Here is a 57,671-nt window from a genome sequence, read left to right on the forward strand (position 1 = left end):
CGTTGACTGAGGTCTCTATGGGGTCCGCAATGGCCTGCTCGACAACTTCCGCACTCGCACCGGTGTAGTATGCCGAAACGCTGACTGATGGCGGACTTATCTGTGGGTACTCCGCCACTGGCAAAATCGCCAGTGAGATCGCGCCAGCTAGCGTTAATATGATCGAAATAACCAGCGCGAATTTAGGTCTCTGAATAAAGAAACGACTTAACATAGTGCCCCCTACTGCTTGTCTTCAGCAGGTGCTTGAAGGCGCACTTCTACACCATTACGCACACGTTGTAGGCCTTGTGTAATAACTGTATCTTCCTGATCGAGCCCTTCTCGAATGATAATACCTTGTTCAACCTGAGGGCCAAGCTCTACGTTACGACGCTCTGCGACATTTCCCTCAGTCATCACCATCACAAAGTCACCTTCTAAGTCAGTTTGAACGGCACGTCGTGGAATAACAATAACGTCCTTCGTATTCTTATCTCTCAAGTTCACTTTTATGTGTTGACCCGGAAGTAACTTCTGCTCTGGATTTGGCACTAGCGCGCGCATAGCAATCGTACCCGTTTTGGTGTCAATACGATTACCTAAGAAATCAAGCTTACCGAGATGCTCAAAAAACTGTCCATTTTCCAGTTCAAGCTGAACTTCAACGCGGTTTGATTCTGCTGAGCCGTCGCCTTTGACTTGATCCATACCCATGGCTAAACGCTCACGCTCACTCACACTAAATGAGGTATGAACTGGATCTAAACTCACCAGAGTTGTCAGCACGCCAGATGACGGAGAAACCAGATCACCCGTACTAACTTTGGTATCACTAATACGTCCGCTAAAAGGTGCTCGGATTTGAGTATAGGAAAGGTTAACTTCAGCAAGTTTAAGTTGAGCATTTGCCGCTTCTAGCTCTGCTCTCGCACCAAGAAGTGCCGCAGTTAAAGCATCAAACTCAGATTGAGAGATACTACCGCGAGGCAACAAGTTTTTACCTCGAGTATGATCTAATTCGGCTTTTTTTAGCGCCGCTTTAGCTTGTGCAAGTGCGGCTTTAGCACTCGCGACTTGGGCTTCAAAAGAAGATGGCTCGATAGAGTAAAGGAGCTGCCCTTTTTCTACCATTTGCCCTTCTTCAAAGTGACGAGCTTTTAAGTAGCCAGAAATCTGCGCGGTAATATTGGTATCTTCTACTGCTTCAATGCGACCGATATAAGACTTGCTCGGTTGGTAGTCGATAACCGTGACATCCTGAGTCACTACGAGAGGCGCTTGACCTTTCGTTTGGGCATTATTAGCTTCCCCGCATCCAGCGAGGATTGCTGTAGCCGCCATTAGTGCGACAAGTGGTTTCTTTTGCATGTATTTACCGTCTTTATAGAACAGGATATTGTTGAATTCCTATCAACCTTACTCCTTGCTGCCACTGAAAACTTCACTGAAAAGCGCCCAAGGTGTTTCTAAATGTAAACATGAGAAACAAAAGGAAAATAAAGTAATTTAGTTAACAGTGGTATTCAATGAGCAATATACATACAACTCAATCATAACTATTTAATATACGCCTTAGGAGATCGCGAATTTTAGCGTGTGCTTGGAAACACTAACGGGAGTATTGTATTCGGGCGTAAAGTGAGATTCAGTGCTCAAGATAAGAACGTTTTGTGGCTAAAAAGGTAAAAAGTGACGCCTTCATACTCAAGACCCCGATTTTGACTATTTTTTTAATATAAATGGGTTATCATTCAATTAATTCAACGCCTTCGACAGAGAGGATGACTATGATTTCTAAATGGGCGAAACGCTTTTACCAGATGGCAGAACTAGTGGCGTCTTGGAGTAAGGACCCATCAACACAAGTCGGTGCCGTTATTACTAAACAGAATCGCATTGTATCTGTTGGATTTAATGGCTATCCGCATGGTGTTTCTGACAGTGTCGACACCGATGAGCGCGAGTTGAAATACCTTAAAACACTGCACGCGGAAGAGAACGCAATTTTGTTCTCAAAACGTGACTTAGACGGATGTGATATTTGGGTAACGCATTTTCCTTGCCCTAACTGCGCGGCAAAGATCATTCAAACAGGGATCTCACACGTACACTGCCCTGAGCAGTCTGAAGACTTTTTATCTCGCTGGGGAGATAAAATCCAAGTCAGTCAAGATATGTTCGATCAAGCGGGTGTGAAAGTCGACTGGTTACCGCTAGAAGACATTGAAATTGAAGACAAAGACGTGCGCTAGTATCCCATCTTAATAGTTAAATAGCCCAGAGAGATCTGGGCTATTTTGTTATTAAATCTGCAAGAGGTCTCGACGTAGTCTTTTAACTGTGTTTTTTCGCTGTGAGCTCAGCAATTTTGACAATAACGAGTACTGATTTTTCCATCATTTCAACAGAAATAAACTCATGAATTCCGTGGAAGTTAAAACCACCGGTGAAGATATTCGGGCACGGCAAACCCATAAAAGATAAACGAGCACCATCTGTACCACCACGAATAGGTTTTATAATCGGTTCCACATCACACGCTTCCATCGCTTGCTTTGCCAGCTCAATGATATGAGGGTAAGGCTCAACCATTTCTCTCATATTGTAATAGCTGTCTTTTATTTTTAGCTCTACAGAACCATGGCGTAAACCCGTGTTCATTTCATCGACGAGTTTCTGCATAAAGGCTTTTCGATCCTCAAGTCTTTGACGGTCAAAGTCTCTAATAATGTAACCTAGCTCGCTTCGTGCAACGCCCATTTCTGCCGATTTTAGATGGAAGAACCCTTCGTAACCTTCGGTTGTTTCCGGAGTTTGATCTTGGGGCATTTGAACTTGAAATTTCGCAGCCAAGTTCATCGCATTGACCATTTTGCCTTTTGCAGTACCTGGATGAACGCTAACACCATGAAAAATTACATCAGCGTTTGCTGCATTAAAGTTTTCGTATTCCAACTCACCTTGCGGGCCACCATCTATAGTGTATGCCCATTTCGCGCCAAATTTTTTAACATCAAACAAATCTGCACCACGACCGATTTCTTCATCCGGAGTAAAGCCGATACAAATGTCGCCGTGTGGAATGTCTGGGTTTTCCAGTAGCAGAGCTACCGCGGAAAGAATCTCTGCGATACCAGCTTTGTTATCCGCGCCAAGTAATGTAGTGCCATCGGTAGTAATAAGATTGTGGCCATGTAGGTGATGTAAATCTGGGTATTGCACGGGAGATAACACTTCATCCCCCAACCCTAATGCAATATCGCCACCCTGGTAATCTTCGATGAATTGCGGCTTTACGTTTTTGCCAGATGCATCCGGCGCGGTATCCATATGGGCAATGAAGCCGATAGGAGGAACCTCATAATCAACATTGGCTGGCAGTTTAGCCATCAAGTAGCCATTTTTATCCAAAGTCACATCACTTAAGCCAAGTTCGATCATCTCTTTTTTAAGTAACTCAGCAAACACAAGCTGACCAGGTGAACTTGAGCAAAGCGTCACATGTGGATTGGATTGGGTATCAAACGTGACGTATCGAAGAAATCTTTCAACTAAATGTTTCATATTTATTCTCATTGTTTTGTACGATGAGGCTTTATCATGCATTGATAAGCTGACGTTGCCTCATCAAACCTCACGCTATGTTACGCTCTTAGTTCAATAAGAATTTGCTTTGAATCATTTTTTGATAAGAAAGGCTTTTGCGCTTTGCTTCCGCTCATTGAAGCATGAATTTAATCTAAAAGTTCCTCAGCCAGTACTCGCCACTCTTTAACCTTTTCACGAAAATGACGCCATTGCTTATCGGTCATCGAACGAGAAACATCTAATGTCAGTTGATCAACCAATGCAAAGTTAGAGTCTATATTCTGAGAAAGCTGCTCACTATAATAACTCTCTGGCTCGAACAAGAGTCGCATAAATATATCTTGATAAGTCACAACATTAGATTTGTTGTCGAACAAGTATTCGAGCTCTTGATATACCGTGGCTCGATAATCTCTCCATAAAGGGCTGTTTAAAATAACTTGCTGAGAAAATGTTTGAGCTAATTGACGCTGATTTCCTGATAGATTCCCCAGCCATTCTTCCATCCACTCTTCAGTGTTATCCAGAATAATTTCACGCACTTCGTCTTCTGTCTTATCGGCATATTTTGCGTTTCGCTCTTGATAATGTTCTTGTACATTACTCAAAAACTCGCGTTCTTGCTCTTTCGTTAATTGCAAACTTAACGCAAAAAGATCTGGTGCTGCTTTGCTGACCACTCTATCATAATGCGCTCGCATTCTATCTCGATTTTGTTGTAAGTAATTTAAGGTGATATCGCTCGCTTTTAATCTCTCAAGGTCTTTTAAATGTTCGATATATAATGGTAACTCCTCTTTCTTGTGCCAGTCTGCCAACAGTAATAAGCGCTCTTCCACTAGGACTTCTTGTTCCCCTTGCAACGAGACATAGTCCTCTAAGTAATCGAGCACGAACCAATCGATATTGCTGTATAAAAACTTTTTCGCACAACCGGCAAGCAGAAATACGAAACAAAATAGAAGGCCATAACGAAGCGCCTTATTAGATACATCCTTTAATTTAGTCACTTATTCGTATTCCCTTTTCTGTTGATTAAGTTCTATACTCAACCTGTATCACTTAGTATTGCGGCAAACTTACACCAGTGTGACAAATATTGATTGCCACCTTAATAATATATAGAGTTTGAAATTAACTTTTTGATCACAGCTATCCGCAAAAAAGTGAGTTAGAGCGCAATTATCGGCTAAAAAACGTACCGAACGACGCTCCCTATAACGGCATATAATTTGCATGGATGTTTTTTGGATGGTTTATGGAGGCGAAGTATGGCAGCCGCTGAGCAACTTGATACCAGTGTAGAATATGAGATTCGATATTTTGAACAGGGGAAAATGCACTGCATGAGAGTCATTGCTGAAAGCAAAAAAGTGGCTTATCAGTACTATTTGGAGTGTGGTAAGCACAACAGTGACTTGTACTCTATTCGCCCAGACAAGTAAAAAAACCGCCTGTTAGGCGGTTTTTTTACTTGTCAGAATCAATATAACTATTTGATTTTATTTATCATTACAGATTCAAATCCAACAATGTTATTTGATGTCGCCAAAGCGCTCAAGATAAAGGACGGTTGCTGCAGTACGAGAAGGAACTTGAAGCTTTTTAAGTAAACTCTTCATATGTACTTTAACCGTAGACTCAGAGATAAAAAGACGATCGGCAATTTGCTTGTTGCGGAAACCTCTTGCCACCTCTCTTAAGATCTGAGATTCACGATCGGTCAGTGTATCAAACACGTCCTCTTGCTCTGAGCGTTCACTCAAATACTTAGAAACTTCTTGGCTGTATGCCTTGTCCCCTTGATGCGCTTGTTTTAGCAACTCAACCAACTCATCAGGCTCAGTGTCTTTCAATAAATAGCCATCGGCACCACTTCGAACTATTGCTTCTATATCTGCTGGGCTATCTGAAACGGTTAGAATGACAATTCTGGCTTCACAGCCATCTGCACGCAGTGCTTGCAAAGTATCAAGGCCAGACATGCCTTTCATATTAAGATCAAGAAGTACAAGATCCAGTTCCAGCTCATGCGCTTTCGCTACTGCATCCGCGCCATTACTTGCTTCTGCAATAACCTCAAACTCAGGCTCAAAGCTTAAAAGCTGGTGGATACCTCTTCGCATGAGTGGATGATCATCCACCAGCATTACTTTACACACAGTCACTGTTTACTTCCTTACTATGTTGGAATTCTAATTTTACGGTACAACCTTTGTTTATCGATGCTTCGATGTGAAGATCGGCATGCAGTCTAGCGGCCCGCTCTTGCATGATACTCATACCGTAATGATTTAATTTTTCGTCTTGATGTTCAAAGCCTATTCCATCGTCGCTAACGGTTACTGTGACTTTTCCATCATTATCGAGACATTGAATGTGAATATTATCTGCTTGCGCATGTTTGATAGCATTAATTGCCGCTTCTCTTATCAACTGTAGTAAATGAACCTGCTGATGTGCGTCCAGTTCAGTTGATGAAAGTCTATTTTTTAGCGTAATGTCCGCAGCAGTTTGTTCACTGAGCGTTTCAACCATGTCTTGCAATGCTTGGCCAAAACTGCCCTCTTTAATCGTAAGACGAAACGTCGTCAGTAATTCGCGTAACTGCGTATAAGCCGCAGATAAGCCCGTATCTAGCTCGGCAATAACTTGATTAGCCTGCGCGATCGCCTTTTCGTCAGGCAAGTTCTTTACGCTTCTCTTCAACAAAGCGACCTGAATTTTTAAGTAAGAGAGTGCTTGAGCCAATGAATCATGCAACTCCCGAGCAATAGTGGCTCGCTCTTCCATCAGCAGAATTTGTTCTGCTTGGCGCTGCGCCCGATTGTAATACACAGCGCGTGATAAAATCTGCACGAAGTTGTCAATAAGAGCCTCGTTCGGACAAGGTAACCCTGCTTTCCAATATAAATAGCCCAAGTGCTCACCATCTAGCATCAAGGCTTTACCGTGGCAATCTTCATCACAATCTTGGCAGCATTCTTCTCCTTCCATCAATATCCAGCTCGGTTCTCCCAGCTGCTCGATTTCAAGTTTGACCGCTTTAATGCCCTCAAGACTGACGATATGCTGCAAAATCGCCTGGAAATTGTCTTGATTAATACGCGACGCCGTGAGTTCTTTTGACGAGTCATACAGCACTTCTAAAGACTGGTTGGCATGCTGCAATTTACGTGTTTTCTCATCAACCGCTTGCTCTAATCCTCGGTACAACTTACCAAGGTCTGTCGCCATCCGGTTAAAGGTTCGAGTCAGTATTCCCATTTCATTATCGCTAGATACATTGAGCGATATATTGAATGAGCGATTTTTAATTTGCTCGCTAGCAAAAACTAAGGCACGCAGAGGCCGAACAACTTCGAGGCGCACAAAATGAACGACAAACATACTGACACAAAGGATGCCACCCAACCCTAACCCGCCGATCCAGGCTAAGTTAATCAGTTTTTGCTCCGAAAAGCTTTGCAGCTTAAATACAAACTCATCGATTTGTTCAACAAAACCGGCCACTAGGAGTTGATATTCTGCCGGGTTGTCTCCTCTAAGCACCGCCTTGAGTTCATGCCATCTGATAATAAGACGGTAGTAATCGTGAGTGATGTCTTCAGGCACAGACCAATGCTGAAGCGCTTTCATTGAAGGTGAATATATCGAATTTTCAAATGCGTCAATATGTGAAGAATAGTCAACAGATTTAACCTGAATATCATTCGCTAGACGGTAGCTTTGCATTCGCATCGAGCCAGCAACATTGACGGCTTCAGCATCGTTCAAACTGGACGCTAACGTAAAAATCGCAAAACCAGTCGTAGCGACTGAGAGCAGCAAAATAAGAAGCATCGCGGACGCAATCGTGCGCGTCACCGACTTTTTCACATTTTTAAACAATCTGAGTTCCTCGCCCATTAACAATCCTATTTGTACGTGCAATGAACCCATTACCTTTCAACTTTATCAATATGTGATCACCTGCGACGGAATTTATTGATCCAAAACAATATTGCATACCATTTACCCCCTAAGAGGTATTTATACAAATATGTCAAAAACTACAATTTCGTTAGTTTAAATGACAGTTTATTAATGAAAATTGTGGACTATGCTTAGTTTGGGTTCCAAGTTTCGAGGTGACTAAGTGGTAGACCTTTCCAGAAGAAGACTCTTTGCAAGAAAAGCGCACCCCGACAACGCCGTACGTTTGCCTTGGTTAACTAAACCGCAACAGTTTACGGACGATTGCACTCGCTGCGGTAAATGCATTGAGGCCTGTGAAACAAAGATTATAACCAAAAGTGATGGCGGATTCCCCTCGGTCGATTTTTCCATCGATGAATGCACATTTTGCTATCAATGTGCAAACGCCTGTCCTGAGCCCCTTTTCTTGCCAGAAACAGAACAACCTTGGCAAGCAAAAGCAAGTATCAACGATAACTGCTTAGCAAAACAAAATGTCGAATGCCGAAGCTGTGGGGATATGTGCGACCCGATGGCAATTCAGTTCAAATTAGAACTGGGGAAAGTAGCACAACCCAATTTAGACCTTGATGAGTGTAACGGCTGCGGCGCCTGTGTTTCAGTGTGCCCGACTTCATCCATCAATGTGAGCAATACAACAGCCTAAGCCGAATGTCGTCGGCCAAAGGCAATAAAAATAAATGAGAGAGCTATATGTCACTAAATGAAGTGCATATTTCAAGTTTGGTAGTACATGTGCTGCCGGAACATTTGGACGAAATCAAACAAAAGATAGAAGCACACGAAAATGCGGAAATCTATGGTGACAGTCCTGAAGGCAAGATTATCGTCGTACTTGAAACTGAGAACCAAGGTTTCATCACAGACACTATCGATGCCATTAATAATTTACCGAACGTCTTAAGCACGGTATTGGTTTATCACCAAATCGAAACTGGGCTTGAAGAAACGGATGAAGAAGACACTGGAACACAACATTCCCAAATCGAGGGTGAAGTATGAAAATGACAAGACGTGCGTTTGTGAAAGCAAACGCGGCTGCATCAGCTGCTGCTGTCGCAGGTGTGACACTACCAGCATCTGCAGCCAACCTGATTGCAAGCTCTGATCAAACCAAAATCACATGGGACAAAGCACCTTGTCGTTTCTGTGGTACAGGCTGTTCTGTTCTTGTTGGCACTCAAAACGGCAAAGTGGTAGCAACACAGGGTGACCCAGAAGCACCAGTAAACAAAGGTCTGAACTGCATCAAAGGTTACTTCCTTTCTAAGATCATGTACGGTCAAGACCGTCTAACTCAACCGATGCTACGAATGAAAGATGGCAAATTCCACAAAGATGGTGAATTTACACCTATCTCTTGGGATGACGCTTTCGACATCATGGCTGAGAAATGGAAAGCTTCCCTCGAGAATAAAGGCCCAACAAGCGTAGGTATGTTTGGCTCAGGCCAATGGACAGTAATGGAAGGCTACGCTGCGTCAAAGTTAATGAAAGCAGGCTTCCGATCAAACAACATTGATCCAAACGCTCGTCACTGTATGGCTTCTGCCGTTGTAGGTTTCATGCGCGCATTCGGTATCGATGAGCCAATGGGTTGTTACGATGACTTTGAGAACGCAGACGCTTTCGTTCTTTGGGGCTCAAACATGGCAGAGATGCACCCGGTTCTATGGACTCGCATTACTGACCGCCGCCTAAGCCACCCTCACGTTAAAGTGAACGTGCTTTCTACTTACTACCATCGTTCATTTGAGTTGGCAGACCACGGCTACATTTTCAATCCTCAGTCTGACCTTGCAATTGCTAACTTCATCGCAAACTACATCATCGAAAACGATGCAGTAAACTGGGACTTCGTGAACAAACACACGAACTTCACTCAAGCAGACACTGACATCGGCTACGGTCTACGTGACGATGATCCGCTACAAAAAGCAGCGAAGAACCCGAACTCTGGCAAACTCACTTCTATCTCATTCGAAGAGTACAAGAAATCAGTAGCGCCATACACAGTAGAGAAAGCATCTGAAATCTCTGGTGTTGAGAAAGAGAAGCTTATCGAGCTTGCGAAGCAATACGCGGATCCAAACACGAAAGTGATGTCTCTATGGACGATGGGTATGAACCAGCATACTCGTGGTGTATGGATGAATAACTTGGTTTACAACATCCACCTACTAACCGGTAAGATCTCGACTCCGGGGAACAGCCCATTCTCACTAACGGGCCAACCATCAGCATGTGGTACCGCTCGTGAGGTTGGTACGTTTGCTCACCGCCTACCAGCGGATATGGTGGTTGCTAACCCTAAACACCGTAAGATTGCAGAAGACATCTGGAAACTGCCAGAAGGTACGATTCCACCAAAACCTGGCTTCCACGCCGTATTGCAAGACCGTATGCTGAATGACGGCGTTCTGAACTGTTACTGGGTTCAATGTAACAACAACATGCAAGCCGGTCCAAACATCAACACAGAACGTCTTCCAGGTTACCGCAACCCAGAAAACTTCATCGTTGTGTCTGACCCATACCCGACAGCAACAGCACAAGCAGCAGACCTTATTCTTCCTACCGCAATGTGGATTGAAAAAGAAGGTGCTTACGGTAACGCAGAGCGTCGTACCCAAGCTTGGTACCAACAAGTGGGCACAGTCGGTCAAGCAAAATCGGACCTTTGGCAACTAATGGAGTTCTCGAAACGCTTCAAAATGGAAGAAGTGTGGCCTGAAGAGCTTCTAGCGAAAGCGCCTCAATACCGTGGTAAAACAATGTACGACGTACTTTACCGCAATGGTAACGTCGACAAATTCCCTATCGAAGAAGCTCGTGAACTGAATGACGATGCTCACCACTTCGGTTTCTATGTTCAAAAAGGTCTGTTTGAGGAATACGCAACATTTGGCCGTGGTCACGGGCATGATTTGGCTCCATACGACCGCTACCACCAAGTACGTGGTCTACGTTGGCCTGTTGTTGATGGTAAGGAAACACAGTGGCGCTTTAAAGAAGGTTCAGACCCATACGCGAAAGAAGGTTCTGGTTGGGACTTCTACGGCAATGCTGACGGCAAAGCGAAGATCATTTCCGCGCCATACGAAGCGCCACCAGAAGTACCGAACGATGAATTTGATATGTGGTTATGTACTGGTCGTGTTCTTGAACATTGGCACACAGGCACCATGACTCGTCGTGTACCTGAATTATACAAAGCAGTACCAGACGCAGTGTGTTACATGCACCCAGAAGACGCAAAAGCACGCAATGTTCGTCGTGGTGAAGAAGTACTCATGGCAAACAAACGCGGTGAAGTACGCGTTCGTGTTGAAACTCGCGGTCGTAACCGTCCGCCAAAAGGTTTGGTATTCGTACCGTTCTTTGATGCACGTATTTTGATTAACAAGCTTATCCTAGATGCGACTGATCCACTGTCTAAACAGACAGACTTTAAGAAGTGCCCAGTCAAAATCACTAAGATTGCTTAACCTTCAGATACTGAATGCTACGGCCGTCATTATGGCGGCCTAATAAAGAATTTAAGCCATAAAGGCGGAGATGAAATGATGAAAAAATTACTTGTCGCAGTTTTATCTGTAGGTGCGTTAGTGACAGGCATTGCGCAAGCTGAGTTGGATAATCCAGGTGGTATTGGAGGTCTAGAATCTTTACGTGGAATGTCTCAATTGGAAGATACGCGTCCAGCAGACGAGTTCAAAGACTTCCCTAAAGATCAAATTGTTGAAGACAGCTATGTTTATCAACCACCGTTGATCCCACACAGCATTCGTCACTACGAAATTTCGTTAAATGCTAACAAGTGTCTTGCATGCCATAGCTGGAAAAATGCAAAAGAGTCAGGTGCGACTAAAATTAGCGTAACGCACTATGTAAACAGAGAAGATGCGGTACTGGCAGATATGTCTCCTCGTCGTTACTTCTGTTTGCAATGTCACGTTCCACAAACGGATGCAAAACCACTAGTGGAAAACGAGTTTAAGGCAGTCGATTCGCTTCAGTAATTGAAACGCGAGTACTAAGAGGTTACTTATGAAAATACTTAAAGCGTTTTGGAAGAGACTGTCGAGCCCGAGTAAAGCTGCCGCTGGTGTGGTTTTATTTCTAGGCTTCGCTGGTGGCCTTCTATTTTGGGGCGCATTCAACACAGGTATGGAAGCAACCAACACAGAAGAATTCTGTTCTGGCTGTCACGCGCCGATCGTTGCTGAAATTCAAGAAACAATTCACTACTCCAACCGTTCTGGTGTTCGTGCGATTTGTTCAGACTGTCACGTTCCTCATGAATGGACGGATAAGATCGTTCGTAAAGTACAGGCATCTAAAGAGCTATTTGCACACTTCGTAACGAAGACGATCGATACGCCAGAGAAGTTCCAAGAGCGTCGTGGACACCTCGCAGAGCGAGAGTGGGCACGTATGAAAAAGAATGACTCTCTTGAATGTCGTAACTGTCATGAGTTTGATTTCATGGATTACTCTCAGCAAGGATCACGTGCGGCAGAACAGCACTCCACCGCTCTAGCCTCAGGCGAGAAAACATGTGTAGACTGTCACAAAGGTATTGCGCACAAACTACCAGACATGAGCGGCGTTGAAGGCTGGCACTAAGGAGACTTACCATGAGTACATTAGAATCTGTAATTTGGCATATCCTTGGCTACAGTGCTATGCCAGTGATTATTCTTTCCGGCTTTGTGGCGGTAGCAGCAATCTCTCTCTGGCTGCTGTCATTTGGTAAGGATAAAGAGGTGTAACGTAACGCATCTCTACTCGTCAACTAGCCTATTTGTTGACACTGAGCGCCGAGCAAATGCTCGGCGCTTTTTATTTATTAATCAATGGTACTTGCCAACAACAAACAAGCAATCATACATAAAAAAAGCGACCATAAAGGCCGCTAAGATTTACTGCTATAGGGAGTCGTTTAAGATTCTTTTACTGGCAGAACCTGTTTGACGTATTGTCCTGGCGCCTCATCAATAACCGGATGGTTTTCTGAGCCAATAGGGAAAGGCTCAACTTGCTCTTTAGGGTTGAATTGGAGTAACCACTCGTTCCAGTGTGTCCACCACGATCCCTCTTTGTGTTCCGCGTTATTCAACCACTCATCAGCAGAGTCATCCAAATTATCGTTCAACCAATAACCATACTTATTTTTAGCTGGAGGGTTCACGATGCCCGCAATATGACCAGATTCACCGAGGACAAACGTTTTGTTACCACCCGTGTTCAGCGCACCACGGTAAGTTCCCTGCCATAACGCAATGTGGTCTTCTTTCGTTGACACAAAATAGCTAGGAATTTTGATCTTATTTAGATCAATCCATACTCCACCAATTTTGACGCCTTTATCTTGCACCAGCTTGTTCTCTAAATAGAGCTCGCGAAGCAAGAAATTGTGAGATGCAGCGCTGACGTTGGTGCTATCGCTATTCCAGTACAACAAGTCGAAATCAACCGGACTGTTACCCTTCAAGTAATTGTCGACGTAGTAGTTCCAGTACAAGCTGTTTTCACGCAGTAAACTAAACGTCACGCTTAAGGAACGGCCGTCCATATACCCTTTTGCGTTATTTTGCGCTTCAATTGCACTAACAATGGTGTCATTGATATACGCGCCGACTTCACCTGGTTGAGAGAAGTCGAGCAACGTGGTGAAGAAAGTGGCAGACTTAATGCGCTTCTTCATACGTTTTGCAGCGTAGTAGGCAACCGTGCTTGCTAAAACAGTACCACCGATACAATAACCAGCAGCATTGATTTGCTCTTGTCCTGTTATATCTTCAATTGCAGCGACGGCTTTCACTACGCCTTCTGTCACGTAGTCACCAAACTCTATGTGCGCTTGTGCCTTGCCTGGATTGCGCCAAGACATCATAAATACACTATGCCCCTGCTCTAACAACCATCGAACCATTGAGTTCTTTGCTGTTAAATCAAGGATGTAGTATTTATTGATGAAAGGTGGGACGATGAGCAGCGGCGTCGCATTCACTTTCTCTGTTAAAGGTCGATATTGAATCAACTCAAACAATTCGTTTTGAAAAACCACATTGCCCTGTGTCGTCGCAACGTCATCTCCCACGCGGAATGCATTGTTATTCGTCATACGAATTTTTAAAATGTCTGCGCTCGACTCAACGTCTTCTTTCAACTGCTCTAAGCCTGCCAGTAAGTTTTGACCGTTTTGCTCAAGTGTCAGCTTCAAAAGCTCTGGGTTAGTGGCGATGAAGTTGGAAGGAGAAAGGGCGTTAATGGCTTGGCGAGAGAAAAAAATAATACGTTCTTTCGTCTTTTCATCTAAGCCTTCCAAAGACTCGATGGTGTCCAGATAGGTCTTACTAAATAAAAGGTAGGATTGTTTGATGAAGCTATACATGGCTTCATTTTGCCACGCTTCGTTTGAGAAACGCTTATCCCCTTTTTCAGCTTCGACGATTTGTGCTTGGTTCCCTGCCAATGCAACATTCTGCCAAATTTGCAGCTGCTGTTCCCACCACTGTGCTTGCAGCTTTAAAATCGCAGCAGGCTGATTCGCAGCTTGTTCGAACAGTTTGGCAGTATCCTCAAAGTTCACTTCTTGCATGGCCTTGTTTAAAGGAGAGTTCACGACTGCCTTGTTCACTTCGAAATCATGCCACCACTGATGATTGGTTTCCTGAAGCTTCACAAGATAGTCCGAAAAGAAGTGTTGAAACATAGTCTTACTCCTATATTCGGAAAAAACAACGCCGCCCAAATCTAGGGGCGGCGAGAATCGGACAAATTACGCTGGAGTAACAGTCTTTAGATTTTCCGAAGTCATTTTCTCAACGTCTTCTTTGAACTCTTTTGCAATCGCTTGAAGCTTGTTGCTGTCATCCATCATTTGTTGAGAAAGTTTAGTAAGTACGCTTAGTTGCTGACTGTTGAAAGCAGTCAATGACGTTACGTCTTTGATTTCTGTCGCTGCTTTCATCTGGTTTAGACCCACTTCACTGTATGTGCGAATGGCGTTCAATTGAAGCTCGGTCAACACTTCTACGTTTTTTGTCACTAGCTTGTTGAACTTCAAGTAAGGTTCTAGATTTTTTTCAGTTTGATCGCTAAATGTTTTGAAGAAATCTGTGTACATGGTTTGTCTCCTAGAGAAAGAATTAAAAATGTCCGTTTAAATAATTACTTAACTGTCTTTACAACCACAGCCGTGCCCATGCCGCCGCCCACACAAAGTGAAGCAACGCCATATTGACCATTTTGTTTATGAAGCTCGTGAACCAGCGTGACTAAGATTCGGTTTCCAGATGCACCAAGCGGGTGTCCTAGCGCGATAGCACCACCGTTAAAGTTCGCTTTATCTTGAATCGCGTTAACTGGAACTTGGTTTGTTTCCGCCAACTGATGAATCACGCCAAGTGCTTGCGCTGCAAATGCTTCGTTTAACTCGTAAACGTCGATATCATTTACTGTGAGTTCTGCTTTTTCGAGTGCTTTATTGACCGACTCAACAGGACCTAGGCCCATGATCTTCGGATCAAGACCCGATTGCGCGTAGCTTACGATCTCAGCAAGCGGCGTTAATCCATGCGCTTTAACTGCGCTTTCAGACGCCACGATAATCGCACTCGCGCCATCGTTAATACCTGATGCATTACCCGCAGTCACAGTGCCTTCGCGGTCAAAAGCAGGACGTAGCTTGCTTAAGGCTTCCATTGTCGCGTTCGCTTTTGGGTATTCATCCGTATCAAACATCACGGTTTCACGGCGTTGCTTTACTTCCACTGGCACAATTTCGTCTTGAAATTTGCCAGCTTCGATAGCGGCTACCGCTTTCTGTTGGCTAGAAAGCGCGTATTCGTCTTGCTGCTGGCGAGTTAAGCCGATTTGTTTTGCTAAATTTTCTGCCGTCACACCCATGTGATATTGGTTGTAAACATCGGTTAAACCGTCCGCTACGAGTAGATCTTTTAGCTCCAGATTGCCCATTTTGTTGCCATCACGAATGCTGCTTGGTGCGGCAAACGGAATCTGAGACATGACTTCAACACCCGCTGCAACAACGATCTCAGCATCGCCACTACGGATATGGGACACGGCATCCATGACCGTTTTCATGCCACTACCGCAAACCATGTTTACGCCATATGCAGGAACAGATTCAGGAATCCCCGCAAACAGTGCCGCTTGGCGGCCAACACCCATTCCTTGACCTGCACCAACAACGTTGCCAACAATCACTTCGTCAACCTTGTCGCCAGGCAACTTTGCCGCTTCCAACGCGCCTTTAATCGCTACTGCTGCCAGATCGCCAGCAGAAGTATTTTTCAGGCTGCCACCAAAAGCACCAATTGGAGTACGCTTCGCCGCTACGATAAATACTTTTTCCATCATCTTCTCTCCTTAGTGCATGTATAGGCCGCCGTTCACCGACAAAGTCTCTCCGGTGATGTAGGCGCCCGCATCGCTGACCAAGAAGCTCACTGATGCTGCAATTTCTTCTGGTGTCGCAAGACGTTTCATTGGAATTTGGTTCGTGATGGATTCCAGCACTTCTGGCTTCATTTGCTCAACCATTGGCGTACCCGTGTAACCCGGAGCGATAACATTAACTGTCACACCCGAGCGAGCACCTTCGTATGCTAAGGCTTTAGAGAAACCGATCATCCCAGCTTTCGCCGCCGAGTAGTTTGCTTGACCAAACTGCCCTTTTAGACCATTGACTGAAGAGATATTGATGACACGACCACCACCTTTTTCGCACATTGCTGCGAATAGGGGTTGCGTAACGTTGAATAAACTATTGAGGTTGGTATTGATGACATCATTCCAAGCTTGCGCAGTCATCTTTTTAAACACGCCATCACGTGTGATTCCTGCGTTGTTGACAACAACATCAATGGTTCCTTCCTCCCCAAGCAATTGCGCCAATTTCTCTGCACACTCTGTCGTGTTTGTTACATCCAACTCAAAAAGGCGAACCTGATCTTTGGTAAACCCTTTGCTGTTGAACCACTCCAGCGCACATTCGTAGTTACCTGTGAAATATGTAGCAATTACACGGTAACCGTCATTAACTAATTGAGAGGAAATAGCAGAACCAATTCCGCCTTTTGATCCAGTGATCAAAGCGACTTTCTTCATTGAAGACTCCATTCTTAACGGCATTTAAAAAGCAAACTTAATACACTGATGAAATAGTTCACCAACTGACGTGTTTATTTATTCTTTTGACAACCAATCCCGTGCTGCCTTTATTTTAAGTTAACCTAGAAATATTACATTTCAAATAAAAAACTCACCCAATTGCATAAGATTGATTTAGATCTCATTACCCGTGAAATGTTATAAAATGGTTAATTTTACATAAGTCATTGTTTTAAATCACACTTCCACAAAAGCCACACCAACAGAAATAGAAACATAATTATTAAATATCATGCACTTACATACAGAATGGTAGACGTTACATTATGTCATGATTTAAGATCTGAATTTTAAGCCTATATGATTACAACAAACTTGAGATTAGAATAATAATTCAATTATCAGTAAAAATAATTATCAAACATATCATTTAATTACTGCATTTAATGATAGTTTAGTTATCAATTCGATTATTTTAATACAGTGATGATTAATACCGATAAAATATTTTAAATTAAATATATTTAATCTAAAAATGATATAAGAGCTTGTCTCATACTGGTGCAATACGCACTATTATGACGCATAGATTAAAATATAATTTCATTTTAAATTTATATATTCGAAGAACATCAACTAGCTACTAGTGAAAGTAATCGTTCGCTTTGTAGTAGCATCCTTTTCCACTTTGCACTATCTTTGTGGCTTCTCTTTAATCACTAAATCATCAACAGATATGAATCTTGCATTGCTCAGTATGTTCATCCCTACTTTCTTTTTTGTCTCAATCACGCCTGGTATGTGCATGACTCTCGCCCTAACGTTAGGTATGAGTATCGGTTATCGTCGCACGTTATGGATGATGATAGGAGAACTTCTCGGTGTCGCGCTGGTGTCAGTCTCTGCGGTGTTAGGTATCGCTGCGATTATGCTCAATTATCCTTGGATGTTTATCGCGTTAAAGTTCATTGGTGGCGGTTATTTACTCTATCTTGGTGTTGAAATGTGGCGATCGCGAGGGAAACTTGCGATTAATGTCGACAACTTAGAAACACCAAAGAGTGACAATATCGCACTGATCATGCAAGGCTTCGTTACCGCAATCGCAAACCCAAAAGGCTGGGCATTTATGATTTCTCTTTTACCGCCTTTTATAGACCAAAACGCAGCGCTTGCACCGCAATTGATCATACTTGTCTCCATTATTTTACTGTTTGAGTTCATTTGCATGTCTCTGTACGCTACTGGTGGTAAAGGGTTGAAACACGTATTAGGTCAGTCTAAGAATGTACGTCTAATGAACCGTATCGCAGGCACTTTAATGATGGGAGTTGGTGTCTGGTTGCTACTAAGCTAAGGCAAACTGGAAACAATGAAAAATATTCTGAATAAAATCGCTAAAGTCATGGGTGAAGTATTGGACTTTCAAGCCCGAGTTTGGGTTGTGAACGTCTATAGCGGTGAGCATAAAGGCGAGTCTTATGTCGTTAATGAAGATGCTTTCTCTGTACCTCTTCAGTGGATGAAGAAGAAAGGCTACCAAGAGTCGATGTTGAATAAAGTCGAAGCAATGAAGCGCTCACAAGTCTTAGAGTTCGATTTGGGACGAGTAAAACATCGTCTGATGCGCGTGAAATAAGCACAAAAAAAGCGCCACTCAAAATGAGTGGCGCAAGCACTTTTACCTTAAAAGAACGATGCTATGGCGCAGCGTCGATCTCAACAGGCAGATAATGTTTCGGCTCCAGTTTCAACCACTCAGGCAGCACAGTACCAATCGAAATCGAAGACCATGTCCCCGACAGAACTCCAATAAACATGGCGGTTGAGAAACCAGCCAAAGGCGCTCCTCCCATAATCCATAATGCGCCAACAGTGATCAATGTCGTACCGGATGTCACCATAGTGCGTGAAAACGTCGCGATAACAGCTTGATCATTGATGTCTTCTGTTTTCCAACCCTGTTTCGCAATCAACAGCTCACGGATTCGGTCTGCAATGATGATCGAGTCATTCAATGAGTAACCTAAAATTGCTAACACAGCAGCAAAAACGGTTAAGTTGAACTCCATTTGAGTAATTGCAAAGAAGCCAAGCACTAAGATCACATCATGGGCCAAAGCAAACAGTGAACCACTCGCTAAACGCCACTCAAAACGGAAACACAAGTAACCGAGAATACTCAACACACAAATCAACAATGCTAGGCCACCTTGTTCAAACAAGTCTTGGCCAACTTGAGCGCCAACTATACTGTTGCTGACAACATCAACTTGGTGAGAGATTGGCTTCAACACCTCTTCTACACTTGGCAACGTTTGTCCATTTTCCGGCGCGGAGTAACGAATCACCCAACGGCCATCTTCACCAGATCGTGTCACTGACGCAGATTCACCAAGCTTTGGTTGCAGAACGTCAAGCAGATCATGGTTAGTTAGCTGCTTATCTACCTTTACTTCTGTCACCATACCGCCAGTGAAGTCCAAACCTAGGTTCAATCCTTTAAAGCCTAGAGCGACGATCGCGATCACCGTTAAAATGATGGAAACTAGCGTAGTAAAGTAGCGAATTTTACGAATATTTTGTTTTAGCATTTCGACCATGATTAAACCCTCACATCACGACGGGCATCGCGGCCCCAAATTAAATTGATCATTGCTCGAGAGGCAAATACGCCTGTAAACATACTGGTTAACAAACCTAATCCGAGTGTTAAGGCAAAGCCTTGGATTGGGCCATTACCGATGGCGTACAAAATCACGGCGGTGATCATGGTAGTAATGTTGGCATCAAGGATGGTCGAGAATGCGCTGTCAAAGCCAAGATCAATCGCTTGAGCGAAGCTGCGGCCTTCACGCATTTTGTCCTTAATACGTTCAAAGATAATAACGTTGGTGTCTACTGCCATACCGACGGTTAACACTAAACCGGCAATACCCGGAAGCGTTAGAACCGCTCCTGGTAACAAGGCGATTAAGCCAAGCAAACAAAGCATGTTGGCGCAAAGCGCCACGTTCGCTACCCAACCTAAGCGGCGGTACCAAAGTGCCATAAAGGTCAGTGTTAGTCCCATACCTAAAGCCAGTGCTGTAAAACCGTTTTCAATGTTTTCTGCACCCAGAGAAGCACCGATTGTTCGCTCTTCCACAATAGTAACCGGCGCGGTCAGTGACCCCGCGCGAAGCAATAGCGCCAACTGCTGCGCATCGTCCATGCTACCTGCCCCAGTAATACGGAACTGGCTACCAAGCTGAGATTGAATAGTCGCGACGCTGATAACGCGCTCACTACGCTCAGTTACACCGCGATCGTTTGTTTTGTATTCACGGTAAACGGTCGCCATTGGCTTGCCGATGTGAGTTGCTGAGAAGTCACTCATTTTCTTACCACCAGCGTGGTCAAGAGAAATATTGACTTCTGACATGCCCATTTTGTCGACACCAGCACGAGCGTTCACGATGTGCTCGCCCGTTAGAACTGGTCGTTTTGACAAAATCACAGTACGACCATCATTATCTTGAAGAACAAGATCTTGGCTGCTGTGTGCTTGGCTCGCATCTTTCACTTCATAAAACGCCAAGCTTGCTGTTGCACCAATAACGTTTTTCGCTTGAGCAGGATCTTGTACACCAGGGAGCTCAATTCGAATGCTCTCTTTACCTTGGCGTTGCACTAGTGCTTCTGTGATACCAAGTTCTTCAATACGACCACGCATGATCTTCAGGTTTTGTTGAAGAGTCGACGATTGAAATTCTTGGATATTTTGTTCACTCGGTTCAAGCACAAAGCCACGAGATGAACTTTTTGAAATCCAGCCCGGGTAATTTTGACGCAAGAACTTGTTCACTTCCGACAATGCTTGCTCGCTGTCACTGTTTACCGTAATTCGGTTGCCGCTTTCTGCTCGAACTTGCACACCACGAACACGTTGATCACGTAGGTTCGCTTTGATTTCATCAATCAATGCATCACGTTGTTCTTCAAACGCTTTATTCACATCAACATTCAACAAGAACTGAACGCCACCACGAAGGTCAAGACCGAGCTTAATTGGGCTAAAGCCCATCTCATTCAACCATTCTGGCGCAACCGATACGTATGAGAAAGTGATGCTGTCGTCTTTATTTAGCTCTTTGTTTAACAACGCACGAGCTTTACTTTGCGCATCTTCACCATCGAATACAATGGTTGTTTTGCCGTCTTTTTCGATGATTTTGTCGGCTGAAATATGGTTGGTTTTTAGCAGTTGATTCAGATGAACAACCGACATTTCACTGTTGTTTTGCTCCGAAAACGTCAACTGGATAGAAGGCTGTTCGCCAAACCAAGTTGGTATAGCACTTAGGGTTAAAATAATGACCGTCGTGATTAATACTACATATTTCCAAGCTGAGTAGTGATTCATCAGCTTTCTGTTCTTTTGCTGCTTTGGTGTTTTTTTCATGTAAACATCATCCCTTCACGATGAAGTGAAGCTTTTAATAACAAGGCTTAACACACGACAGATGCTCCCAGAATAAATTCAGGGTATGAAATGCTCAGAACGCTCACGTCCTGTCGAATACAATCGTCGTGTTAAGAGTGCACAATGGTGCAAATAAATGGTGTTTAGGCAGAAAACTGACTATTGAGTGCGACGTACATGGCATTGGTCTCTTTCCAACCAGAAATGCGATGATCGCTTGTGAAATGATAAAATGTGGACTGGTTGTGACGCCAGTTAATGTCCATCAAGCTGTATGCGTAACCCGCATCAGCGTAAAACGGAGTAGTGAGATCGCCGACAAAATCTACGTGCTCGTCATCAAGCCCTTCCCGTAAGTAAGACGTCCAACGCTGAGAGTTAAACAAAGCAACGGAATCGAGACTTGCATGGCCTTCAGATACTGGAGATTGAGAGCTTTCTTCTGAAACTTCAGAAAAATCGACGGAAGAGTTTGGCGATACACTTACGGCTACAAAAGGTTGTAGCTTAGAAAAGTGCGGTACGTGAGCCTTGTGGTCGATTTGCGCAGCAGATACATGCACTGGTAGCAATACCATTGCAAATAGCAGCAAAATCAACTTTCTTAGGTAAATCCAAGGCATAGGAACTCACTAAAAACACAAAGAGCCAAGTTAGGTCACTTGACTCGTTGATAGTATTCCTATTGATTATGGTTCACAACTAAAAAGTTATAAATCTCTGATTTCAGGTTTGCATCGTTATTGCATTTATCAAAACGTCTTTAGAAAACTAGTGTAATTGGTGGTGAGTTATCGATAAAAAATATCGCCCTTATCAACATCTAAGTAGATCTTGTTCTCTTGCTCCAAACCGCCACAATAGATGAAGTAAACGTTGCGCTTTTTGAACGTCACAGAACGAACCCAGCCTCCGAGCTCCTCAAAATCACTCGGATCACAGGTTTCATCGTCTAACAATTGCTGTGTTTTCTTACGGAAAATATCCAAGTGAACTTTTAAATCATCCGACTTCTGTAGGTATTCATCCAATATCTCTAAGCGCTCTTGCTCTTTAATAACTGGCTCTGCATCAGATAACCCTTCAGCATTCAACCATTCGGCTTTTTCTTCTCCACCCTCTTCATAGACAAGATAGCCGGAGATTCGGTACCACCCATCTACTTTTTCTAACACCGATACTTTTTCTCCCTTATAGAGCGTATCGACAACTAAAGCATTAGGGTTAGGCTTGTTGTAAACATTGACACGACGCTCAATAACGTAGTACTCGGTAACTTCCGGGGGAACGGCTTCTAAATCCAGAATCGGTTTGGATGTTTCTTTTTGCAGTGACGATTGCTCGACTTGTGTAGTCTTTGGTGCTTCAGGTTCATCTTTCTGCATAAAGAAGAAATAGTATCCAGCCCCCGCTCCGCCGAGCAACAGCATGACAATCAATGCGACGAGAATTTTCTTCATGCCCTTTTCCTTTTCATTCTTTATTCTTATCCCACCAGCAGCACGCATGTCGTAGAAATTTGGGTATATACTCAAAAGAGCAGGTCAACTAACGCGAGCAATAATGATCAACAGACTCAATTGGATACTACTATTTCTTCTGTTCCCGATAACGGGGCACGCCAATATTCAATGTAACCCATCGTCGTGGAATGACAATCTTACCCAATTCAATCGTTTAGAGTCCAATTACAATCAGCATGTTGAGGTATTCAATACACTTTTGACCGAACATAAACAGCGTCAGTTATTGTCCGAAACCTTTTCACTGCATGAGCTCGTGCTACTTTGGCGTGCCAAGTCGAACCAAAATGTGTTCAAAGCGCAATTAAAAGCATCGATTCAATACAAAGAAGAGCTCACAACTAAAGCGAATCAGCTGCTTAAATTGAGCACACAATCCCAATGGTCAGCAAATGGGTGGGAGATACTGGCCCAGAAGTGCCGCGAGTCAAACAAAACAGCCAATCAAATAACTGCGGAATGGTATAACACCAACGCTTTGGAACTTGCTGAAGATTACAAGCGCCTCTCTTCACAATATCAAACTCTGTCACAAGTCTATGATAAAGAAGCTCGAGCGCTTCAATACGCTCAAGATGTTTCGAAGTAAAAACAGAGCCAGTTTTGAATAGACGATGTTGGTTTTTCACTCCAATATTGGACGTTATTCGTGCTTTTTATCTTTCCTTAGTCGTGAATGATATCAAATGTAAATAATGGGATTGTTCCCTTTGACAAACTTGACTAAACCATGACCAAGACAATCAATTTATAGAGACATACGTCACATTAATGCTTTACTTATGGACATTTTTTGGTTAGTTTAGCCATTAATAAAATTTAATAAAAAGTCACATTTGGCTGGAGATGATGCTACAAACATGGTTATCAATCGATTAAGTAACAGGGAATGTCCTAATGCTACCAAAGCCAAGTTTTTGTCAGTAGTTAGGCACGTAAAAGAGTTCGGTTCAATCAGTGATTTGGATCTGTGTAAAATCTTCGGAGAAACAATATGGAGTGATGGGAGGGAATACCATTCAGCCGCGTTCTCATTCAAGGTTGATAGATACACAGGTAACTGTGAAATCTCACAATACAAAAACCAATAAGGCTTAAGAATTTATAACGCGGAGTCAGGAAACGGACTTCGCTTTTTTGATCATGGCAATCGTAAAGTCGTGCTCGGAGTACCCCTCAATCAATCGTGTATTCGGACACAGCAACCGACAATAGCGAAAGACACCTTCTTTATTGTGCGACGCTAACATTTTCATGCTGGGTAGTTTGGATTCATCCAACAAGTTAAACACACAACCTTTCTCTGTCGCTCGGTACATTTTATCAATCATTTCAATGGTATGATTTGGGTTGGTGGATTGATAGTTCAATGATCCGGAAGCAAAAACAAAGTCGCAACGAGGCAATACCAACGTTGAAAAGTCGCCACATATAAACTTACTTTGCGTACGAAAATCTCGTTTTCTGGCTTCAGAGATAAACTGTTTTTGCTGATCAATGCCAATATAGCTTTGAGGAAGCCCCCCCGTAAGTTCGATAAACGCTAACAAGTCTCCGTAGCCGCACCCAATATCTAAAATACTTGAACCGTCTAACGTTAACCCTCGGCACAACGCCTCAAAACGGCTGATCTGACTATACTTATCTGCCCATCCCAGAGTTCGGGCTCTGTCTTTACCAAACTGTCTATATCGCTTTCGATGATAGTGGGCAATCTTAAGTCTATCGAAAAATTTCATCTTTCTTATGCATAAATCGGCAAACTGCCATTTCCTTTCACTTGTCTAATCGCCAGGTGGGTATGAATATCTTTCACATTTTCTAATCGCTGTAACTTTCTAGTAAATGTTTCATAACCAGCGAGATCTTTACTGACCACCTCTAACAGGTAATCATAGGCCCCTGATACGACATGGCATGAGATCACTTCATCCATCTCAACAACGGCATGTTCAAACTCATCAATCGAAGAAGCTTGGTGGTTATTTAAACTCACTTCAACAAATACAGTCATCGCGATGCCTACAGTGTCTCTGGACACAATAGCTCGATAACCACTTATTACACCTTCCTGCTCCAAACGCTTAATGCGTCTTGCACAAGGTGATGCCGATAGCCCTACTTGGTCAGCAAGTTCTGCCGTTGTCAGAGTGGCATCCTTCTGCATTAGGTTGATAAGTTGCCTGTCAATTTTATCCATTTATTCTTCCGTGCCTTTAATCACCAACAATTAACACTTATACGCAATTTATCACCAACATCAAGCCTAATTACGTCAAACTTTGCCTCCCTTTGGCAAGAGTTTTATTCAACAATTAACACATCATTTACAAATGGACATGTCGATAATGATCTTGGGATACGCAGCTATATTAACGACCTTACTACTTTGGTCTGGTTTCTTTATTTCTTTAAAAGGGGGCGCAATTTCTGCCTTGCAGCCAGCCGATATCGCGTTAGTTCGCTTTCTAATCCCAAGTATAATTTTATTACCATTTGTGATTAAGCATAAACAGTCGCTGCGCGTCGTGCCTAAACGCTACCTGGTTGGTGTTGTGGTTGGAAGCGGCCTTCCCTATCTTCTGGTCGTCGGAACGGCTATGCATTTCGCTCCCGTGGCGCACGGCAGTGCATTAGTACCTGGCACTTTGCCATTGTTTGTTTCTGCTATCGCGGTACTTTGTTATCAACAGTCGCTGAGTGCTCACCGCTTAATAGGGCTTTCTACGGTGTTGTTAGGGATTTTCGTATTCCTTCTTTCTAATAGCGGCGCAGAGTACAACTGGTCTCAATTACAAGGGCATATCCTGTTTCTAACTGGCAGCATCATGTGGGCTGCTTTCACCATCAGCGCTCGTGTCGCCAATCTTAATGCACACGTTTGTGCAGGATTCGTTGCAATTGCGTCTTTGGCTCTGCTCATCATCGCCGTTGGTTTCGGGTGGGTAGACAGTTATTTGGTGGTAACACCGTTCAGCCAGTGGCCATGGGAGGAGTTATTTGGCCACGCGATGCTACAAGGTGTTGGCGCAGGTTTAATCGCTTCTTTCACTTTCATTTATGCAATTAGGATCATCGGTGCCGAAGCCAGCGCAGCTTTTGGTTCATTAACTCCAGTCGTCGCGACACTTCTTGCCGTTCCAATTTTTGGTGAACAACCAGATTCTCTCACTTGGTTAGCGCTGATGTTGGTCACATGCGGCAGTATTGTGGCAAGCCAAATCTTTATGAAAGGTGGAATGAACCAAACTTATCGCCCACCACTTCACAGATAGCGATGATTTTACAAAAACTTATGCCTTACTATCTTGAATAACAAAATGGCGTTTTGATAGCCTCAGCTTAACTAAAAATTAAAATGCCAATGTGATGCCAGCCACTCATACTAAAGATGAACTGCATAGGTTTCTCAAACCGGGAATGAAACTTTCTACTAATTTCGAATTTGGGCCTAAGGATCAATATACGTATTCCACCACCTATCTTGGGATGAAAGAAAATGCTTATTTGATTCTTGATATACCAATGCGTTTGCTTGAAGAGCAAGTGATGAGGAAACTCCCCAACGCCGATGTCATCGTGCGTGGAGTATCAGATACGGAGTTAGGCCATGTCATTGCGTTTAAGTCCAGCGTGCTGACGACGACCGTTCGACCATCCCCCCTTTTGTTTATCCGCATTCCAGGAACATTTGCAACCAAACCAGTTCGGGAACATGAGCGTTACAAGTTGCAAATGGACTGTAACGTTATTCATGCAGGGAATGTCTACGACGGTAGCCTTATCGATTTCTCTCTAGCAGGTGTTGGTATATCAACCTTGATTGAGCCCGAATTCAACGTGGGTGAGAGTGTTACCATCGAATGCCCGTTAAGCCACTATATCGGAGAAGAAAATCGATGTGTCATTGCCAACATTAAGAAATTGGTGAAGGGATGGGTAGTTGGAATTAAGTTTGCCAGTCCCATTGCGATGACTCACGAACTAAAAACAGAGTTACTGGAGCAATCCTTTCTAACCAGTAACGTCTGAACTTACTGCTCGCTAAAGCGCGTCGCCTCAAAGCTGTTGAGTATTCTGTGAACCGTATAGGTCACAAGCAGCGTCGCAACAATAGCAAACAAAATACTGCTCACGCGATACAGCGCACTGAACATTAAGTCACCATCCGGAGTAAGATATTGGCCGAACAAAATGCCTAATGTGGTTAAGCCGCCAAATCCGGCTCCCGAACCGCTAGACTCTTTCACGTGCATATAGCTGAACATCATAGCCCCAATCCAAAGCAATGGGACGATAAACAATAAGGTATCCGACCAATCGTATAATACAAGTTGTCCGACGATACCAAAGGTCACCCCCATCAAGGTTCCCATTGCTCTTTTTCGCGCATACCCTAAAGCACCGTTCCAATGCATAGGAAACAATAAAAGCAAGGTTGTCGCCTGAGCAGACATAGAGTCACTGAGGTCAAATAGCTGGAATACAAGGAAAGACATTGTAGCGATACTCGCCCCCATAAGGGCTTCATGACGCATGCGATGACTCTGTTTAGGCTGCGACGGTTTCGCTGGTGGCTGACGAGGTTCCGCATCGGGAATCAAAAATGTCACCACATAAGCAACGATCACTGAAATAACATTCGCTTGCAGATTGCTAAATATTAGGTCATTTAAGTCAGTGGTTGGATAACTCGCAAAATGCAGCATGATGCTTAAGCTCAGTACGCTGTTCGCTCCAAATAAGAATAAGCTCCCTTTTGACATACAGGCGAATTTATACAGGAACAACCCGAATGCAATGATTGTCATCATGCCAGGATGCCCACCAAATAACCCACCAAGAACACCAACTTCTAATCCACACACAACCGCTGAAAAAACCAGTTGTCGTGCGGCATGTAGACTCATGACTGGCACCATTCCAAGTAACAGCATCGGGGTTACAGTAAAGAATACGCCATAGTTCCAACCAAATACTTTACATAAAGTGAAACCAATAGTCGCACCAGTTGCAATGCGCAAACACTGACGGAAGTCGTTTTCCGACATGGGGTGGTCCCATAACTTCATATCGCCTCCTCGTTAATAAATATAATGAAGAAGACTCAAGAATTGGATCTGGCATCTCGCTAACCAGCCAGATAATGCGTTTTCTGGCAACAACTGCACGGTTGCTCGTGCCCCTGCTGGAAATGCACGCTGCTGAGGCTCATCGATAGCTAAATGTAAACGTAAGCGCTGCGCGTCTCTCACCCAACGGTTTGAGTCAGTTGGTGTTGCTAAGCGACCATCCGCATCGAACTGACCCGAGCTGACCCCGGCATCCACACTCGTAATACGAGCTTCAAATACATCACCAGGCAAGCTATCAAAAGCCACTAACGCACGGCTGTTCTGATTAAAGTGTCGTAAACTCTTTTCACGAAAGTCGGCAATGATATCCACGTCATCGGAGACTAAAGCGACAAGAGGTGTACCAGCTGCCGCATAGGCCCCCGTCTCCAGCTGCAAGTTAGCGACAACGCCATCATGTTCCGCCGAGACTTGAGTGTAAGACAGATTAAGTTCCGCTTGTTTTAGCTGGTTTTGCGCCACGCGGATATTCACGTTCGTCGCGCCTAAATCACCGCGGTTTACTTCCAACTCTTTTAAACGAGCACGTGCGGCCAGTAAGTTCGCTTTAGCTGCCGTTGCACTGCTCTGTGCGTCATCACGCTGCTGTTGCGAAGTACCATTACGGTGAAACAGGGTATTAAGACGTTTTGCTTCGCGAACTTTTTGTTCCGCCACGATTTTACTCGCTTCAACGTCTGCTTTTGCCGCAGCAATAGAAGCATCAAGTTGTTCGTTGTTTTGAATCACACGCTCAAGGTTAAGTTGAGCCTTTTCTACGGCAAGCTGATAAGGCTGGGGATCAATCTGAAATAGTAGATCGCCTTGGCTTATTTCTTGGTTGTTGGCAACATAAAGATGTGTAATCTGCCCACTCACACGGGGGGCCACTTTAGTTACCACACGCGTTGCCATTGCCTGAGGCGTCAACGGCATGGCGAGATCTGCAACTAGAAAATAGGCAAAGACAAGGACAAACGCGACGCAAGAATATTTGATCCAACGTGCGAATTTTTGATCTGGAGTCATAGGCGTTTACTTCTCTTTTAATTCGGTTTTCTGACTTATTCGCTAAGTGAATCAAGCGCATTGTGAGCAATCTGATCAAGAATCAATGAAAGCTGCTGAAGTTCCTGGTCGTTGATGTCCGTTAGGAGCTTGCTTCGAACTTGAAGAATTCGAGCCTCCATTTGCTTTAGTAGGGTTTTCCCCTCTTCTGTGAGGCTAACAATACGTGCTCGCTTATCGTGTTCACAGCAATGGCGAACGATCAGAGATTGCTCTTCTAATAATTTTAATGTTCGCATCAACGACGCTAACTCGATCTCAAGCGCTTCAGCCAAATGCTTCTGACTGATGTTGTCACCCATTCGATAAAGCTTCCATAACGCAGTCCAACGCGGATACGTTAGGTTTAAAGGCTCTAACTCGCGATCTGCAACCATTTTCCACAAACGAGCAACACGAGATAATTTTTCAGCCAGAGAAAGGTCTCGCAAACTGTTGATGTCTTGAATCATAAGATCTACTCAATTACTTAGCGTGCTAAGTAATATAAAATAGTTAGCACGCTAAGTAAATATTTTTTTGTGATTGAAATCACGTTAGGTGTGTCAGTGAAGGGGGAGAAATCTAAGTAACACAACACTATGTTTGAATTTGAAATGCAGCGATGTACACAACAAACGTCGAGACCAATAAAGTCTGATTTGTATAAGAGTAAAAGGGTCAGATACAAAAAAGCACAACCCACTGTCATGATGTTGTGCTTTTCAGATAATGAATAATTGGGTTATCCCGTAGTGAGCCAATGATTCATGTTCGCTCAACTAAGAACCGCTGCTTAAAATCCACAAATGCTTCATGGAGCGCATTTTCTTTAATCGGCTTGAGAAGCACGTAATTCGCACCCGATTCCATAAAGGCGTCACTGGTTTCTTTCGCGGTGTCAGCAGTACACGCATAAATTGGCGTGCCTAGTTTTAGCTTTTGTCGGATCTCTTTGGTCGTTTCAATTCCACCAAGATGCGGAAGCTGGTTGTCCATCAGTATCAAATCGTAAGTATGATCTTTTAAGAATTCCATTGCTTCTAACCCATCTTTCGCCCAATCAACCTGCATTTTGTACTTGTTACAAAACGCTTTTAGAATGAATGCGTTAGTATGGTTATCCTCTACCAACAACACTTTGAGACTCTCTGCAAATAGTTCATCTGGCTTAACTCGCAAACTCGAATCAAGAGGGGTGAGTACTCGCTCACGATCTTTCACTGGCATTGTAATGACAAAAGTCGTTCCTAAACCTTTCTGACTGCGGACTTGAACATCACCTTCCAGCATGTCGACGAGGCTCTTCACAATGGTCAGCCCTAAGCCACTGCCACCGTATTCTCGAGTCGTTGTTGCTTCTTCTTGAACAAAAGGTTCGAACATTTGGTCGAGTTTGTCAGACTCGATGCCGATACCTGTATCCGTAATTTCCACGACCAGCACACTATTGTCAGCGCCATAGAACTGCTCAAGTTCAGCATGCAAGCGCACGCTACCCGAGGGCGTAAACTTCACAGAATTACTGACTAGGTTGAATAAAATTTGGTTCAGACGAACTTGGTCAGTAAAGATTTCAACATTGGGATCTATTTTGTTTTCAATGACAAGGTTGACGCCTTTACTTTCACAAATAGGACGATAAATGTTTTCTAACGTTCGAATTGTATCAGTGAAAGAAAACGGGTGCTTTTGGATATTAAACTTACCCTGCTCAATCTTCGAAAAGTCCAAAATATCATTCAAAACAGCAAGTAAGTGCTCACCACTATGTCGAAGTACGTCAATTTGGTTATTCTGCTCTTCTGTTTCCACAGAGTCTTTTAGCAATTGAGCAACCCCTAAAATTCCATTGATTGGCGTTCGGATCTCATGGCTCATTTTAGCCAGAAAGTCGGCACGGGCTTGAGCAGATTTCTCTGCTTCTTTGCGCGCCAAGTTACTCTGTTTTTCCGCCTCAATTAGCGTGGTTATATCCTGACCTTGAACAATAATACCGCTAATATCTCCATCAACTCGAATCGGCGATAAGTTCCAGCGATATACTTTGTCTCCAATTGGCACATTAACGCCTGTCAACGTAGCTCCCTGAGCCGCCATGCGAAGGTGTGGCATCAACTTTTCTTTGAAACCTTTGAACACTGGGTGCATGGTTTCAATATCGTTTTCCATGACTAACTCTTTGCGTGCTGCCGGATTGATTTGGACAAGCACACCCGATTCAGACCACACCATAATAGGAGATAACGCAAAGTTAAACAGGTCGCGGAAAGAGCGCTTTTGTGCTTCAAGCTCTTCAAAAGTGTTTTCTAGTGTCGAACCAATATGATCGAATTCCTCAATATCTGACCCCTCAAAACGCTCAAATCCTTTTTCTTCACGAGCCGAGCGGGTATATGCCATCAGGGATCCTAACTCTTCAACTACACGATTCTCGATCCATTCTTTAGTCATTAGCGCAATCATGACCATACCGATAACTGAGGCTAGCATTGCTAGCAGGTGTTGGATTTGCAATGTCACCACGCTCTGATTGTCTTGCACAGTAAGCAAGCACAAGTCAGTCTCGGCGGCATTTACCTCAATAGGGGTTTTGATGATCAATAATTGGTCAAGCTTGTGCTGGGACTCTCGTCGTTTGAGTACGTCAAATATTTGATAAGCCTCATCTCCTACTAATGAACTTGCCAATGGTGTGTTGTTAGCGACCAACACAACATTGTCGACGTTGCCTTCATTTTTTAACCTTTCCATCAACCCAAAGTTATTATCTAAAACAACAACATTGTAAGAGTACCCCATCACTTCACCGGTTTTAGGTTGTAAAACGGGTACGCGACGAAGTAACAGATGGCGAGTTCCCATCGGGGTCTGTGAGGGTAGATAATACCAGTTGTTGCTAAAGGTCACTTGACTGGCAAGTCGGCTAAGTATCAGGTTGTTGATGCCATAGAAATGCGCGTTGCCATCGTCCCAAATAATACCTTGATGATCGGTTAGGAAACGAAACTCCGGTGTATGGGAAGGATCACTCTGGTCAATACTCATGAAAAAGTAATTGAGTGCCTCTTCATCACGTTCTGTATAAAAATCCAATACAACATCACTTTTCGAATTGCTGTTGTGATGAATCTGAATCGCTGCAAAATGGCTATCAAAAATGTTCAGGATCAGGGCAGAGGTCTGCTGCTTGGTTCGGTCGACTTCCTGCCAAATAATCTGCTTCGAGAAGTAATAACTCTGAACAAAGATGCCTAGAATGATCGGAGCAAGTACGAGAATAATTATTTTGGTAATAAGCGTCGACAGTGAGCGACGCTTTCTTGTTTTTGATGTAGTTGTCATCAATTATCTGAGTATCTAAATGCACGTTTTCTTAATGCTTCAATTCTTTCTGGAGAGTCCGATTTGGTAACGACTTCAAAATCACCAGAGTAAACGGTGGGAACTGGCTTTCCTTCTAAATCCCACTTAATGGCCTCAGCCATTGCAATACCTGTATCATCGTTCATACGCATAACGGTAACGTCTAACTCCCCTTTAGAAAGCGCCTCTAACTCTGCTGAACCGCCGCCCCAACCATTGATCATGACATCATCACGACCTAACTCTTTAAGAGCGTCAACAGCACCTAATGCTACATCGGTAGAACACGCGTAAATGAAGTCAACGTCCGGATACTTCTCCAAACTGGCTTTTGCAGCTTCATACCCAGATTGCTTTGTTGCTTTGGTGTAGTAAGCAGATTGTAGTTCAAATTGATTATCGCGGTTCACTTGGTTGATAAAAGTGTTGCCTCTGATGTCACTAATGTAGCCCTCTGAGAAGTAGAGAACACTATAGTGGCTATGTTTAGGGAAACGCTTGCCAAACTCAACGGCCAATTCACGACTTCCTTCTGCGTGGTCGAAACCAACATAAAGAAACGGCTGATGATGTTCCCAATCCCTAACAGGTGTGGTGATATTTTGTAAAATTAACTTGGTTTTCTTTGAATCTAAGACATGCTCAACAAACTTACGATGTCTTGTGGTATCTAGAGTAAAGATCAAGTAATCGGAGTTGCTTTTCAGCGCCTCCATTAAAGACAAACTTTGCTGCTTTATATCTGCATTAGGACGAGTAAACACTTGATTTAGTTGATAGTCGATATCAAGCTTATCTAGGCGTTTTTCAAACGCATCGATGTTTCGAATCCAATAATCAGAGATCTGCTGCCCTGGATAAACAACAGAAATTTTCAGTGGACGCTTTTTGTCTTTTGCTACGGGTACAGGGGTTTCTCTTACCACTTCAGCCAACGCACTAGTTAACTGCTTCTGTTGTGGAAACTGGTCTAAAAACTCTTGATATGCCCAATACCCATTAAGAACTTGGGTGGCCTGCACATTCGGCGCAAAAGCGGCCATTGAAATCAGGGAGAATACTAACGCTTTTTTCATCTACTGCTCTTTTAGCTTTTTTATGAGCCTAATTCAGCTCTATTCATTACCTAGCCGAGTCATCCTATACTCTTGTAATCTACCTTCCTCTTAGTGCCTGTTTCAATAGTAAATTGGTTCTTGGTCTGAGTGGATACAAATAAAGTACATTGAGTCGCTTCCTTTGTCTCGATAACGTAGAGACATTTCGCGCTTTTCATATTCAGGACCTTTAAACAGAACACCAGCCCATTATGCGTCAGTTTATTCCTACATGGTACTCCAAAAACAAAAAGAAACCGCCAATGTGACATAGGCGGTTTCCGTGTATCTTTGCGTAGCAAGGGCTTATCAGAGTGCCACTATCTCTAACATCATTTGTTGATGTTCGTCGACGACAATATTTGCTTTTGACATAACGAGCAGCTCTTTTTTCGCTTTAGTTAGTTGCTTAATATAGTACTCTGCTCGCATGGCAAGCGTCTTTGAGTCAAAATCCGATGACCATTCCAATACCAAAGGGCCTTTTCCCTTCAAAGCTTTCGCTCCTTTTCCGGTTTGGTGCTGATTGAATCTTCGTTCAACATCATTGGTAACACCACAATACAACGCGTTGCGGTTATTTCGTATCAGGTAGACACTCCAACGCTGCGTTGTATTTTCCATCATGAAAGCAGTGACTCAACCTTAGCTTTTAATTCATCCAGCTCTTCTTTCAGCTGAGCGACTTCGAGCTCTAGCTGACTTACTCGATCGGAGCTCGAGCTTGCAGCAGACACAGGCGCTGCAAGTTCGGACGCATCAACATCACCACAGAACAAATGCATATAACGCGACTCCCGCTTACCAGCCTCACGTGGTAATTTGACCACTAATGGTCCTTTCTCTTCGCTTGCTAAATGCTCAAGGACCGTTTCCACTTCTTTTACATCATGAAATGTCGCGAGACGATTAGTACGAGTACGAATTTCCCCAGGTGTTTGAGCACCGCGCAAAAGCATACAGCATACAATGCCCTTCTCCTGCTCTGTCAGCTTTAAATCACCAAATTCCGTATTACAGAAACGGTGTTGATACTTGCTGACGCGGCTGTTGAACGCACTTTCGTCACTGACGAGCCTGCGCTCAATAAGAGCATCAACGGCATCGAGAACGTCTGACTCAGAGAGTGACATCACGGGATCACGGTTGCTTTTTTGATTACACGCGTTGGTTAATGCGTTTAGGCTGAGGGGGTAAAGATCTGGGGTAGTGACTTCTTTTTCGATCAAGCAACCAATAACTCGTGCTTCAATTGCCGTTAGCTCAACTTTCATAATGCATTTCCTTATTATTTTTGCATTTGACTTTGTACCTAAATCGCTTCGAAATCATACTCCATAAATTCACACAGCAGTGTAAGAAGCGTTAGCGGTTCAGATGTTGGTGTCAGGCTAAAGCATAGCGTAAGACCTGACACCCCTTACGAATAGGGTCAGGTATCAATGCTCCGAGAGAATCGGCACTCTCGTCAAATTGCCATCTTGGTCGACCATCATTATTTTTGAACGATTAAGCTCAACTTCGATGATTTCGAGTTGCTCGCGAGCGTTGATATACGCCGTTTTTAACTTTTCAGCCACAGAGCGAGTGACTTGCTCATTATCTTGACTATTTACTTGCTCCGCAGTGTTACCAGAGTCCATATCAAGTTCATCATTTTGCATTCAATGGTGTTGATAATATAGTGAAGGCCACGTTATGACAATGAATCGATGGATTCTACAATGTTGGCCAAAACTCGAAGAAAGCAGCACGATTATATGGACACAGCGCAATTGGTTGAGAAATGTTCAACTCTGCATTGCTATTGATCTAAAGACTGTTATGCCACTGGATGTTGTGCTTTAATCGAGGAAGATATTCATAAAATTAGGAAAGAGAACTATGAGTAGCGTATTTGAAATCGTTAACCAAGCTCGTCGTAAAAACAAACTAAAACGTGAGCTTCTTGATAACGAGAAGAAAGTTCGTGATAACCGCAAACGTGTTGATCTTCTAGAAAACCTTCTAGACTACATCAAACCAGAAATGACTCACGATGAAATCGTCGCAATCATCAAAAATATGAAAGCAGACTATGAAGATCGTGTTGATGACCACATCATTAAAAGCGCTGAGATCTCTAAAGCACGTCGCGACATCAGCCGTCGCATTCGTGAGCTGACTGAAGAAGACAAGCAAACTAGCGGCAAAAAATAAACGCGTAAGCTAGATTTTCGAACCCCGAGCAAGAATATCTTCCTCGGGGTTTATTTTTGTCTCTAAACTAACCGCCGTGTACAATCAATCTAACTCTTATTCCTAACGCATTCAGCTTTCTATGTCTTCAACTACGACAAGTACACAACCAACGCTTGCAAAACAATTATTTACGATGACCTGGCCAATGCTATTTGGCGTTCTGTCTTTAATGAGCTTTCAGCTTGTGGATAGCGCGTTTATCGGTCAGCTCGGCGTTTTACCGTTAGCCGCTCAAGGTTTCACTCTGCCTTTGCAAATGGTCATTATCGGTATTCAAGTTGGTTTAGGGATCGCAACGACAGCGGTCATTTCTAAAGCTCTTGGGGCGAATGAAAGTCGGTATGCCAAACAACTTGGCGGATTGGTATTGATGATCGGCTCAATTGGTGTCGCTATTTTTGGCGGGCTAATTTGGCTTTTGCGCTACCCCATTTTAGCTCTATTAAGCGCTCCAGAATCTGTTATGCCGATAATCGACAGTTACTGGCCTTGGTGGTTATTAAGCTCATGGACTGGTGCGGTTTTGTATTTTTATTACAGTATCTGCCGAGCTAATGGCAATACAATGTTACCTGGCACAATGATGATGATAACCAGCGGCGTGAACCTTGTGCTCGACCCGCTATTTATTTTCACGTTTGACTTGGGTATTAACGGAGCGGCAATAGCAACCATCGTCGCTTTTGGGTTTGGTATTTTAGTCGTCGCTCCTCGCGTGAAAAAGAATCGCTGGGCAACGACACAATGGCAAGATCTTAACGTAGCCAAAAGTGTTGCATCTATCGGTAACATTATGGGTCCTGCGATGATTAGCCAACTGCTGCCACCGTTGTCCTCCATGCTAGCAACAAAATTATTGGCAAGCTTTGGAACCGCAGCAGTCGCCGCTTGGGCACTTGGTTCACGCTATGAGTTCTTTGCTATCGTTTCGGTCTTGGCGCTGACAATGTCTATGCCTCCAATGGTTGGACGCTTACTTGGAGCAAAGAACTATGAAGATATCCAAAGGCTCGTCAGTATTGCCGTAAAATTCATTCTAGGTTTCCAACTTTTGATTGCTGCCATTACATTTGCCGTCGCAAACCCACTCGCATTATTGATGACAAGTGATGTGCAAGTGGAGCAAGTCTTGGAAATGCATTTACTGATAGTGCCGATCAGTTTGGGTTCATTAGGGGTTTGTATGCTAATGGTTTCTCTTTGTAATGCATTAGGCAAATCTTACACCGCGCTCACTATTTCAGCGCTGCGCTTGTTTGTCTTTTTCCTACCGTGCTTGTGGGTTGGCGCTCAAATGGATGGAATCCGAGGTTTACTCTTAGGCGCTTGTATCGGCAACCTGTTAGCTGGTGTTTCCGCATACCTAACCTATCGCCAAACCATACGCAAACTCGCAGGCGCTCAAGCCAACGCGTAACGATGAATAATCAGAACTAAGCCCCTGAAATGGGGCTTAATCGTTTTGACACCTTGTCTAAGTTGAAATGTTAGCTAGGCGAGTTTTAATTCACTAAAGAGCTCAAACAACTGGTTCGATTTATACGGCTTAGGTAAATAAGCATCCATGCCTGCCGCAAAACAGTTGTGGATGTCTTCTTCCAAAACACTTGCAGTGAGTGCGATAATCATCGTTTTTTCACGTCCTGCTTTCTTTTCCCAACGACGAATTTCTTTCGTCGCGGTCAGTCCATCCATCACGGGCATCATGCAGTCCATTAAAATTGCATCGAATTCTTCTCCCTTTGTGATGGCTTCTAACGCTTCTTGACCGTTGCTTGTTATCAAATAGTCATAACCTGCTTTATCCAGAAAGAAACTCGCTATTTTCTGGTTCATCAAGTTATCCTCCGCAATTAAGATCCTCCGATGAGAGCGCGACGCTCGATATTCAGAGCTGACAACATTATTGGTGACATTGTCACTTGATATAGTCTTTTCAACCTTAGCTAAATCATCAATGACATGCTTAAATCGATTGCCAAGGAAAGGTAATGTGAGTACGGCATGTACTTTTTCTGCATTTTCGTAGGGAGTGGATAAATGATGCTGGCAAATAATCACACGGCGAAGATCGTAATTAAATGATAGATTATCCAAGATTTCATCGGTATTAGCGTCGTTACTGTGGCACAGAAATATGACATCAAAGTCATCATTTATCGCTTGCACTTCATTCACATTATTAACACCAAAGAGATTGATTTTCGCTAAGCGACACTCTTTTAATACTTGGTCGGCGTAGTCGTAATTTGAGCAGATCAAAAGCCCTTTATTAATCACCTCAGAACGCCAGCCAAACACCGGAATTGCTTCAACCTCAATCGAGAATTCAAAGCATGTGCCCACTCCTTTTGTAGATGTTGCTACGAGCTTGCCCCCCATCATCGACACAAGCTGACAACAAATTGCCAAACCCAACCCTGTGCCGCCAAATTGCCTCGACACTCCTTCATCTTCCTGAGTAAAGGGTTCAAAAATCGTGGTTAACTTATCTTGATCAATGCCTATTCCGGTATCTTCTACTTTAAACGTCAGCACTCCACGTTCTTTCTCAGGTAACTCTTCATAACTAACATCAACGCATACATGCCCACTTTCGGTAAACTTAACCGCATTCGATACCAGATTCGTAACTACCTGTTTGACACGATGATCATCGACCATCACGCGAATGGGGATATTTTCAGCTAAATTAATACCTAACTTTAGCTGTTTAGATGTTGCTTTGGATTGGAATAAAATCATCGACTGATACACGACTTCTCGGATATCCGCTTCTACTAGTGACAGCTCCAATCGTCCAGACTCGATTTTAGAGAGATCCAATATATCGTTAAGTAAAGTAAGCAGCGTTTGAGATGATGAGTCAATGTCATCAACAACTTCTTGTTGATGCGAAGACAACTCACTTTGAGAGAGTATTTCTGTCATGCCCATGATCCCGTTAAGGGGCGTGCGTATTTCATGTGACATGTTGGCAAGAAACACAGATTTTGCACGATTAGCCGACACTGCTGACTCTTTTGCATGCAGTATTTCTTCAGTTTGTCTCTGCATTTCTTCAACCACTCGATTCACTTGCTGAGCAAAAATGGTCAGTTCATCACTTCCATCAACTTTGACTTTTGTTTGCTTCTCTTCGGAGTTGATCAACGCGTTTAAAGTATGAATGATCGCATCGAGTTTGCTGTTAACTCGGAACCAAGTACTAAATCCGAGCCAACAAAGCAGGATAACCACTAAGGCGACGCCAAAACTGATCATCGCTATATTGGCCTTTTGTTCATGAACCTGCGTGAGAAGCGACTGCTCAGTTTGTTTGGTGAACCCATCAATGAGCACTTGTAAGCGCTGCACACGAAAATCGAGTTCTTTTAAATACGCGGCGTAGTCACTTTGTGACATGTCTCCTGACATTAATTGTCCGCGAGACGCCAAGTTTCTCTGATATCTCGGCGAAGTAAACAAGCCAAGCAATTTATCCACTTGCTCGTATGACCCACCTAAGTTTAAAAACGCATCCAAATTTTGCTGCTGTCTGTCAATCGCCTGATAAAACATACTTTGACTTAGCCGACTCTTAGGGTCTTGGACTAAACGGTTCGTCAGCCAAGCTTCTTTCTGTGTCCAAAAAGAGAGCTGAGCAAGGTAGGCAATACAATTTTGCATGCGAATGCCATCGTCACTGCCATACCATTGATGATTTTGCAACAAAGAGCGCGACATATTTTGGAGCTGTTGAAATGCCCAATCACCCAGGTCGTCCATCTCACTCAATCTACCTGACAATACCCCCAGCATGGCTTCTTTCAGTTCATCAGCATACTCAGCAGTATTAGGGTTACTCACAAACTTTTGATGCAAAGAAGAAATAACTTCACCTTGTTCTTCAATATTAATGGCTGCAGAGACTTGAAGATCAGGCTGTCGGCGTACTTTCTCTATGGAGTAAATAAAGTGGGAGGCCTTGGATATCAATTGGAAACCTTGAATATTGCTAACCGTTTGATTGAGACGGCTCACGCGCAACGCATTATCAGAAAACTGCTGAACTGCAAACACCACTATTACCACAGCGGGTAATAGTGCGAGGAGTGCTAAGCGTGTTTTTATTGATAATCTCAACATCCATCAGCCTAATGGTTGATTTCATCCGTTTATTTAATATTAGACTAGTTTCTTGCATTGAAAGGCATATACGACATTGTTACTTTCAAACAACATTCACCTACCTAGATTATGGTTATTGTGAGTGTTTTATCATCGGCTAATGAAGTGGCAATTGTGATTCAAGTCATATTTTTTGATCTTAAAGTTGGATGCAAACAATAAAGTTTCACTCACAGCTAAGAGTCGCATCACTTTTCAGGAAATCATCTATTGTATGTTTACCTATTGAGTTGCCTTATCGAGTCAAATCACACAAAAATGCAAAATATCCATTTTTGTCAACAAAACTAATTTGAAAGCAAACGTTATCATCGCAAAAAAAGTAAGTTACTTTCTAAATGTCAATACGTGAAAACCACTGCTTTAGTCACATTAATCCACCACTAACGTCCCCTTAAGTAGTGTTTTACACTGGATTTAATTTTCCTAGCAGAATAAGGACTCCGACCTTAGAATCCGCACACATAACTATTACAACCCGATTACATAACCCACCACACTCTTGCACGCTGCCGAAGAGGCAACAGCAGAGAGTATGGTTAGCCCCCAAAACGTGAAAGGTCTAATACAACAATGAGTCCAGAGAAATATCTCCAAGACTGGCAAACTAGCCAAACGATTGCTGAATCTATTTCCCCTCTAATTGGTAAGCTATATCGTCAAAAAGGAATCGAAGTGGTTCTGTTTGGTAAAACGCTTATTAATGCTACTACTATAGACATTCTCAAAACTCATCGCGTTGCAAGACGTTATACCGGTAACCCACTTTCGCTTGAGCACACGATGCCTATTATTCAAGCGCTTTGTGAAATGAGCATTTCTTCATGCCGTGTCGATGTTGGCCAATTGGCAACTATGTACTGGAATGAACATGACGATACAAGCTCTCTAAACGATTTCCTTATCACTGCACTTGATGGCGCTCGCGACGCAGATTCTTCATTGAAAGCGCGTGATGTGGTTCTTTACGGGTTCGGTCGCATTGGTCGACTACTTACTCGCCTTCTCATTGAGAAAAGTGGTCCAGGTTACCCACTAAGACTACGTGCGATTGTGGTTCGTGGCGGTAAAAAAGGCGATTTGGAGAAGCGTGCTAGCTTGTTGCGTCGTGACTCAGTTCACGGTCAGTTCAACGGTAGCATTGTTATCGATGAAGAGCGTAAAGCACTGATCGTTAACGGCAACTACATCCAAATCATCTACGCAAATAACCCAAGCGAAGTGGATTACTCAGCTTTCGGTATCAATAACGCGCTAGTTGTTGATAACACAGGTGTTTGGCGTGATTCTGAAGGCCTGAGCCAACACTTAGCGTGTAAAGGCGCAGAGAAAGTACTGCTAACAGCACCAGGTAAAGGTGACATCAAAAACGTTGTATTCGGTGTAAATGAGTCGGTAATTAAAGAAGATGACACCATCATCTCTGCGGCAAGCTGTACAACAAATGCAATCACGCCAGTCCTTAAGACTCTGAACGATAAATATGGTGTTCTTTCTGGCCATATTGAAACCGTGCACTCATACACAAACGACCAAAATTTGATCGACAACTTCCACTCTGGTGACCGTCGCGGACGTAGTGCTTCACTAAACATGGTTCTGACTTCAACAGGTGCGGCAAAAGCAGTTGCTAAAGCATTGCCAGAGCTTGCAGGCAAGCTAACAGGCAACGCGATTCGCGTACCGACACCAAACGTATCTATGGCAGTCGCTAATCTAAACTTAGGTGAAGACGTAGACCGTGATTCACTGAACGATTACTTGCGTGAAATGGCGTTGAACTCTGAGCTTTCGGCACAGATTGACTACACCGATTCAACAGAAATTGTATCAACTGACTTAGTTGGTTCTCGTCATGCAGGCGTCGTAGATGGTCAAGCGACTATCGCACAAGACAAGCGTTGTGTACTTTACATCTGGTACGACAACGAATTCGGTTACAGCTGCCAAGTTGTGCACTGTATGGAACAAATGATGGGTGTTCGTTACCAAACATTCCCTCGATAGGTGAACTTTGCTCCACAACGTTAACCACATAGCGTAGCGGACAATATCTCATATTTGTTCTAAATAATAAGCGCCATGCGCATTACTAATATTTTTCCCCGTTTATACGCCTGATCACCCTCAGGCGTTTTTTCGTTTCATTCATTTGACACTCTCCGGACAAAGTGAACGTCAGCATTCATGTTTTGTTCATGTTCACAGCATTAATCTGAGCACATAAATTACAGAGAGGTCATGATTATGAATCGGATTATTGTAACTGCACTAGCACTGATTACCGGCTTTTTTACGTTAGTATTTAGCTTGATCATTGCGATTCCGTTGACCATCGCAGCATTAATTACCGGTAAACGTATTGAAAAGCGCGTAAAGAAAATGCAGAGAGAAATACACGAAGAGTATGAGTTTAATACGGGTAAAGCAGATGCGATTGAAGGTGAATTTGAAGAGGTTCGCCGGTAAGTAAATAAGATTTAGATGAGTTTCTCTCCCCCGACAGCTCCTGAGAAACTTCTTGCTTTCACCCTGTCCTTAAAATGGCAGGGTGCTTTTTTGAAAAGCACAATATTGAATAAGCACCTAGCGGTTTATTGCTTTATCTTTTTGTTGTAGGAGGCTGTGTAACCAGCCTCCCATAAATCACCATCGACACCAGAGTATGGGTTGGATTCTTTCGGAGCGCCGCTTAGGCAAGCATCTTTGCCTTCCTTCTTAATTTCATCGATGTGATTTAAAACAAAGTTAAAGTGTTTAGGATCAGCCTTTTGTAGTAACCCGTACAAAAGGCCAAAGCCAAGCATCGTAAATACAAACAGTTCAAAAAACACCCAAATGCTCTTTGTTGAAAAGAATATCCAAGCAACGCTGCAAACACTGGTCAAAATTACTACTGGAGCTAAATCTACTATTCTTTGCATATTGCTCTCACCTTCTAAACGGTCATGAAGTCTCTACCCCTTTCATAGGGTAAGTAAGAGGAAAGTCCGTTTTTATCCAATAAAGCACTCTCGACTTAATATGCGACACTGTTAGTATTAACGTTAAGTGGCTATCGTTCTCATTATAACAATGCGTTGGAAAGTAGCTTTCACAGCAAATGAGAATATGAACCAAAGTAACACTATTGATAATATTAATTTTAGCAACGTTTAGCGTCAGAATTACGTAAATTGTGTAAGGGTTACTGAGAGTAGACAAAAAAGCAGCCACACGGGCTGCTTTTAGTATTTCTGTCTTGCGAGCTTGTCTATACCGTTACGACCACTCTAAGAGCCAGCAGCATGAGTACTACTCCTGACAAACGATCAATCAACACTGCCTTAGAGCGAATTCTGTCAACGACTTTAGAGCTCGATAGCACTAGGGTAATAAAGGTGTACCAAAGCCCATCCACAACAAACGGCGTGGCAACAATGATCATCTGATTACTCAAATCATTACCGAGCGCGACAAACTGACTGAATAATGCGATAAAAAACAAAGCAATTTTGGGACTTAAAATCGAGATAAAAAAGCCTTCTCGCGCAGACTGGATTACCGTTGTTTCCTCACCTGACTCCAACTTCGCAGCCACACCACCTTTTGAACGCAAAGCATTAAACCCTAAATACGCAAGATATGCCGCACCCACAAGGCTAATCGTCTTGAACAGCATCGGGCTTTGCTGCAAAACAACAGCGAGCCCAATCAAGGTAATAAACGCATATATACCAATGCCAAACGCATGAGCCCAAGCCGTAGCTAATCCATTGATACGTCCACCAGCCAACGAGTGCTTAGCGACAATAGCTAAGCTGGGACCTGGTGACATAGCCCCTAATAAACACACGGTAAAAAGTGATAACCAAACTGTTAGTGTCATAAGAATCTCCCCTCTTTGAAGCTCACTCTATCAACGGAAGAGGTATAATTAGAAATCAAAGTTATTCATACTAATCATGACTTCAAGTCATAGCTAAACGGTGTACGTATTAGCGAATGGAATATTCAGAGATTTGCATTACTGAGCGAATCTCTTCTCGCACCCATTTATGCGCAGGATCCGTGTCGTATTTGGGGTGCCACATTAACCAATATTGATGAATAGGTGTTTCGAGTGGTAATGCTTTATGGGTTAAGTCCCAATGCTTAGCGAGGTTAACGGCAATATGTTCAGGAGCCACCATCAGGTGCTCACTTGCAACTAAGCGATTGATCGCAGCAGAGAAGAATGGAACCTTAAAGGTAACGTGGCGGGTGTGCCCTAGCTCTTTCAATGCTAAATCAGTGTAGGAATCTTTGTCTCCGCCGCCAGTCACTTTGATGTGTGAATATGAAATCAAGTCTTCAATACTGATCTGGTCCTGCTTTGCTAAAGGATGAGAAGATTTCATCAAACAAACTGATGAGTCCTCACCAATTTTAACGCTCGACACACTCTGTGGTTTTTCTGGATACATAGAAGACGCGATATGGATGCCCGTCTCATGAAGTTTATCAAGAAAGTTGGGTTGCCACATTCGATACGCCATATCCAACTGTGGCGCTTGTTGACCCAAGTGAGAGGCAATATCGGGCAATACGTATTGCGCCACGTAGTCACTAGAAGCAATAACAAGCTCACCTTGCCACTGCCGCGGCTCAAAAGGTTGGTCATCGAGTAAATGGTCAAACTCAGCCAGTAATGCATCAAGCTTTGATTTTAACGCTATTGCTCGTGGCGTTGGTATCAGTTGATTACCTTGACGAATAAGCAGTGGGTCACCACACAGATCGCGCAATTGTGCAAGCTGTCGACTGACGGCAGACTGCGTAATGTGCAAACGGTCTGCGGTCCGGCTGACATGACACTCCTCTAAAAGTACATGCAAGGATCTAAGTAGATTCAAATTAATGTTGTTTAACATATTCGCTCAGAAGGGTTTTCAACATGGCATCCATTCATGGTCACTTCACAAACAGGTTCCCAGTCGTGTTAAAGAATTCAGCTAAGACGGTATGAGTCATCAGGTTTCGAAGCTCTGGATATCGTTGAATTTGATCTCTGATTTCGTTCAAGCGAGCCATCGTAGGCACTTCGACAAAAACCATCATGTCCGTCTCACCGCTGATCGCATGACACCATTTTACGCCATCAATTTTGTATAATTCGTCCGCGTATGATTCGCAATAATACGTAGAGGTTGATTTATCGAACTTTAAGGCAAAATAGGCGCAAATCGAATCCCCACCCGAAGGCGCAATTTCAGCGTGATACCCTAGAATCACTTTGTCATGCTCTAGCTTACGAATACGGGCCGTTACCGCAGAACGAGAAAGGTTTACTTTATCCGCAATTTCAGTCACCGACAGCCGAGCGTTGTGCCTGAGCAGATCCACAATCTTATGATCAAACTTGTCCATACCGTTACCAAGCTTTCCTTATTTTTCTCATTCTATACCGATTCTAACTGCATAAGAAACCAACATTTTGTTGGAATTATTTAAAACAACCGTCATATTGACGGTTTAGTAAATCATTTTGTTATTAACATTTTGGATATGCTATTTGGCGGGCATGAGATGAGTGCTGTTATCCATTTCAACAGAAAATAGATAACACATTGAAATCAAATTCCCAACTTAAGTACTCAGCACATAAATAGCATCGCTTAAACACATAAAACGAAATAACCAGAAGCCACAAGCTTTTTCGTAATAAGCCTCATAACATTGGATGAATCAATTCGCATGGAAGAGCTCAAAAAAGACATTTCACTCACATCAGGTATCGCACAGTTATCCACCACATTAATGGGAACTGGGCTGTTTATGATCCCGGCTATCGCAGCAGGTATAGCTGGCCATTTTTCACTATGGGCTTGGATTTTATTGTTCATCGCGATTTGTCCTATTGCGCTGACTTTTGCTCAACTGGGTAAACGATACCCCAACGCGGGCGGAACAGCCTTTTTTGTACGCAAAGCCTTTAACGCCAAGCTGGAAAGTAGTGTCGCTTGGCTATTTGTTAGTGTCATTCCGGTAGGGGTTCCGGCCGCGATTGCACTCGCCGCAGGCTTTCTACAACAAATATTGCCAGAGCCTATTAGCAACAATCTGTTTGCACAAGTTCTCACGGTAGTACTTCTTGTGTTCGTCAACTTGATGGGCACAAAATCATCAGGTCATTTACAAACTCTTATTGCTTTGAGTGTCTTCGCACTTGTTGGCGCATTTTTATGGAAAGGCGACGTTAATAGCGCCGATCTTGTGATGCCCGCCATCACACAAGAGTCAATTTGGCCTATTACCGCAGCGTTAGGCGTGATGTTCTGGTGTTTTGTTGGCATAGAGGCTTTTGCCCATATGGGGGAAGAGTTCAAAAACCCTCAAAGAGATTTCCCTATTGCCATTGTGGTCGGTTGTTTTGTAGCAGGGGCTACCTATTGGGCATGCTCTGTCGTTATTTTAAAATTTGGCGCGTATGGTAACGCTCAATTTGATAACGCATCCATCCCCTGGCTTAGTGCCCAACTACTAGGCGATGGAGCCAAATGGATAATCAGCTTGATAGGTTTCTCCGCTTGTTTCGCGAGCGTTAACTTATACACACAGAGCCTAGCGCGAATGGTCTGGGCTCAAGCTCGGGAACATCGTCCTTCTAGTCCACTAGCCAAGATTTCGCGTCGTGGTGTCCCTTTCTCAGCCACCATATTAGTTGGCGGTATATTATTGATATCTTGTGTGATAGGAACCCTATCACAGCTCGATCTGGAGTTTTTCCTAAAACTCGCAAACAGTGTATTCGTTCTGGTTTACATGTTGGCGATGTTAGCCGCTTTTAAATTGCTTCGAGGATTTGGTAAAACACTTGCGGGACTGTCCCTACTGCTTTGTACCGGTGTTTTTATATGTTTAGGCTGGTCAATGTTTTATGCACTTGGCATTTTTACTCTACTTTTACTGCCTTGGAAACAGTGGCGACATAAGCGACAAACACGTGTAGTTGAATAGTCATCGCTTCCCATTTCGAAATATGTGAGCTAAACGTTGGATACCAGCGTCTATGTTCTCTAACGCGATATTGCCGTAACCAAGCACGGCACCATGCCAGTGACGTGCTTGAAAATCTGGGTGTTCATAATAGCTCAAAGGTCGCAAGATGATCCCTTCATGCTCTGCTAGTTTTATAAAACGCTGCTCATCCATACCGTCTTGCCATTTCAACGTAACATGAAGCCCCGCCGCTTGGCTAACGACGCAAACACGGTCGCCAAAATGCTGTTGAATGGATACATGCATCTGTTCATGCTTAGTTTTGTACAGTCGACGCATTTTTCGAATATGACGTAATAACCCACCTTCAGTAATAAAGTCTGCCAATGCTTCTTGTGTATGCGTCGGCGAATCACCACTTAACGCATCCTTAACCACTAAGCATTGCTCTACTGAACGTTCAGGAACTACAAGGTAGCCAAGCCGCAATCCGTTAAACATCACTTTACTGAAGGAACCCACATACAACACACGATCATCTCGACCCATTTGAGCTGCTAGCCCCTGTAAGCTGGTATAGGGACGATGAGCAAACTGAAATTCGCTGTCATAATCATCCTCGATGATCCAGCTTGATTGTTCGACCGCCCAGTTGATGATCTTTCCTCTTTGCTCGGTATTGAGTGTGGTACCCATCGGATATTGATTACTTGGTGTAATATACAGCGCATCGGCATCGCTTGAGGTCACCGCTTCCACATCAAAACCTAATTTCTCTGTTACGAACAAAGGCTCAAATTGATAGTTTTGGAACTGAATCAACTTCCGCATTTGCGCGTAACCTGGTTGCTCCATCAGAACCTTATCACCTTGTTTGAGCACTACCATCGTCGCAATCGACAACGCTTGCTGCGCCCCAGAGGTAATAATAATGCGCTCTGGAGAACAATTCACTGAACGGCTTGATGCGAGGTAGCCAGCTAAAGCACAGCGCAATGCCCAACTACCCTGAATATCTTGATTCCCCAACAAGCAAGTACGAGACATATGGCGAGTGAGTAACTTTTGCCATTGCGCCATCGGAAATGCGTCCAAATCCGGCACACCCGGTGCAAATGCGCGGTTGATATCAAAGTGAGCTTTCGGTGATGAGTCTCTCTGAACTGAACTAGGTTCAGGCAAGTACTGCTCTGGCAGTTCTACGGCAACATAAAAGCCAGAACCTTTTTGGCTGTTCAAGTACCCTTCCGCCACTAACTGTTCGTAGGCAGAAATCACGGTATTCCTACTTAGATTAAGCTCTTGTGAAAGCTTCCGCGTAGAAGGCAGCTTCCCATTCTTCACCCACAGTCCTTGAACAATTTTCTTGCGAATAGCCAAAAACAACGCTTGCTGACGCGTTCCTTCACTGTCTTTTAAATGTAGGTCACCGATATCAATCAAAGACAAACTGGATCCATCCATTAGTTAAAACTGGCTCTCTTTAAGCTACCAGTTAAACGCTACATTGCAATCAAAGAATGAGGATAAATCGCTCGTAATCGTGAGCAAGCAAGGAGAGAAAATGCTATCCAACACCAATAGAACGGAAATTAAGAAAGGCGCACATAAAGCCGTCTCTGATGTTAGCAAACTGCACGCCATCATAGATGAAAGCCTAATCGCTCATATTGCGATAACCAACGAGTCAGGCCCTGTGGTCATCCCTATGCTGGCATGGCGTGTCGATGATTACGTGTATATCCATGGTGCCAACAACAGTCGACTATTACGCTCACTCAAACAAGGAGTGCAAACGTGCTTAACCTTTACTTTGTTTGATGGTTGGGTATTGGCTCGAAGTGCGTTTCACCACAGTGCGCATTATCGCAGTGTTGTGGTCTTTGGCCAGTTTGAGATGGTGGAAGATAACCAAGAGAAAGACAGGTTGCTGAATCACTTTATTGAACAGATCGCTCCGGGGAGAACAGAACAAGTCCGTTTGAGTAATGAAAAAGAACTCAAAGCCACCATGCTGCTGCGTATTCCACTCCTAGAAGCATCAGTGAAAATCAGCAATTTTGGCGTCAACGACGATGCGGAAGACATGGACATCCCTGTTTGGGCAGGTGTCCTACCCTACCGAACCGTCGTAGGTCCGCTGCAAGCTTGTGACGATTTGTATGAAGGTATCGCAGAGCCAGACTACCGCAGTGCCTACTCTAACCGTTGGCAGGAATAAGCACCGTAAAACGTGCGCCGCCTAAGTGACTCTCGCCGACAGAAAGCTCCCACCCCAGTTGCCGCGCTGCACTGGTAGCGATGGCAAGCCCTAAACCAAAGCCTTTCATGTCGGCGTTGCGGCTTTTGTCTAAGCGCGAAAATGGCATAAATACTTCTTCTCGCATCGCCTCAGGGATGCCCGGACCATCGTCCTCAATATCGATGCTCCAGCAATCCGCTACCGTTCGAATCGTCACCTCAACGCAGGACTCACCATAACGCTTGGCGTTTTGCAGTAAATTATCGAGGACAAGGTTACCCAAAGTAGGCTGAAAGTGAATCAATTGGTTCGCGAGTTTATTTTCTGCTCTCAACATGGCGGACTCTAAGCCTAGGTAATTCATGCGGCTTTTACACCAAAGTGGCAGTTCCATGGTTTCAACAGAATCGATCCATGAGTGGTTTTTCACACTCAAGCGAGACAGCATGACAATGTCGGACGTTAAATCCGTCACGACATCAACGTATCGTTCAATATCGTCATGTAACTCTGCCTGCATTTCACCACTCGTGCGTCGAGCTAAATCCGTCGCTAGCTGAATACGACTCAGCGGAGTGCGCACTTCATGAGGAATAGCTTGAGTAAAGATGTGTGTTTGGCGCACTCGTCTCTCAATCTCTTCAGACATGCAGTTGAAGCCTTGGGCGAGCTCTTTCACGGGTTGCGAAAATTGCTTTAGCTCGACTCGCGTATTCAACTCACCAGAACCAAATTGTTGTTGCGCAGCCGTTAGTTGCCGAATTTGGCGGTCAAGACGTCGTACAGGTATGTAAACCATAATGCCTAAACTGCATACAACAACCAAAAGTAGAGTAAGTATAAATACAATCTCAGAATCTTCATTCCAATCAACGTGTGGGCTAAAGAAATCCGTTTTTTCTTTGAAAACTAAACTCTTCGAAGTGTTAGGCAAAGGGAATACCGCAGCATAGGTACTGCCATCAATAAGATAAACAGGTATCCCTTGCATACGGTACAGCAGATTACAATCTCGACAAGGCGGTGATCCGTCCCAGTTTTCAACCAATGTTAAATCAAAGATAAAGAAATCTTGCTTGCCGTTTTCGGTTAACTTCTTGTAGAGAGAATCCGGAGTGCCTCGTTGCTCAATGTATTGATCGACAAAATAAGCACCGTCACTCAAAAAAACACCGACTTCTGTTTTGCGCATGTACTCTTCCCCCATAAAGAGAAACAAAGCAACAGTCAGCGCAAGGCCAGTTACTAACCCCACATATAGACGAGTAAACAGGGAAAACATGCGTCATTTACCTGTCAGCATGTAGCCGTGGTGACGTATGGTTTTAATGGTAGCCGTATGGATATGAGCCTTAGAGAATTTCTTCCTTAGTGAGGATATACGCATATCAATCGAACGATCAGTAATACAGTATTCAATGCCTCGGGCAAGACGGCAACATGATTCACGAGATACTGGCTTATCGACATTCAGCATCAGGAGCTCTAAAATTTCAAACTCAGAACTCGTTAAACCAATATCTTTTTGCAAATAAAATGCTTGGGAGCGACGAAGACAAAGACTAATGCCATATCGGCTCAGCTTTTCTTCTTCAACGATATCAACTTGACGACAATAGCGACGCAACGCTGCTTCAATACGGGCGAGAAGGATATTGCCTTTTATCGGTTTGGTAAGGTAATCATCAGCACCAAACTTAAATAAGCTCACCTCGCTCATTTCATCATCGGTCGCAGTCAAAACAATGATAATACCATGATAAAACTTACGCGCCTCTTGACATATTTCTGCGCCATTTTTTCCTGGTAACATCAAATCTAACAGCACTAGGTCCGGCTTGAGCCCCTTAATCGTTTCTAATGCATTTTGACCGTTATCGATGACAGTTACCGTATATCCTTCGGCTTCGAGGTACATTTTGGTTAATCGAGCAATCTCTGAGTCGTCTTCTACCAGTAAGATTGTATTACCCACCATGAATCATTTACTCCACCAATATGATGGAGGGAGTATATCGCTCGTCCTATACTGCGCAACCTACTTAAATGATAATTTTAATAAAACGCAGGCTTACATACGCTTACAAACCATACATATACGATAATCCTAATCATTCTATACCCCTAAAGCTATGCAATAACCTGAGGTTTTATTCATTATCAGAATATAGCTTCACATAGAAAATAAAATTCAGAATAAAAATCCACTATATTTTTAAATATATCGAATAATAGGTCTTACCAAAAAATAATATCAACATATATGACTTAGTTTGCTTATATAGACAGGACTTTATGTTGCTTCTAAGTTTCCTGCTCTAATAAAGTCTACGAGTAACATGAAATGAGATATTCCAAATTAACACCTTTAGCCATATTTTGCGCGATAAGTCTAACTGCTTGTGGCGGCAGTGAATCTAATTCGAAACCATCGACAACGACACCTCCAACACCACCAATGCCAACATTGAGCACTGTCACAATCCCAACTGTCGTTTCTACAAAGTTTCCAGCCAAGTTAAAAGTGGCTGCTGATTCGGGCTTCACCCACTATGTGAAAATCTCCCTTTCCGAAGCAAACAACAACGATACATTTCACATTGTGGCTGTTGATGACGGTGCGAATAATGAAAAAATCTTTCGTGCAGCCAAAATCATCCAACACCTTCTCACAAACCAACCAGACTCTAAGTACGGTGCTGACAAGTCTCGTATCGCTAAGACATTAGCCGAGCGTGATGCCACACTAATGCTGACCGAAAACGACGAACAGAATGATGAGATGTTAACCAAAATCTTTATCAACGAACTGATTCGCCAAGACAAACTGAACGACGCAGTTACAAACTCGGGCTTAGCACACTCTTTTGATACGAGTTCTCTAGAAAAGTTTGTTGTAAGCATGATGGTACTTAACGAAGATGATATGGATACACTTGTCACATCTATCGCGTCAACATTAGTAACTAGTAAAGAAACACCAAACTGGCTAAGGAATAGCCAATCTTTAATGTATCGAGAACTGACAGTTGAAGGCGATTGCCATTACATGAGTAATTTTGCCGATTACTGCGCCAATCTTGGTAAAAAAGCCGAACGAGACGCCGCTTTTGAAGAAATTTTACACTTGGTCCAAGCGCAAGGTATTGCACCTAACACGGCGACTGCGGCACTGCAAAATGACATTCAAGCTCATGCGTTAAGCATCTATAACGATATTCAATCGGGCAAACCGACGGTGTGGCGCCCTACTCAGTATGACTGGGACGATTGGAAATCGGACGACTTCGATCCTGAAAGTGTGAAACAAACGGGCCCTTCATATTCTCACGAATATTTTGCTGCCGCTTTTGAAGCGTACATGGGCGTAGCAAAAGCAAACGGACATGGTTTAGATGGCTACCAAGCGTTAACGCGTGAAGAAATGCAAACCCAAGATCCACAAGCCGTTGATTGGATCAGTGGCTTATTCCACGGATACTTGCAATATACCGCGAATGTCGACTCTGCGGGCGTCAAGCTCTACACAGAAAAGACAAGTCCAGGCACAGTACCTACCTTCCGTATGGCTCCCAACAAAGATGGTTTGATAGAAGCGTACACCTACAAATCTCAGTGGCTAACAAAAGTGAAGATCATTGGCGACGACGCGATGAATGTGATCGGTAATGATCAAAACAATACTTTTGAAGGCAACAGCAAAGACAACAGCATTTATGGTGAAGGCGGTATCAACACCTATATCGTGCCACACAAACTGGCGGAATGTACTGTTATCAAAGCAAAGAGTGTTTCTGTTGAGTGCCCAAATACAGGCACTGACGAGTTGTACGACATTCAGAACATCCAATTCACCGACCAAACCCTAGATGTAACCAAGCTATAAACAATGAAAAACATGAAGAAACTTATTCTATTCGCTCCCTTGCTCCTTGTTGGTTGTGGTGGCCTAGCCGTCATGGATCGTACTGATGCCGTAAAAGCACAACCAGAAATGCTGATCAAAACCGACGGTGATTTTTGGGGATTCGGTGCAGATGGCCATTTTGATTTTGCTGGTAAGTACAAAGGCAAGTATTCACGCAGTGCTTCTAACTCAAGTTGGTTTAACCGTATCTCTTTCAAAGAAGGTTCAATGGGCGCAGAAGTGACTCGTATCGACAGCGGGGAAACTTGGCTTTTGAACTGCACTGGAGGCGGTATGTCGGTTAACTACATGGGCGTCGATTTTGGTGGGAATGATCCTTACACCTGTGACATTACTCAAGATGGTAAAAAAGTCGGTGAGTTTGCGATGGAGCCAAAATCGGCTCTCATCGACATCAGCTTTGAGAAAAAAGAGACAGGCGTAGTGCGTATTGGTAGCACCCACTTTAATGTAGAAACTGTACATACTAGTCCTGACGCCATGATGGCGGTAGACATTCCATTGGGTTATAGCTTTAAGGAGGGCACACAAGAAATTGCCGCAGTGCAGACGAACGGTACCATTGCGGTACAGATGCTCCCTGAACTTAGCGAACAAAAAAAGGATGTAATTGCCATCGGCGCTGTTGCAAGTGCACTAAGTTGGCGTCCTAAGAAATAGCCATCACATAAAACGACACAAAAAAATAACAAAGCCCTCAACTTTGAGGGCTTTTATTGCTTGTACTCATAGAGATAAGTGGAGCACTACTTCTCTAATCTTCCCGTATACTGCTTGGGCGTTAATCCACGATGTTTCTTAAACATACGATTGAAGCTCGCCACATTGGTATAACCAAGGCGCGTGGCAATGTCATCAATACTCACGCGCTTACTCAACAAACCAGCTGCAATATTACTCAATACATAGCCAGAAACCGTCGAAAAATTGAGTCCTAATTTATGCAAACGACGTTGAAACTGCTGTTCAGATAAATCAAGCAGAGAAGAAACGCGCTCTAACGTTGGCAATCCATAATGGCTGCTGTAATTCACCACTTCATAAATCACTTTCAACTCATCTTCTGGGTCGGGCATATTAAGCAAATCATCTAAATCGGAAAAACTCATCGCTAGACGATTGTCTTCTCGATGGCTCACTTGGCGAGAAGCTAGTCGGTCATCTCCTGGGATCCATATCTCTGTTTTTGGCTGACTCCATTCCACCTCGCAGCCGAAATATTCCCGGTATCGCTCAGTATTTTTTCTCGAGCCTGAAACCTTGACACGTAAAGGCTGATAATCTTTGCCAAGAAATTCGCGTAACACCTTAATCATAAATACCGCACAGCGGATACTATCGTGCACCTTTACTGACGTTTCTATAAACGGGTTGTGGTAAGTCCATTTGATGATTTTACCCGACTGTTCGCCTGCAAAAAACGCCCCTGATTGTAGGTTGCTCACACCATAATTCACTCGCCGAATGGTACTGGCTAAATCATTGCCGGAGAATAACCAGCGTCCCACTGGCCCTAGCTTTTGCAGTTCAATACCTCGGCTGAGACTCAACACCACATCCGGGTCACCACTAGCTTGTTCAACACAACGATACCATTCCGCAACGGCTTTTAGCGGGATCAGTGTCATTGGGTTACGAAACACCGATGCTGGGATCCCTAACTCATCCGAGTCCAAATTGTATTTAGATAACGCGAGGTTATGCATGTTTAGAATGCCCATCGCGCGAATAAACCGAACCGTTTTCATAACCAATTACATCAAATTTAATCCTATAGTGATTGAATCTGTCACAAAGAAAGCCGCAAATCAAATTCAGATCACAATACGCCAACAGTTTGATAGAGGAGTGTTTAATGAGTTTACTGAGTGTCCCATTTGTCGGTACAGGCGCAGATACGGCGTTACATGTTGTCGCTGCTGTCGTTTTAATCGCGAGTGTCGCGGGCGCGTGTTACGGCTTTTGGAAAATCCATGAATTACCTATCAATAAAGCACACAGCAAAGACCATCATCAGATAGGGCTCATCACTGCGCTTACCTGGATAGGGTTTGTCTGGCACTGGGTTTGGGTGCTAGCCGTGATCTTTGCATTTGTTGATATGGAAAAAGCCATCATCAATCTGCGTGATACATGGAAAAGTAAACCGCAAACAGAAACACAGCCAAATGAGGAAGCATAATGTTAGAAGGTTTAGCGGTATGGGCACTCTTCATCTATCTGTTGCGTTTGGTTGGCATGCCTTGGAACAAAGCAACCAAATCGTTCGCTTATCTTGGCGGCTTGGGTTGGCTAATGTTCGTCTGGGTAGGTTTGATTAACTTCACCCCGATGGATTTATCCGGCGGTTCTGTCGTGCAGTCACCACACATCCAATTGCGTCCAGATTCAACCAATGTAAAAGGTAAAGTTGACCACATTTACATTGAGCCGAATCAGAAAGTTAAAGAAGGTCAGCTCATTTATGAACTTGACCCAACGCAATACAAAATCGCATTAAATCAAGCGAACGTATCCGCTGATTCTGCTCGCGTTGCATTAGCTACGGCAAAAGGCGACATCGAGATTGAAGAAGCTAACCACGAGGCGCTAGTGCAAGATCTAGAAACATCCAAGAGCCAGTTGGAAGCGGCGAAAGTTGACTACAAATTGCAGAAAAAAATGCTAGATCGTTATGTTGAGCAAAACCGAGTGGTGCACAACACCATCACGGAAAGCGATATCGACAAACAATCGAGTGCGGTTGATATGGCACGTCACAACGTGTTGACCCTTGAGTCTCAAATCAAGAAGAAACAAGTCGATATTTCCCGTGCAAAACTGGCGATTCATAAATCGGAACTTGCAGTTGAAACCAAACAAGCCGAACTGCGCCAAGCTGAAGAGCAAATTGCAAAAGCGCAATGGGATTTGAATAGCACAAAAGTTCATGCCCCAACAGATGGCTTTGTCACCAACTTTATCCTGCGTGAAGGTCAGCGTGTATCGATGATGCCGCGTATCAACATGTACACTAACGAGAAGTACGTGCTGATGCGAGTCAACCACCAGGCGATTCGTAACATCAAACCGGGTCAACCTGCGGAATTCTCCTCTTCGGTTTATCCAGGTAAGATCTTCTCAGCGACGGTCGAGGGCATTGTTGAGGCAACAGGTGAATCACAAGGTAATCTACTGGGTTTCGATGATTCCGTACGTGTCACCACTGGAAAGAACTTACAGAACAAACACCACTTTGTTCGTCTTAAGGTTGATGAGCCAGAAGGTTACGACATCCCTGTTGGCTCTGTTGGCCTCGCATGGGTCAGCGGTGAAAAACCGATAGGCTTCATGGCCTTCTTAGATGTGATTCGCGGGATCATCATCCGAATGAAGTCTCAACTGTACTTCTTCTACTCTATCTAAACTCGCAAACCGCCAGTTACGCTGGCGGTTTTCTTTTCATTTGTATCCAAACATATCCTTTTCCCGTATAACAATTAGTTAGTAAATAGCGGAGAAGATTCATGTCGGTAAAGGAAAGAAGCCTACCTACCCATCGCATCTCAAGATTCAGCAAGTTCGCTTCACTTGCTACCCGTGTCGCAGGCAATGTGATTGCAGAAGGCACGAAGCAGATAGCCAAAGGCAACAAACCAAAAGCGAAAGACCTCTTGCTGACGCCACAGAACATCGCGCGCTTAACTGACCAACTTGCTCACCTGCGTGGCGCTGCAATGAAGCTTGGTCAAATGCTATCAATGGATGCTGGTGATGTTTTAGAACCTGAACTTGCCGATATTCTTTCCCGTCTTCGTTCCGACGCAGACCCAATGCCTGCAAAACAACTCAACGCAGTAATGGAAAGTTCGCTGGGAACGAATTGGAAAGCTGAGTTTCTGTCATTTAACTTCAAACCAATCGCCAGTGCATCAATAGGACAAGTGCATCAAGCTTACAGCGATGCGGGCGATAACCTAGCCGTCAAAGTGCAATATCCGGGCATACGGAAAAGTATCGATAGCGACGTCGATAATGTCGGTACACTGCTCAAGGTCGTTGGGTTGATTCCCGAGTCTGTCGACTACAAAGGACTGCTCGAAGAAGCGAAAAAGCAGCTACATGATGAAGCCGATTACGCACGAGAGGCGCAATTTGCCATTCGTTATCATGACGCTTTGAAGGAGCACCCTCATTTTGTCGTGCCGAAGATTCATACTGAAAATTGCTCAGACTCCGTTCTCGCGATGGAATTCATTGATGGTAGCCCGATTGAGAAAATCGAACATTATGATCAGAGTACACGGGATTTTGTCATGCACAGCCTACTCGAATTACTGTTCAGGGAGCTGTTCGAATTTAAGATGGTACAAACCGACCCAAATTTCGCCAACTACTTATATATCGAAAACACTCGTCAAATCGGCTTGCTAGATTTCGGGGCCACTCGCGAGTACAGCGAGCGGTTCAGCACTGGTTATCGCCAAGCTTTCGCATCTGTCGTTAACAATGACGAACAAGGCTTGAATGATGCGCTTGAACAAATAGGCTTCTTCAGCCAAACCATCCTTCCAGACCAACGCCAAGCGATTCTCGATCTAGTGAAAATGGCATGTGAACCTATGTTGGTCGATGAGCCTTATGACTTTAAAGCCAGCGGCTTAGCACAAAAGCTTCGCGAGGCTGGCACCATTCTAAGCATGGAGCAAGAATACTGGCATACTCCACCAGCAGATGCCCTATTTTTGCACAGAAAAATCGGCGGAATGTACTTGCTGGCAGCCCGTATTGGCGCAAAAGTGAACATTCGCCAATTGGTACAGCCATATCTCACCATCAACAGCGAA

57 protein-coding genes (2 of these 57 cut by a window edge) are annotated in these 57,671 nt (G+C 43.7%); 24 read left to right on the plus strand and 33 right to left on the minus strand.

All coding sequences use genetic code 11. The annotated features are described in order from the left end of the window. Both vmeZ and vmeY read right to left on the minus strand, forming a co-directional pair. A protein-coding gene (vmeZ, locus tag R7P74_RS13485) for a multidrug efflux RND transporter permease subunit VmeZ (protein WP_005373507.1) crosses the window boundary here: on the minus strand, nt 1–214 show its 5' portion. 2,939 nt of this gene lie to the left of the window's left edge; the window shows 214 of its 3,153 coding nt (coding positions 1–214); it begins with the start codon at nt 212–214; the stop codon falls past the left edge of the window. An 8-nt stretch (nt 215–222) separates the two neighbouring features. Beyond that, nucleotides 223–1,350, minus strand: coding sequence for a multidrug efflux RND transporter periplasmic adaptor subunit VmeY (vmeY, locus tag R7P74_RS13490; RefSeq protein WP_193837924.1), 1,128 nt, complete (start codon nt 1,348–1,350; stop codon nt 223–225). A gap of 419 nt (nt 1,351–1,769) precedes the next feature. On the opposite strand from vmeY, the gene R7P74_RS13495 reads away from it, so the two are divergent. Further along, nucleotides 1,770–2,234, plus strand: coding sequence for a dCMP deaminase family protein (locus R7P74_RS13495; protein ID WP_005373515.1), 465 nt, complete (start codon nt 1,770–1,772; stop codon nt 2,232–2,234). 82 nt (nt 2,235–2,316) lie between these two features. Here the strand turns inward: R7P74_RS13495 and pepT are convergent, their stop codons facing one another. Together pepT and R7P74_RS13505 are read right to left on the minus strand one after the other, a co-directional pair. Further along, a complete protein-coding gene (gene pepT, locus R7P74_RS13500; protein ID WP_318122909.1) occupies nt 2,317–3,546 on the minus strand; it encodes a peptidase T in 1,230 nt (409 codons plus the stop codon). Between the two features lie 170 nt (nt 3,547–3,716). After that, the gene (locus tag R7P74_RS13505) at nt 3,717–4,580 is read right to left on the minus strand and encodes a DUF6279 family lipoprotein (RefSeq protein ID WP_318122910.1); all 864 of its coding nucleotides are present in this window, start codon (nt 4,578–4,580) and stop codon (nt 3,717–3,719) included. Nucleotides 4,581–4,841: 261 nt separating this feature from the next. On the opposite strand from R7P74_RS13505, the gene R7P74_RS13510 reads away from it, so the two are divergent. Further along, on the plus strand, nt 4,842–5,015 hold the full coding sequence (locus tag R7P74_RS13510; protein WP_005373524.1) for a hypothetical protein: 174 nt from the start codon (nt 4,842–4,844) through the stop codon (nt 5,013–5,015). 90 nt (nt 5,016–5,105) lie between these two features. On the opposite strand, the gene R7P74_RS13515 is transcribed toward R7P74_RS13510, so the two are convergent. Beyond that, complete coding sequence (locus tag R7P74_RS13515; RefSeq protein WP_031777156.1) at nt 5,106–5,720, minus strand: response regulator; 615 nt, start codon at nt 5,718–5,720, stop codon at nt 5,106–5,108. Nucleotides 5,721–5,724: 4 nt separating this feature from the next. Beyond that, the gene (gene narQ, locus R7P74_RS13520) at nt 5,725–7,461 is read right to left on the minus strand and encodes a nitrate/nitrite two-component system sensor histidine kinase NarQ (RefSeq protein WP_258482001.1); all 1,737 of its coding nucleotides are present in this window, start codon (nt 7,459–7,461) and stop codon (nt 5,725–5,727) included. 247 nt (nt 7,462–7,708) lie between these two features. Between narQ and napF the strand changes: the two genes are divergently transcribed. The 6 genes from napF (at nt 7,709) to R7P74_RS13550 (ending at nt 12,323) form a co-directional block, all read left to right on the plus strand. Further along, nucleotides 7,709–8,194, plus strand: coding sequence for a ferredoxin-type protein NapF (gene napF / locus R7P74_RS13525; RefSeq protein ID WP_005373529.1), 486 nt, complete (start codon nt 7,709–7,711; stop codon nt 8,192–8,194). Between the two features lie 47 nt (nt 8,195–8,241). After that, on the plus strand, nt 8,242–8,550 hold the full coding sequence (locus tag R7P74_RS13530; RefSeq protein ID WP_005373535.1) for a chaperone NapD: 309 nt from the start codon (nt 8,242–8,244) through the stop codon (nt 8,548–8,550). After that, nucleotides 8,547–11,036 (plus strand): periplasmic nitrate reductase subunit alpha, encoded by a 2,490-nt coding sequence (napA, locus tag R7P74_RS13535; protein WP_318122911.1) that lies wholly within the window; start codon nt 8,547–8,549, stop codon nt 11,034–11,036. The genes R7P74_RS13530 and napA overlap by 4 nt, the downstream gene beginning before the upstream one ends. Before the next feature lie 78 nt (nt 11,037–11,114). Then, nucleotides 11,115–11,570 carry a nitrate reductase cytochrome c-type subunit gene (locus R7P74_RS13540; protein WP_005389061.1) on the plus strand — a complete coding sequence of 152 codons (456 nt, stop codon included), beginning with the start codon at nt 11,115–11,117 and terminating at the stop codon, nt 11,568–11,570. Between the two features lie 28 nt (nt 11,571–11,598). Beyond that, nucleotides 11,599–12,177, plus strand: a complete 579-nt coding sequence (locus tag R7P74_RS13545; RefSeq protein WP_005373542.1) for a NapC/NirT family cytochrome c — start codon at nt 11,599–11,601, stop codon at nt 12,175–12,177. 11 nt (nt 12,178–12,188) lie between these two features. Then, a complete protein-coding gene (locus R7P74_RS13550) occupies nt 12,189–12,323 on the plus strand; it encodes a TIGR02808 family protein (protein WP_005373546.1) in 135 nt (44 codons plus the stop codon). A gap of 170 nt (nt 12,324–12,493) precedes the next feature. On the opposite strand, the gene phaC is transcribed toward R7P74_RS13550, so the two are convergent. From phaC to R7P74_RS13570, 4 genes are all read right to left on the minus strand, one after another. Next, a complete protein-coding gene (phaC, locus tag R7P74_RS13555) occupies nt 12,494–14,269 on the minus strand; it encodes a class I poly(R)-hydroxyalkanoic acid synthase (protein ID WP_017819891.1) in 1,776 nt (591 codons plus the stop codon). Nucleotides 14,270–14,335: 66 nt separating this feature from the next. Next, nucleotides 14,336–14,683, minus strand: coding sequence for a phasin family protein (locus R7P74_RS13560; RefSeq protein ID WP_005373550.1), 348 nt, complete (start codon nt 14,681–14,683; stop codon nt 14,336–14,338). Nucleotides 14,684–14,727: 44 nt separating this feature from the next. Next, nucleotides 14,728–15,936 (minus strand): acetyl-CoA C-acetyltransferase, encoded by a 1,209-nt coding sequence (locus tag R7P74_RS13565; protein WP_318122920.1) that lies wholly within the window; start codon nt 15,934–15,936, stop codon nt 14,728–14,730. A 12-nt stretch (nt 15,937–15,948) separates the two neighbouring features. Continuing rightward, entirely contained in the window at nt 15,949–16,689 is a 741-nt protein-coding gene (locus R7P74_RS13570) for an SDR family oxidoreductase (RefSeq protein WP_005373555.1), read from the minus strand. Nucleotides 16,690–17,428: 739 nt separating this feature from the next. On the opposite strand from R7P74_RS13570, the gene R7P74_RS13575 reads away from it, so the two are divergent. Together R7P74_RS13575 and R7P74_RS13580 are read left to right on the plus strand one after the other, a co-directional pair. Beyond that, the gene (locus R7P74_RS13575; protein WP_021035942.1) at nt 17,429–18,049 is read left to right on the plus strand and encodes a LysE family translocator; all 621 of its coding nucleotides are present in this window, start codon (nt 17,429–17,431) and stop codon (nt 18,047–18,049) included. 15 nt (nt 18,050–18,064) lie between these two features. Then, the gene (locus R7P74_RS13580; protein WP_318122912.1) at nt 18,065–18,331 is read left to right on the plus strand and encodes a hypothetical protein; all 267 of its coding nucleotides are present in this window, start codon (nt 18,065–18,067) and stop codon (nt 18,329–18,331) included. A gap of 61 nt (nt 18,332–18,392) precedes the next feature. On the opposite strand, the gene secF is transcribed toward R7P74_RS13580, so the two are convergent. The 4 genes from secF to R7P74_RS13600 all read right to left on the minus strand — a co-directional run bounded on the left by secF (nt 18,393) and on the right by R7P74_RS13600 (nt 22,617). Continuing rightward, nucleotides 18,393–19,295: a protein translocase subunit SecF gene (secF, locus tag R7P74_RS13585; protein WP_318122913.1), complete on the minus strand. Its 903-nt coding sequence runs from the start codon at nt 19,293–19,295 to the stop codon at nt 18,393–18,395. A 2-nt stretch (nt 19,296–19,297) separates the two neighbouring features. Then, nucleotides 19,298–21,136, minus strand: a complete 1,839-nt coding sequence (gene secD / locus R7P74_RS13590; RefSeq protein WP_318122914.1) for a protein translocase subunit SecD — start codon at nt 21,134–21,136, stop codon at nt 19,298–19,300. Nucleotides 21,137–21,300: 164 nt separating this feature from the next. Then, a complete protein-coding gene (locus R7P74_RS13595) occupies nt 21,301–21,780 on the minus strand; it encodes a hypothetical protein (protein WP_005373572.1) in 480 nt (159 codons plus the stop codon). A 168-nt stretch (nt 21,781–21,948) separates the two neighbouring features. Next, nucleotides 21,949–22,617, minus strand: a complete 669-nt coding sequence (locus tag R7P74_RS13600) for an SH3 domain-containing protein (RefSeq protein WP_138940091.1) — start codon at nt 22,615–22,617, stop codon at nt 21,949–21,951. Between the two features lie 103 nt (nt 22,618–22,720). Between R7P74_RS13600 and R7P74_RS13605 the strand changes: the two genes are divergently transcribed. Beyond that, nucleotides 22,721–23,269, plus strand: a complete 549-nt coding sequence (locus R7P74_RS13605) for a hypothetical protein (protein WP_017635183.1) — start codon at nt 22,721–22,723, stop codon at nt 23,267–23,269. A 526-nt stretch (nt 23,270–23,795) separates the two neighbouring features. Here R7P74_RS13605 and R7P74_RS13615 read toward each other — a convergent pair. Both R7P74_RS13615 and R7P74_RS13620 read right to left on the minus strand, forming a co-directional pair. Beyond that, a complete protein-coding gene (locus tag R7P74_RS13615) occupies nt 23,796–24,419 on the minus strand; it encodes a class I SAM-dependent methyltransferase (RefSeq protein WP_054576117.1) in 624 nt (207 codons plus the stop codon). A gap of 5 nt (nt 24,420–24,424) precedes the next feature. Continuing rightward, the gene (locus tag R7P74_RS13620) at nt 24,425–24,880 is read right to left on the minus strand and encodes an Lrp/AsnC family transcriptional regulator (protein ID WP_005373581.1); all 456 of its coding nucleotides are present in this window, start codon (nt 24,878–24,880) and stop codon (nt 24,425–24,427) included. Between the two features lie 148 nt (nt 24,881–25,028). Here R7P74_RS13620 and R7P74_RS13625 point away from each other — a divergent pair, with 148 nt between their 5' ends. Continuing rightward, nucleotides 25,029–25,955 carry a DMT family transporter gene (locus R7P74_RS13625; RefSeq protein WP_053307237.1) on the plus strand — a complete coding sequence of 309 codons (927 nt, stop codon included), beginning with the start codon at nt 25,029–25,031 and terminating at the stop codon, nt 25,953–25,955. Between the two features lie 94 nt (nt 25,956–26,049). Then, the gene (locus R7P74_RS13630; RefSeq protein ID WP_064369362.1) at nt 26,050–26,712 is read left to right on the plus strand and encodes a flagellar brake protein; all 663 of its coding nucleotides are present in this window, start codon (nt 26,050–26,052) and stop codon (nt 26,710–26,712) included. A 2-nt stretch (nt 26,713–26,714) separates the two neighbouring features. Here the strand turns inward: R7P74_RS13630 and R7P74_RS13635 are convergent, their stop codons facing one another. The 8 genes from R7P74_RS13635 to R7P74_RS13670 all read right to left on the minus strand — a co-directional run bounded on the left by R7P74_RS13635 (nt 26,715) and on the right by R7P74_RS13670 (nt 34,968). Next, nucleotides 26,715–27,752: a DUF2955 domain-containing protein gene (locus R7P74_RS13635; RefSeq protein WP_225474102.1), complete on the minus strand. Its 1,038-nt coding sequence runs from the start codon at nt 27,750–27,752 to the stop codon at nt 26,715–26,717. Between the two features lie 12 nt (nt 27,753–27,764). Then, nucleotides 27,765–28,823 (minus strand): HlyD family secretion protein, encoded by a 1,059-nt coding sequence (locus R7P74_RS13640; protein WP_005373588.1) that lies wholly within the window; start codon nt 28,821–28,823, stop codon nt 27,765–27,767. A 35-nt stretch (nt 28,824–28,858) separates the two neighbouring features. Beyond that, a complete protein-coding gene (gene slyA, locus R7P74_RS13645; RefSeq protein WP_017635177.1) occupies nt 28,859–29,314 on the minus strand; it encodes a transcriptional regulator SlyA in 456 nt (151 codons plus the stop codon). Between the two features lie 295 nt (nt 29,315–29,609). Further along, nucleotides 29,610–32,186, minus strand: coding sequence for a quorum-sensing autoinducer 2 sensor kinase/phosphatase LuxQ (luxQ, locus tag R7P74_RS13650; RefSeq protein WP_225474103.1), 2,577 nt, complete (start codon nt 32,184–32,186; stop codon nt 29,610–29,612). Further along, nucleotides 32,186–33,283 (minus strand): autoinducer 2-binding periplasmic protein LuxP, encoded by a 1,098-nt coding sequence (locus R7P74_RS13655; RefSeq protein ID WP_005385634.1) that lies wholly within the window; start codon nt 33,281–33,283, stop codon nt 32,186–32,188. Before R7P74_RS13655 ends, luxQ begins: the two co-directional genes overlap by 1 nt. A gap of 330 nt (nt 33,284–33,613) precedes the next feature. Then, nucleotides 33,614–33,931 (minus strand): GIY-YIG nuclease family protein, encoded by a 318-nt coding sequence (locus R7P74_RS13660; protein ID WP_005373593.1) that lies wholly within the window; start codon nt 33,929–33,931, stop codon nt 33,614–33,616. Beyond that, entirely contained in the window at nt 33,928–34,578 is a 651-nt protein-coding gene (locus R7P74_RS13665; protein WP_005373594.1) for a YceH family protein, read from the minus strand. Before R7P74_RS13665 ends, R7P74_RS13660 begins: the two co-directional genes overlap by 4 nt. Nucleotides 34,579–34,743: 165 nt before the next feature. Further along, nucleotides 34,744–34,968: a hypothetical protein gene (locus tag R7P74_RS13670; RefSeq protein WP_005385630.1), complete on the minus strand. Its 225-nt coding sequence runs from the start codon at nt 34,966–34,968 to the stop codon at nt 34,744–34,746. 220 nt (nt 34,969–35,188) lie between these two features. On the opposite strand from R7P74_RS13670, the gene R7P74_RS13675 reads away from it, so the two are divergent. Together R7P74_RS13675 and R7P74_RS13680 are read left to right on the plus strand one after the other, a co-directional pair. Next, nucleotides 35,189–35,503: a DUF496 family protein gene (locus R7P74_RS13675; protein ID WP_005373603.1), complete on the plus strand. Its 315-nt coding sequence runs from the start codon at nt 35,189–35,191 to the stop codon at nt 35,501–35,503. A gap of 121 nt (nt 35,504–35,624) precedes the next feature. After that, complete coding sequence (locus tag R7P74_RS13680; protein ID WP_262635583.1) at nt 35,625–36,962, plus strand: MATE family efflux transporter; 1,338 nt, start codon at nt 35,625–35,627, stop codon at nt 36,960–36,962. Nucleotides 36,963–37,036: 74 nt separating this feature from the next. Here the strand turns inward: R7P74_RS13680 and R7P74_RS13685 are convergent, their stop codons facing one another. Beyond that, on the minus strand, nt 37,037–39,673 hold the full coding sequence (locus R7P74_RS13685) for a hybrid sensor histidine kinase/response regulator (protein ID WP_318122915.1): 2,637 nt from the start codon (nt 39,671–39,673) through the stop codon (nt 37,037–37,039). A 615-nt stretch (nt 39,674–40,288) separates the two neighbouring features. On the opposite strand from R7P74_RS13685, the gene R7P74_RS13690 reads away from it, so the two are divergent. Both R7P74_RS13690 and R7P74_RS13695 read left to right on the plus strand, forming a co-directional pair. Beyond that, entirely contained in the window at nt 40,289–41,722 is a 1,434-nt protein-coding gene (locus tag R7P74_RS13690) for a glyceraldehyde-3-phosphate dehydrogenase (protein WP_262606688.1), read from the plus strand. 240 nt (nt 41,723–41,962) lie between these two features. Continuing rightward, nucleotides 41,963–42,184 carry a hypothetical protein gene (locus R7P74_RS13695; protein WP_104976599.1) on the plus strand — a complete coding sequence of 74 codons (222 nt, stop codon included), beginning with the start codon at nt 41,963–41,965 and terminating at the stop codon, nt 42,182–42,184. A gap of 125 nt (nt 42,185–42,309) precedes the next feature. Here the strand turns inward: R7P74_RS13695 and R7P74_RS13700 are convergent, their stop codons facing one another. The 4 genes from R7P74_RS13700 to R7P74_RS13715 all read right to left on the minus strand — a co-directional run bounded on the left by R7P74_RS13700 (nt 42,310) and on the right by R7P74_RS13715 (nt 45,103). Further along, a complete protein-coding gene (locus R7P74_RS13700; protein ID WP_213886158.1) occupies nt 42,310–42,639 on the minus strand; it encodes a hypothetical protein in 330 nt (109 codons plus the stop codon). Between the two features lie 329 nt (nt 42,640–42,968). Then, nucleotides 42,969–43,583: a LysE family translocator gene (locus R7P74_RS13705; protein WP_005373611.1), complete on the minus strand. Its 615-nt coding sequence runs from the start codon at nt 43,581–43,583 to the stop codon at nt 42,969–42,971. A gap of 109 nt (nt 43,584–43,692) precedes the next feature. Beyond that, entirely contained in the window at nt 43,693–44,607 is a 915-nt protein-coding gene (locus R7P74_RS13710; RefSeq protein WP_318122916.1) for a LysR family transcriptional regulator, read from the minus strand. A 40-nt stretch (nt 44,608–44,647) separates the two neighbouring features. Further along, complete coding sequence (locus R7P74_RS13715) at nt 44,648–45,103, minus strand: Lrp/AsnC family transcriptional regulator (protein WP_005373615.1); 456 nt, start codon at nt 45,101–45,103, stop codon at nt 44,648–44,650. 327 nt (nt 45,104–45,430) lie between these two features. Between R7P74_RS13715 and yjeH the strand changes: the two genes are divergently transcribed. After that, nucleotides 45,431–46,693 carry an L-methionine/branched-chain amino acid transporter gene (yjeH, locus tag R7P74_RS13720; protein WP_017635168.1) on the plus strand — a complete coding sequence of 421 codons (1,263 nt, stop codon included), beginning with the start codon at nt 45,431–45,433 and terminating at the stop codon, nt 46,691–46,693. Here the strand turns inward: yjeH and pdxR are convergent, their stop codons facing one another. Beyond that, complete coding sequence (gene pdxR, locus R7P74_RS13725) at nt 46,694–48,139, minus strand: MocR-like pyridoxine biosynthesis transcription factor PdxR (RefSeq protein ID WP_054574585.1); 1,446 nt, start codon at nt 48,137–48,139, stop codon at nt 46,694–46,696. It abuts the gene before it with no gap. A 100-nt stretch (nt 48,140–48,239) separates the two neighbouring features. Between pdxR and R7P74_RS13730 the strand changes: the two genes are divergently transcribed. After that, a complete protein-coding gene (locus R7P74_RS13730; RefSeq protein WP_005373620.1) occupies nt 48,240–48,896 on the plus strand; it encodes a pyridoxamine 5'-phosphate oxidase family protein in 657 nt (218 codons plus the stop codon). On the opposite strand, the gene R7P74_RS13735 is transcribed toward R7P74_RS13730, so the two are convergent. Together R7P74_RS13735 and R7P74_RS13740 are read right to left on the minus strand one after the other, a co-directional pair. Then, entirely contained in the window at nt 48,877–50,199 is a 1,323-nt protein-coding gene (locus R7P74_RS13735; protein ID WP_005373622.1) for an ATP-binding protein, read from the minus strand. The two genes, R7P74_RS13730 and R7P74_RS13735, sit on opposite strands and share 20 nt — an antisense overlap. 3 nt (nt 50,200–50,202) lie before the next feature. Then, entirely contained in the window at nt 50,203–50,895 is a 693-nt protein-coding gene (locus tag R7P74_RS13740) for a response regulator transcription factor (protein WP_005373624.1), read from the minus strand. Nucleotides 50,896–51,261: 366 nt separating this feature from the next. Here R7P74_RS13740 and R7P74_RS13745 point away from each other — a divergent pair, with 366 nt between their 5' ends. Continuing rightward, a complete protein-coding gene (locus tag R7P74_RS13745; protein ID WP_258619317.1) occupies nt 51,262–52,803 on the plus strand; it encodes a hypothetical protein in 1,542 nt (513 codons plus the stop codon). A 12-nt stretch (nt 52,804–52,815) separates the two neighbouring features. Beyond that, entirely contained in the window at nt 52,816–53,505 is a 690-nt protein-coding gene (locus R7P74_RS13750; RefSeq protein ID WP_080276951.1) for a hypothetical protein, read from the plus strand. Nucleotides 53,506–53,591: 86 nt separating this feature from the next. On the opposite strand, the gene R7P74_RS13755 is transcribed toward R7P74_RS13750, so the two are convergent. Further along, nucleotides 53,592–54,593: an AraC family transcriptional regulator gene (locus tag R7P74_RS13755; protein WP_054574582.1), complete on the minus strand. Its 1,002-nt coding sequence runs from the start codon at nt 54,591–54,593 to the stop codon at nt 53,592–53,594. Between the two features lie 107 nt (nt 54,594–54,700). Here R7P74_RS13755 and R7P74_RS13760 point away from each other — a divergent pair, with 107 nt between their 5' ends. The 3 genes from R7P74_RS13760 to R7P74_RS13770 form a co-directional block, all read left to right on the plus strand. Beyond that, nucleotides 54,701–55,027, plus strand: coding sequence for an MFS transporter (locus R7P74_RS13760; RefSeq protein WP_318122917.1), 327 nt, complete (start codon nt 54,701–54,703; stop codon nt 55,025–55,027). Further along, entirely contained in the window at nt 55,027–56,250 is a 1,224-nt protein-coding gene (locus R7P74_RS13765) for an HlyD family secretion protein (protein ID WP_213967935.1), read from the plus strand. Before R7P74_RS13760 ends, R7P74_RS13765 begins: the two co-directional genes overlap by 1 nt. 101 nt (nt 56,251–56,351) lie before the next feature. Beyond that, nucleotides 56,352–57,671: the 5' portion of an ABC1 kinase family protein gene (locus tag R7P74_RS13770; protein ID WP_318122918.1), read on the plus strand. The gene runs 3 nt beyond the window's last position; the window shows 1,320 of its 1,323 coding nt (coding positions 1–1,320); it begins with the start codon at nt 56,352–56,354; the stop codon falls past the right edge of the window.

The organism is Vibrio sp. 2033 (genome assembly GCF_033339735.1).

What these genes read in the sequence shown, in the direction of transcription:
- R7P74_RS13685 (WP_318122915.1), bottom strand. Translation starts at nt 39,673, where the DNA reads ATGTTGAGATTATCAATAAAAACACGCTTAGCACTCCTCGCACTATTA.
- R7P74_RS13510 (WP_005373524.1), top strand. Translation starts at nt 4,842, where the DNA reads ATGGCAGCCGCTGAGCAACTTGATACCAGTGTAGAATATGAGATTCGA.
- R7P74_RS13580 (WP_318122912.1), top strand. Translation starts at nt 18,065, where the DNA reads ATGAAAAATATTCTGAATAAAATCGCTAAAGTCATGGGTGAAGTATTG.
- R7P74_RS13560 (WP_005373550.1), bottom strand. Translation starts at nt 14,683, where the DNA reads ATGTACACAGATTTCTTCAAAACATTTAGCGATCAAACTGAAAAAAAT.
- R7P74_RS13750 (WP_080276951.1), top strand. Translation starts at nt 52,816, where the DNA reads ATGAAGAAACTTATTCTATTCGCTCCCTTGCTCCTTGTTGGTTGTGGT.
- R7P74_RS13745 (WP_258619317.1), top strand. Translation starts at nt 51,262, where the DNA reads ATGAGATATTCCAAATTAACACCTTTAGCCATATTTTGCGCGATAAGT.
- R7P74_RS13570 (WP_005373555.1), bottom strand. Translation starts at nt 16,689, where the DNA reads ATGAAGAAAGTCGCTTTGATCACTGGATCAAAAGGCGGAATTGGTTCT.
- R7P74_RS13670 (WP_005385630.1), bottom strand. Translation starts at nt 34,968, where the DNA reads ATGCAAAATGATGAACTTGATATGGACTCTGGTAACACTGCGGAGCAA.
- vmeY (WP_193837924.1), bottom strand. Translation starts at nt 1,350, where the DNA reads ATGCAAAAGAAACCACTTGTCGCACTAATGGCGGCTACAGCAATCCTC.
- R7P74_RS13495 (WP_005373515.1), top strand. Translation starts at nt 1,770, where the DNA reads ATGATTTCTAAATGGGCGAAACGCTTTTACCAGATGGCAGAACTAGTG.
- yjeH (WP_017635168.1), top strand. Translation starts at nt 45,431, where the DNA reads ATGGAAGAGCTCAAAAAAGACATTTCACTCACATCAGGTATCGCACAG.
- pepT (WP_318122909.1), bottom strand. Translation starts at nt 3,546, where the DNA reads ATGAAACATTTAGTTGAAAGATTTCTTCGATACGTCACGTTTGATACC.
- R7P74_RS13730 (WP_005373620.1), top strand. Translation starts at nt 48,240, where the DNA reads ATGCTATCCAACACCAATAGAACGGAAATTAAGAAAGGCGCACATAAA.
- R7P74_RS13715 (WP_005373615.1), bottom strand. Translation starts at nt 45,103, where the DNA reads ATGGACAAGTTTGATCATAAGATTGTGGATCTGCTCAGGCACAACGCT.
- R7P74_RS13760 (WP_318122917.1), top strand. Translation starts at nt 54,701, where the DNA reads ATGAGTTTACTGAGTGTCCCATTTGTCGGTACAGGCGCAGATACGGCG.
- R7P74_RS13700 (WP_213886158.1), bottom strand. Translation starts at nt 42,639, where the DNA reads ATGCAAAGAATAGTAGATTTAGCTCCAGTAGTAATTTTGACCAGTGTT.
- R7P74_RS13615 (WP_054576117.1), bottom strand. Translation starts at nt 24,419, where the DNA reads ATGAAATTTTTCGATAGACTTAAGATTGCCCACTATCATCGAAAGCGA.
- napA (WP_318122911.1), top strand. Translation starts at nt 8,547, where the DNA reads ATGAAAATGACAAGACGTGCGTTTGTGAAAGCAAACGCGGCTGCATCA.
- R7P74_RS13690 (WP_262606688.1), top strand. Translation starts at nt 40,289, where the DNA reads ATGAGTCCAGAGAAATATCTCCAAGACTGGCAAACTAGCCAAACGATT.
- R7P74_RS13545 (WP_005373542.1), top strand. Translation starts at nt 11,599, where the DNA reads ATGAAAATACTTAAAGCGTTTTGGAAGAGACTGTCGAGCCCGAGTAAA.
- R7P74_RS13575 (WP_021035942.1), top strand. Translation starts at nt 17,429, where the DNA reads ATGAATCTTGCATTGCTCAGTATGTTCATCCCTACTTTCTTTTTTGTC.
- phaC (WP_017819891.1), bottom strand. Translation starts at nt 14,269, where the DNA reads ATGTTTCAACACTTCTTTTCGGACTATCTTGTGAAGCTTCAGGAAACC.
- R7P74_RS13550 (WP_005373546.1), top strand. Translation starts at nt 12,189, where the DNA reads ATGAGTACATTAGAATCTGTAATTTGGCATATCCTTGGCTACAGTGCT.
- secF (WP_318122913.1), bottom strand. Translation starts at nt 19,295, where the DNA reads ATGGTCGAAATGCTAAAACAAAATATTCGTAAAATTCGCTACTTTACT.
- R7P74_RS13665 (WP_005373594.1), bottom strand. Translation starts at nt 34,578, where the DNA reads ATGAAAGTTGAGCTAACGGCAATTGAAGCACGAGTTATTGGTTGCTTG.
- R7P74_RS13530 (WP_005373535.1), top strand. Translation starts at nt 8,242, where the DNA reads ATGTCACTAAATGAAGTGCATATTTCAAGTTTGGTAGTACATGTGCTG.
- R7P74_RS13680 (WP_262635583.1), top strand. Translation starts at nt 35,625, where the DNA reads ATGTCTTCAACTACGACAAGTACACAACCAACGCTTGCAAAACAATTA.
- R7P74_RS13705 (WP_005373611.1), bottom strand. Translation starts at nt 43,583, where the DNA reads ATGACACTAACAGTTTGGTTATCACTTTTTACCGTGTGTTTATTAGGG.
- secD (WP_318122914.1), bottom strand. Translation starts at nt 21,136, where the DNA reads ATGAAAAAAACACCAAAGCAGCAAAAGAACAGAAAGCTGATGAATCAC.
- R7P74_RS13620 (WP_005373581.1), bottom strand. Translation starts at nt 24,880, where the DNA reads ATGGATAAAATTGACAGGCAACTTATCAACCTAATGCAGAAGGATGCC.
- R7P74_RS13630 (WP_064369362.1), top strand. Translation starts at nt 26,050, where the DNA reads ATGCCAGCCACTCATACTAAAGATGAACTGCATAGGTTTCTCAAACCG.
- R7P74_RS13595 (WP_005373572.1), bottom strand. Translation starts at nt 21,780, where the DNA reads ATGCCTTGGATTTACCTAAGAAAGTTGATTTTGCTGCTATTTGCAATG.
- R7P74_RS13515 (WP_031777156.1), bottom strand. Translation starts at nt 5,720, where the DNA reads ATGCTGGTGGATGATCATCCACTCATGCGAAGAGGTATCCACCAGCTT.
- R7P74_RS13640 (WP_005373588.1), bottom strand. Translation starts at nt 28,823, where the DNA reads ATGACTCCAGATCAAAAATTCGCACGTTGGATCAAATATTCTTGCGTC.
- R7P74_RS13635 (WP_225474102.1), bottom strand. Translation starts at nt 27,752, where the DNA reads ATGAAGTTATGGGACCACCCCATGTCGGAAAACGACTTCCGTCAGTGT.
- slyA (WP_017635177.1), bottom strand. Translation starts at nt 29,314, where the DNA reads ATGATTCAAGACATCAACAGTTTGCGAGACCTTTCTCTGGCTGAAAAA.
- R7P74_RS13625 (WP_053307237.1), top strand. Translation starts at nt 25,029, where the DNA reads ATGATCTTGGGATACGCAGCTATATTAACGACCTTACTACTTTGGTCT.
- luxQ (WP_225474103.1), bottom strand. Translation starts at nt 32,186, where the DNA reads ATGACAACTACATCAAAAACAAGAAAGCGTCGCTCACTGTCGACGCTT.
- R7P74_RS13675 (WP_005373603.1), top strand. Translation starts at nt 35,189, where the DNA reads ATGAGTAGCGTATTTGAAATCGTTAACCAAGCTCGTCGTAAAAACAAA.
- R7P74_RS13710 (WP_318122916.1), bottom strand. Translation starts at nt 44,607, where the DNA reads ATGTTAAACAACATTAATTTGAATCTACTTAGATCCTTGCATGTACTT.
- R7P74_RS13600 (WP_138940091.1), bottom strand. Translation starts at nt 22,617, where the DNA reads ATGAAGAAAATTCTCGTCGCATTGATTGTCATGCTGTTGCTCGGCGGA.
- R7P74_RS13605 (WP_017635183.1), top strand. Translation starts at nt 22,721, where the DNA reads ATGATCAACAGACTCAATTGGATACTACTATTTCTTCTGTTCCCGATA.
- pdxR (WP_054574585.1), bottom strand. Translation starts at nt 48,139, where the DNA reads ATGGATGGATCCAGTTTGTCTTTGATTGATATCGGTGACCTACATTTA.
- R7P74_RS13540 (WP_005389061.1), top strand. Translation starts at nt 11,115, where the DNA reads ATGAAAAAATTACTTGTCGCAGTTTTATCTGTAGGTGCGTTAGTGACA.
- R7P74_RS13695 (WP_104976599.1), top strand. Translation starts at nt 41,963, where the DNA reads ATGAATCGGATTATTGTAACTGCACTAGCACTGATTACCGGCTTTTTT.
- R7P74_RS13655 (WP_005385634.1), bottom strand. Translation starts at nt 33,283, where the DNA reads ATGAAAAAAGCGTTAGTATTCTCCCTGATTTCAATGGCCGCTTTTGCG.
- R7P74_RS13740 (WP_005373624.1), bottom strand. Translation starts at nt 50,895, where the DNA reads ATGGTGGGTAATACAATCTTACTGGTAGAAGACGACTCAGAGATTGCT.
- R7P74_RS13660 (WP_005373593.1), bottom strand. Translation starts at nt 33,931, where the DNA reads ATGATGGAAAATACAACGCAGCGTTGGAGTGTCTACCTGATACGAAAT.
- R7P74_RS13735 (WP_005373622.1), bottom strand. Translation starts at nt 50,199, where the DNA reads ATGTTTTCCCTGTTTACTCGTCTATATGTGGGGTTAGTAACTGGCCTT.
- R7P74_RS13755 (WP_054574582.1), bottom strand. Translation starts at nt 54,593, where the DNA reads ATGAAAACGGTTCGGTTTATTCGCGCGATGGGCATTCTAAACATGCAT.
- R7P74_RS13765 (WP_213967935.1), top strand. Translation starts at nt 55,027, where the DNA reads ATGTTAGAAGGTTTAGCGGTATGGGCACTCTTCATCTATCTGTTGCGT.
- R7P74_RS13565 (WP_318122920.1), bottom strand. Translation starts at nt 15,936, where the DNA reads ATGGAAAAAGTATTTATCGTAGCGGCGAAGCGTACTCCAATTGGTGCT.